We start from the raw sequence: 54,912 nt of genomic DNA on the forward strand, positions 1-54,912 counted from the left end.
CTTCACGTTCGTCGACCAGCTGGTCAACGCGGGCATCGTCCAGATCTCGCCGGCCAACACGTCGCCCGACTTCACGACGTACGCCGACGACGGGTACTACTGGCGCACCGCCCCCTCGGATGTCCTCCAGGGTCGCGTGCTCGGTAACCTCATGGTCGGCGACGGTGCCGCCAACGTCGGCATCATCTACATCAACGACCCGTACGGCACCGGTCTGAAGGACAACGCCACCAAGGCCATCGAGGCCGCCGGCGGCGAGGTCTCGGTCGCGGTTCCCTACAACCCGGGTGACACGGTGTTCACGTCGCAGGTCGACCAGCTCCTGGCCGCCAAGCCCGACGCCATCGCCGTGATCGCGTTCGAGGAGACCTCCTCGATCATCCCGCAGCTGGTGAACACGCAGGGCTTCCCGGGTTCGAAGGTCTACTTCGTCGACGGCAACCTGTCGAACTCGTACGAGTTCCAGCCCGGCACCCTGCAGGGTGCCAAGGGCACGCTGCCCGGCAACCCGGCCGACACGACCTTCCAGGCGCGCCTGAAGGAGGTCGACCCCTCGTTGACCGACTTCAGCTACGCACCGGAGTCGTACGACGCGGTCATCCTCGCGGCCCTGGCCGCGGCGCAGGCCAAGGACGACTCGGGCACCGCCATCCGTGACAACCTGCAGTCGGTCTCCGAGGGCGGCGAGAAGTGCACGACGTTCGCGGACTGCCTGAAGCTCATCAACGACGGCAAGGACATCGACTACGACGGTGTCTCGGGCCCGATCACCTTCGACGAGAACGGTGACCCGACCGAGGCGTACATCGGCATCTACCAGTACGGTGCCGACAACAAGTACACCCTGCTGAACACCGAGTTCGGTTCGCTCAACGAGTGACCTGAGCTGATCGGGAAGGGCCCGGATGCCATGGCATCCGGGCCCTTCTTCGTGCGACCACCGTGGCGCGAGACTGCATCTGATCGACGAACCCACTGCACGCTGCGGGGGAGATGTCGGCCGGATGCAGTCTCGACGCTACGCACGCGGCCGTGCCCGGTAGGGCGGCGCGGCGACGGGGGCTCGGCGTCAGGGCGCCAAGGTGTCAGGGCGCCAGGCCGCAGGCGGCTGCGGTGAAGGCGAGCAGGTCGTCGGCCACCGCCTGCGGGCGGGGCAGCGAGACCACCACCTCCCGGCCGTCGACGCGGGCGACGAGGTCGAAGAGCGTGCCGACCTTGTCCTCGGCGATCGCGTGGGGGTCGCACCGGCGCGGCGTCACGGCGACCGTCAGGGTCGAGGGGGCATCGCCGGGGGAGACGGTCGTGGCGAGCACCGCTTCCTCCCCCTCGGCGAAGTGCAGCAGCGGGGTGCCCCGCATCGCCTCGAGTTCGATCGGCTCGCCGTCTCCGCCCGTCGGCGTGATCGAGATCGTCAGGTCGGCCGTCCCGTCCCCGCGCGGCGACGCGGCCGTGGCCGCGACCTCCGCCACGGCCGCGAGATCGTCGCGGTCGCACTGTGCCGCGCTCAGGCGGGCGAGGATGCCGAGCGGGTCGTCGGCGTCGAGCTCGGACGTACCCGAGATGCCGCCGATCGTCGTCTCGAGGGTCACGCGGATCGCCCCGTCGCCCGGCCGGCAGCGCAGGGCGGGGAGCATCACCGGAAGATCCACGATGCGGCCGGGCGCGAGCGTCTCCGTGCGGCGGGCATCCCACGCGGCGGGGGAAGCCAGCGCCGGTGCCGTCAGTGTCGCGGCTGCGATCGTCACGGCCTCACCCGAACCGTTGTCGACCCGGAGCTGCACCCGCCCCGGGGCGATGTCGCCGCGCTGCTGCACGACCGCCACGGTCAGCCCCGGGGGGACGACGGGCGGAGGACTCGCGGAGCATCCCGCGAGGGCGACGCCCACCAGAGTGAGCGTCGCCCCCGCGGGACGCGCGCGGATCAGGCTTCGGTCTCCCGTGCGTCGCGCTTGGCGTCCTCGTCGGCGGCCAGCGTGCCGAGGTACAGCTCGATGACCCGGGGGTCGGTCAGCAGTTCGCGTCCGGTGCCCGTATACGCGTCCTTGCCCTGGTCGAGCACGTAGGCCCGGTGGCAGATCTGCAGGCAGCGGCGGGCGTTCTGTTCGACCATGATAATCGTCACGCCCGCGCGGTTGATCTCGGCGACGCGGAGGAAGGTCTCGTCCTGGCGCACGGGCGAGAGCCCGGCAGAGGGCTCGTCGAGCAGCAGCACCGACGGGTCCATCATCAACGCGCGACCCATCGCGACCATCTGTCGCTCACCGCCGGAGAGCGAACCCGCGCGCTGACGGCGACGCTTGGCCAGTTCGGGGAACAGGCCCGTGACGAACTCGAAGCGCTCCGCGAAGACCTTGGGACGCTGGAAGAGCCCCATCTGCAGGTTCTCCTCGATCGACAGGCTCGGGAAGACGTTGTTGTTCTGCGGAACCATGCCGACGCCCTTGCCGACGAGCTTGTCGGCCTTGAGCGAGGTGATGTCCTCGCCGTTGAGCAGCACGGCTCCGCCGCGGATCTTCACCTGTCCGAAGATGGCCTTCAGCAGCGTCGACTTGCCGGCGCCGTTGGGGCCGATGATGCCGATCAGGTCGCCCTGGTAGGCGTCCACGGTGCAGCCGTTGAGGATGTTCACGCCGGGGAGGTAGCCGGCGACGAGGTCGTCGGTGCGCAGCACCGCGGTGCGGGTGGCGGTGTCGGTCATCAGAGCTTTCCGTCCTTCTCGTCGGCGACGAGGTCGGCTTCGGCTTCGGCGGCGGCCTCGGCCTGGATGGTCTCCATCTGCGACGTCGTCATGTCGCCCAGGTCGGTGTCGTGGTGCGCGCCGAGATAGGCGTCGATGACGGCCTGGTCGCTCATCACCGTCTCGGGCGGACCTTCGGCGACGACGCGGCCCTCGGCCATCACGACGACCCAGTCCGAGATGTGGCGGACCATGTGCATGTCGTGCTCGACGAAGAGCACCGTCATGCCTTCCTTCTTCAGGTCGAGGATGTGCCCGAGCAGACTCTGCGTCAGGGCCGGGTTCACACCGGCCATCGGCTCGTCGAGCATGACGAGGGTCGGGTCGCTCATCAGCGCGCGCGCCATCTCGAGGAGCTTGCGCTGGCCGCCGGACAGCGACGCGGCGAAGTCCTCGCGCTTGGCATCCAGCTTGAACCGGCGCAGGAGATCGTCGGCCCGCTCCGTGTTCGCGCGCTCCTGCGAGCGCCAGATCCCGGGGATCATGGCCCGGAAGATGTTCTCGCCCTTCTGCCCGCGAGCGCCGAGGAGCATGTTCTGCAGCACGGACAGACGGCCGAGCGACTTGGTCAGCTGGAACGTGCGGACCATGCCCTTTCGCGACACCTTGAACGCGGGGACGCCCGCGAGGTTGGACCCCTCGAAGCTCCAGCGGCCGGTGTTCGGCTTGTCGAAGCCGGTGAGCAGGTTGAACAGCGTCGTCTTGCCGGCGCCGTTCGGCCCGATCAGAGCGGTGATCTGCCCGCGCGGGATCTCGAGGTGCTCGACGTCGACGGCCTTGAGGCCGCCGAACTGCCGCGTGACTCCGTCGGCGACGACGATCGGGTCGACCTTCTCGCAGCCGGGGCCGACCTCGCCCTTCACCAGGGCGTGGGTGACGGTCGTGTCAGACATTGAACGACAGCTCCTTCTTGTTGCCGAAGATGCCCTGTGGTCGGAAGATGACCAGGAGCATCAGCCCGATCCCGACGATGATGAAGCGCACCTGCCCGGTCTGGGTGGAGCTCATGAAGCCGAGGACGCCGACGTCACGGAGCCCGACGATGATGCCGTTGGACAGCGACAGCAGCACCCAGAAGAGCGCGGCGCCCACGATGGGGCCGAGGAGGGTCGCGGCGCCGCCGAGCAGCAGAGCGGTCCAGATGAAGAACGTCAGCGCCGTTCCGTAGTTACCGGGCTGCACGGCGCGGGGGAGGATGAACACCACGCCCGCGAGACCGCCCATGACACCACCGAGCACGAGCGCCTGCATCTTGTAGGAGTAGACGTTCTTGCCGAGGCTGCGCACGGCGTCCTCGTCTTCGCGGATGCCCTTGACCACGCGGCCCCACGGGCTGCGCATCAGGAGCCACACCAGGAGCGTGGCGAGGATCACGAGACCCCACCCGAACAGGCGCACCCACCAGTCGTTGGCCGAGTAGGTCCAGGGCCCGATGCCGTAGGTGCCGCCGGGGAGCGGGTTCATGTTCTGGAACTCGCGGTTGTAGCCGTTCAGGCCCTGCGAGCCGCCCGTGATGTCGGTGAGGCCGACGGTCGAGACGACGTAGCGCACGATCTCGGCCGCCGCGATGGTGACGATGGCGAGGTAGTCGGCGCGGAGCCGTAGCGTCGGGATGCCGAGGATGAAGGCGAACAGCACCGAGGCGACGATCGCGACGAGGATCGCCAGCCACACGGGGGCCGAGAACGACAGTGTGGCGATCGCGAAGGCGTAGGCGCCGACGGCCATGAAGCCGGCCTGTCCGAAGTTGAGCAGGCCCGCGTAGCCGAAGTGGACGCTCAGGCCGATCGCGGCCAGGGCGTAGGCGGCCGTGGTCGGGCTGATGAGCTCGCCGGCGGCGTTGTTGAAGATTGAGAGCCAGTCCATGTCGTTCTTCCTCAGCCGATCCGCTCTTTACGACCGAGCACACCTTGCGGCCGGAACAGCAGCACGCCGATGAGCACGATCAACGCCACCGCGTACCGGAGGTCGGGCGGGATGACGATGGTGGACAGTTCCGTGATGATGCCGATGATGAGCGACCCCACCAGGGCGCCGAAAGCGCTGCCGAGACCGCCGAGGGTCACCGCGGCGAACAGCAGCAGCAGGATCGCGAAGCCCATGTCCCAGGTGACTCCGCGGTAGAGGCCGTAGAGCACGCCCGAGAGGCCGGTGAGCGCGCCCGCGAGCACCCAGACGATGCGGATGACGCGGTCGACGTTGATTCCGGATGCCGCGGCGAGCGAGGCGTTGTCGCTGACCGCTCGCGTCGCCTTGCCGATGCGGGTGCGGGTGAGGAAGTAGGCGACCGCGGCGAGCATGACCACGCTCACGCCCATGCTGATCAGCGACGTGAGGGTGATCGTCACGGGGCCGATCGTGACGTTGTCGGTGATCCCGGTGTCGATGTTCCGCGTGCCGCCGTCGAAGAAGTAGAGGTACAGGTAGCGCAGGACGATCGAGAGGCCGATCGTCACGATGAGCACTTGGACCAAGCCGACTCCGCGCTTCCGGAGGGGTTTGAACAGCACGGCATCCTGTGTCCAGCCGAGCGCGGCCGAGAGCGCCACCGTGAGGAGCACGGCCAGCAGTAGGTTCCACCCGAGAGAGGTGAACACGTAGAAGATGATCGCGCCGAACGTGAGCATCTCACCGTGCGCGAAGTTGTTGACGCCCGTCGTGCCGAAGATCAGCGAGATCCCGATCGCGGCGAGCGCGAGCAGCAGGCCGAAGTTCAGACCGTAGATGAAGCGGGAGAACAGGGTCTCCCAGATCGACCCCGTCGCCGCGGTGCCCTCACCCGTGGGGAACAGGACGTTCACGGTGTTCGTGGTGCCCACGGTCACGTCGCGCGTGATGTTGGACGGGTCGCGCGGGGCGACGCCGTCGGGCAGCGAGTCGACGTTGAGCTTCGCGGTGTACTGTCCGGGGCCCGGGACGGCGACCGACCAGCGCCCGTCCGCACCCGTGGTGCCCACCTCGGAGAATCCGGAGCCCTCGACCGTGATCTCGACGCCCTCGACGGGTTCGTCTCCGGCGCGGATGATCCCGCCGATCGTGAACTGCGTCGCGACGTCGACCGCGCCGGGCGTCGCCGCCGGGGTCGGGGCCGGTGTCGTCTGCGCATGAGCCGGTGAGGCCAGGAACAGACTCAGCACGGCGACCGCGCTCGCCAGGAGCGAGACGAGGAGGACGGCTGGGCGGGGAAGTATGCGCGATCGTGTCGCGGTGGGGGAGGAATGACCCACGGAGTCTCCAGTTCGGCAGCGCTGACGAGGTCGTTTCGTCAGCTTCGACGATCGACGCTACGAGCGTAATGTGTCGTTCGTGTTTCGGTCCGACGCCGTTAGCGAACCGTGTCGTGACGACCTCGTCCGCCGGGTCCGGGACTCGGGAATGATTCCGCACCCCGCGGCGCTTAGAATTCATGGCGGAGCGCCTCGCGCGCACCGGCCGACGTCGTCCTTTTTCGAACAGGCGCCGCGCGCGCAGGAGGATCCATGGAGCAGCACGACCCCTTCGGTTTCATCGGACTGACCTATGACGACGTCCTGCTTCTGCCGGGGCACACGGACGTCATCCCGAGCGAGGCCGACACGTCGTCGCGGCTCACCCGTCGTATCACCGTCGCCACCCCCCTGCTGTCGTCCGCGATGGACACCGTGACCGAGGCCCGGATGGCCATCGCGATCGCCCGCCAGGGCGGAATCGGCATCGTGCACCGCAACCTCTCGATCGAGGACCAGGCGGCGATCGTCGACCAGGTCAAGCGCAGCGAGTCCGGCATGGTCTCGAACCCGATCACCACCACCCCGGATGCCACGGTCGCCGAGGTCGACGCGATGTGCGCGCAGTACCGCATCTCCGGCCTGCCGGTCATCGACCCGGACGGCGTCCTCGTGGGCATCATCACCAACCGCGACATGCGTTTCGTCTCGGGCTTCGAGCGTCAGACGACCCTCGTCAGGGACGTGATGACGAAGGAGGGCCTGATTACCGGGCCCGTCGGCATCCACGCGAACGACGTCATCGCGACCTTCGCCAAGCACCGCGTCGAGAAGCTGCCGCTGGTGGACGAGGACGGAAAGCTCGCCGGCCTTATCACCATCAAGGACTTCGACAAGAGCGAGAAGTATCCGCTCGCGACCAAGGACGAGCAGGGTCGCCTCCGCGTCGGCGCGGCGATCGGCTTCTTCGGCGACGCGTGGCAGCGGGCCGAGGCCCTGCGCGACGCGGGTGTCGACGTCCTCGTGGTCGACACCGCCAACGGGCAGTCCGCCGGCGTCATCGACATCGTCCGTCGCCTCAAGGCCGACGCGTCGTTCGCGCACGTGGACGTGATCGGCGGCAACGTCGCCACGCGCGAGGGCGCCCAGGCGCTCATCGACGCGGGAGTGGATGCCGTGAAGGTCGGCGTCGGCCCGGGTTCGATCTGCACCACCCGCGTGGTCGCCGGAGTCGGCGTGCCCCAGGTCACCGCCATCTACGAAGCCGCACAGGCCGCGATCCCCGCCGGCGTGCCCGTGATCGCCGACGGCGGTCTGCAGTACTCGGGTGACATCGCCAAGGCGCTGGTCGCCGGTGCCGACACCGTGATGCTCGGATCGCTCCTCGCGGGTACCGACGAGTCGCCGGGCGAGATCGTCTTCCAGGGGGGAAAGCAGTTCAAGCAGTACCGCGGCATGGGCTCGCTGGGCGCGCTGCAGACCCGCGGGAAGAAGACGTCGTACTCGAAGGACCGCTACTTCCAGGCCGACGTCCCCAGCGACGACAAGCTGATCCCCGAAGGCATCGAGGGTCAGGTCCCCTACCGCGGGCCCGTCGCCGCCGTGGCTTACCAGCTCATCGGCGGCCTGCGTCAGTCGATGTTCTACGTGGGGGCCCGCACCGTCGAGGAACTCAAGGCCAAGGGGCGGTTCGTGCGCATCACCTCCGCCGGCCTGAAGGAGTCGCATCCGCACGACGTCCAGATCGTCGTCGAGGCGCCGAACTACAAGAAGTAGGCGTCCTCGCGAGGGCCGGGCGAGTGATCGCCCGGCCCTCGCGGCGTTCGTGGGCGGGTCTACGCTGTGCGCATGATCCGGCGAACGCGGCCCCCGAGCGTCACCGTCTCGGCGCGACGGACCGAGGCGTACACCGACGGCGTCTTCGCCATCGCGGCGACGCTGCTGGTGCTGGACCTCACGTCGCAGTCGCTGGGCGAGGTGCGGTCGAACGCCGATCTCGCGGACGGCCTGCTGAAGATGCTCCACCCGCTGTTCTCGTTCGTCATCAGCTTCCTGGTGCTCTGCATCATGTGGATGACGCACGTGCGCCAGTTCGAATGGATCGTCCGGATCGACAACGCGGGTATGTGGATCAACAACCTGCGGCTCCTGCTGGTCGTCCTCGTCCCGTTCACGACGTCACTGGACACGGACTACTCCGAGTACCTGCTCGGACGCGTCCTGCTGCCGGTGAACTTCTTCCTCGCGATCCTCGTCGGCTGGTTGCAGTGGACCTGGGCGCTGCGGTCGGGTGCGATCCCCGATCTCACGCGCGATGACGCGCGCCGCCTCGGGCGCGCGGCCTTGAGCGCCGTCATCCTCAGCGGGCTCGCGGTCGCGGCGAGTCCTCTCGTGGGGTCGGGCGGTTTCCTGCTGTTCCTCTTGGACGGGCCGTTGACCCGGTTGCTTCGTGGGGCGGACGCGCCGACTGATCCTGCCACCGCGCGCTCGACGCCCCCGGCGGGACCGGGGGCGTCGGACGGGGCGGACTGAGCCGACGCGCGTCCGCCGCGCGCGGGTCGGCGTCAGCGGGCCAAGGACTGCTCGGCGGGTGCCGCGTCCCCCTCGGCCGCCGAGCGCGGCGAGCGGCCGGCGGGCAGGAGGAGGGCGAGGCCCGCGGCGACCAGCAGCACCGCCGAGCCGACGAAGATCGCGGGGCGGGCGGCATCCACGTAGAGATCCGGCACCAGCTGTCCGCCGGCGCCGACGAAGATCGCCGTCATGACGGCGGTCCCGAGCGCCAGCCCGATCTCGCGAACGGTGGAGTTGACGCCCGACGCCTTGGCGTGGTCGACGACGTCGAGTGTGGCGAGCAACGCCGTCGCCGACGGGGCGAACACGAGTCCCATGCCCACTCCCGCGAAGATGAACGGCGGAACGAGTGCGGCGTACTCGACTTCGGCCGACATGGTGAGAGCGATCCATCCCAGCGCGATGGCCTGCAGCAGCAGCCCGACGATCAGGAGCGGACGAGTCCCGACCCGCGGCGCGAAGATGCCGGCGAGCGGCGCGACGACCATCGGAGCGAGGGTCCACGGCGTCGTCTGCAACGCCGCTTCGAACGGGGTCGACCCCTGCACCACCTGCAGGAACTGGATGAGGAGGAACACCGCTCCGAACGTCCCGAAGCTGAAGGCGAAGCCGACCACGTTCGTGACCGAGAAGGACCGATCGCGGAACAACCGCAGCGGCACGAGGGGGGAGCGGGTCCGCAGCTGCCAGCCCACGAACGCCATCACGAGGAGGGAGCCGAGCGCGAGCTCTCCCACGACGGATGCCGAGTCCCATCCGTCGTCGTTGCCGCGGACGATCGCGTGCACCAGGGCGAGTACGCCGCCTCCGGCCAGGACGGCTCCCACGACATCGATGCGCGCGCGGTCACCGAACGCGTTGGGCAGGGCCCATAGGGCGAGCGGGATCGCGAGGACGGCGACGGGCACGTTGAGCCAGAAGATCGCCTGCCAGTTCCACCCCTCCATGACCGCGCCGCCCACGAGCGGTCCGACCGCGACGCCGAGACCGGAGATGCCTCCCCAGATGCCGATGGCGAGAGGTCGACGCTCCGGGGCGACGGCGCCGCTGAGGAGGGCGAGAGACAGCGGCATGACGCCCGCCGCGCCGAGCCCCTGGACCGCCCGTGCCGCGATCAATTGGGCGGGGTCGACGCTCAGCGCCGCGAGCACGGACCCCACCCCGAAGGCGACGATGCCGACGACGAACGCCGTGCGCCGTCCGAAGCGGTCACCGAGGGCGGAGGCGATGAGGATGAGGCTCGCGAAGGCGAGCGTGTACGCGTTGACGAACCACTGCAGCTCCTCGATGCTCGCCCCGAGCTCGCGGTGCAGAACGGGGAGGGCGTTGGTCATGACGAGGTTGTCGAGGGTGGCCATGAACATCGGCAGGGAGGCGGCGATCACGACCCAGACGAACGGGCGCGACCGAGGGAGAGTGTTCACGAGGCTCCTTGTTGTAATCGACTGATAACAAATCTGAGGTCACTGTAGTAATCGACTGATAACCTGTCAACATGCCGTCACCGACAGACTCCGCGCCCGCGCGCCGAATGAGCTCGGAGGAGCGGCGGGCGCAGATCCTGGCCGCCGCGCTCGCCGTGTTCGGGGCCAAGGGATACGTGGGCACCACGACCGACGACGTGGCCCGCGCGGCGGGCATCTCCCAGCCGTACGTCGTCCGCCTGTTCGGCACGAAGGAGAATCTCTTCGTTGCAGCGCTCGATGATGCACTGGACCGTCTGCTGGCCGCGTTCACCGCGGCTGCCGAGGGCGCGGCCCCGGACGAGCTGCCGGAACGCGTCGGCCACGCCTACATCGGTCTCCTGCAGGTGCGGGGCCTGCATCAGACCCTGTCGCACGCGTTCCTGCTCGGCGCCCACCCGGTCATCGGACCGCGTGCCCGTGACGGCTTCGCGCGCGTGTGGGAGTTCTTGCGCGACGTCGGATTCGACGTCCAGTCCGCTCAGGCGTTCCTCGCCCAGGGCATGATGATCAACTCGATGTTCGGTCTGCGTCTCGCCGACGACTACGACACCGACCCGCGTGTGCACGAGCTCTTCGACGCCTGCTTCCCGACCGACAAGGTGCGGGTGCTCTCGATGGCGCCCCGCGCGGACGAACCCTGGTGAGCACGCCGGTCGGCAAAATGCAGGCGGGTAGGCTGGGGGAGTGACCATGGAGATCGATCTCGGCCGCGCGAAGCGTGCCCGCCGCGCCTACACCTTCGACGACATCGCCGTCGTGCCGTCGCGCCGCACGCGCAACCCGGAAGACGTGTCGACGGCGTGGACCATCGACGCCTTCCCCTTCGAGATCCCGGTGCTGGGTGCGCCGATGGACTCCGTCGTGAGCCCCCGCACCGCGATCGAGCTCGGCCGCCTCGGCGGTCTCGGCGTCCTCGACCTCGAGGGGCTGTGGACGCGCTACGACGATCCCGAACCGCTGCTGGCCGAGATCGCGGGCCTCCCCGACTCCGAGGCGACGCGGCGCATGCAGGAGCTGTACTCCGAGCCCATCAAGCCCGAACTCGTGCGCGATCGCCTCGCCGAGGTCCGTGCGGCGGGCGTCACCGTCGCCGGCGCCCTGACGCCGCAGCGCACCCACGACCTGTATGAGACCGTCGTCGCCGCGGGCGTCGACCTCTTCGTCATCCGCGGGACGACCGTGTCCGCCGAGCACGTCTCGAGCGTGGCCGAACCGCTGAACCTCAAGAAGTTCATCTACGACCTCGACGTCCCGGTGATCGTCGGCGGGGCGGCCACCTACACCGCCGCCCTCCACCTCATGCGCACGGGCGCCGCGGGTGTGCTGGTCGGCTTCGGTGGCGGAGCCGCGTCCACGACGCGCGCGACCCTCGGCCTCCACGCCCCGATGGCCACGGCGGTCGCCGACGTCGCCGGTGCGCGTCGCGACTACCTCGACGAGTCGGGGGGACGCTACGTGCACGTGATCGCCGACGGCGGGGTCGGAACCTCGGGCGACATCGTCAAGGCGCTCGCGATGGGGGCCGACGCGGTCATGCTGGGCGTCGCGCTCGCGCGGGCCACGGATGCCCCGGGCCGCGGTTTCCACTGGGGCCCCGAGGCGCACCACCCCAAGCTGCCGCGCGGCCACCGCGTCGCGGTCGATCGCGTGGGTCCGCTCGAGCAGATCCTCTACGGCCCGGCCCCGGTGGCCGACGGCACCGCCAACCTCGTCGGCGCGCTGAAGAAGTCGATGGCCACGACCGGGTACTCCGACCTCAAGGAGTTCCAGCGCGTCGAGGTCGTCGTCGCGCCCTACGGACACTGATCTCGGAGACCGTGTGACCTCTCCCACCGCCCTCGAGCAGGAGCCCCGACAGGTCTTCGCGCCGACGCTGCGCGAGGTCATGCTGCGTCCGCGCTGGCTGGCGCTCCTGGCGTTCTCGCTCGTGGTGGCGGGGGTCCTGGCGTGGCTGGGGCAGTGGCAGCTCGGCCGAGCCATCGACTCCGCGCCCCCCGCGCCCGGCCAGACCGAGGTCGTCCGACCGCTCGCCGACGTCGCCCAGCCCGGCGCGTACCTGCCCGAACCCCTCGTCGGGCAGCGGGTCGAGGCGAGCGGGCGGTGGATCGCCGACGACTTCCTCATCGTGTCCTCGCGATACAACGACGACGTCGAGGGGTACTGGGTCACGGGCCAACTGCGGCTCGACGGGGTGGCCACGCCCACCTCGATCGCGGTCGCCGCGGGCTGGACGCGCGATGCCGCGTCGGCGCAGGACGCCGTCGACGCCCTCCGGGCCCAGGTCCAGGCCGATCCCGACGCGGTCGTCACCCTCACCGGGCGACTGATCGCGGACGAGGGTCCGGGGCGCGCACCCTCGGGGGTCGACCCGCAGACCATGACGCGGATGTCCCCGGCGGTACTGCTGGGACGCTGGCACGACATCGACGGCGTCTCGGTCTACCGGCCCTACCTCGCCTCGCAGTCCGCGATCGGACCCCTGGATGCCATCGACTCCCCGGCTCCCGACGAGCGCTCGCACGTCAACTGGCTGAACATCTTCTACGCGGCGGAGTGGGCGATCTTCGCCGGCTTCGCGCTGTACCTCTGGTACCGGCTCGCCCGCGACGCGTGGGAGAAGGAAGTGGAAGATCTCGAGGACGAGCAGTCCGAGGCTCTCGCGGCAGGTTCCGCGGAATCCCGCGACTAGACTGGCATCCATGCCCCGCGCCCCGAAGCTCGCCTCGTTCCCGGCGATCCGCGGAGCCCTGAAGTTCTACCAGATCTGCTCGATCATCACCGGTACCGGCCTGCTGTTGCTGGTGGCCGAGATGATCGTGAAGTACACGCCCATCCACAAGGAGCTGTTCCTGGGCGGATCCGGTGGCTTCCTGTGGTTCGCTGACGCCATCCCCGGTCCCGGATGCCAGTGGTTCTCGCTGTTCGTCCCGGGGGGCAGCGGCTGCGAGATCCTCTCGACCGGCGACGGTCTGAACATCTCGCTCGCGATCCTGGTGGTCCACGGCTGGTTCTACGTCGTGTACCTGTTCTCGTGCTTCCGCGTGTGGAGCCTCATGCGCTGGCCGTTCCGCCGCTTCGTGTTCCTCGCCCTCGGCGGCGTCGTGCCCTTCCTCTCCTTCATCCTCGAGGTGCGCACCGCCCGCAGCGTGCGCGCCTACCTCTCCGAGCGCGAAGCCGCCGAGGCATCCGCTCCCGTCCCCGCCCCGGAAGGACCCCGGTGACCGAACAGACCGAAACGTCGCAGCGTCCCGTCCTCGTCGTCGACTTCGGCGCCCAGTACGCGCAGCTGATCGCCCGCCGCGTCCGCGAAGCCGGTGTCTACAGCGAGATCGTGCCGCACACCGCGACCGCCGACGAGATCGCCGCGAAGAACCCGGTGGGCATCATCCTCTCCGGTGGTCCGTCGTCGGTGTACGAAGACGGCGCTCCGCGCCTGGACGAGCGCGTGTTCGAGCTCGACGTGCCCACGCTCGGCATCTGTTACGGCTTCCAGGTCATGGCGCAGGCCCTCGGTGGCGAGGTCGCGAACACCGGGCTGCGTGAGTACGGCGCGACGGATGCCACGGTCGTCACCGAAGGCACTCTCCTCGAGGGGCAGCCCGTCGAGCAGAACGTCTGGATGAGTCACGGCGATCAGGTGTCCCGCGCCCCCGAGGGGTTCGAGGTCCTCGCCCGCACCGCGCACACGCCCGTCGCCGCATTCGCGAACGACGCCCGCCGCTTCTACGGGGTGCAGTGGCACCCCGAGGTGAAGCACACCGACCACGGCCAGCGGGTCATCGAGAACTTCCTGCACAAGGCCGCCGGGCTCCCGGCCGACTGGAACAGCGGCAACGTGATCGCCGAGCAGGTCGCCCGCATCCGCGAGCAGGTCGGCACCGGCCGCGTGCTGTCGGCCCTCTCGGGCGGCGTCGACTCCGCCGTGTCGACGGCGCTCGTGCACGAGGCCGTCGGCGACCAGCTCGTCGCCGTGTTCGTCGACCACGGGCTCCTCCGCAAGGGCGAGCGCGAGCAGGTCGAGAACGACTACGTCGCCTCCACCGGCGTGCGTCTCATCACGGTCGACGCGCGCGAGACGTTCCTGAACGCCCTCGCCGGCGTCAGCGACCCGGAGGAGAAGCGCAAGATCATCGGGCGCGAGTTCATCCGTGCGTTCGAGAAGGTGCAGGCCGACCTCGTCGCCGAGGCGAAGGCCGACGGCGAGCCGATCCGCTTCCTCGTGCAGGGGACGCTCTACCCCGACGTCGTCGAGTCGGGCGGGGGCACCGGCACCGCGAACATCAAGTCGCACCACAACGTCGGCGGCCTGCCGGAAGACCTGCAGTTCGAGCTCGTCGAGCCGCTGCGCACCCTCTTCAAGGACGAGGTGCGCGCCATCGGCCGCGAGCTCGGCCTGCCCGAAGCGATCGTCGGCCGCCAGCCCTTTCCGGGGCCGGGTCTTGGCATCCGCATCGTGGGCGAGGTCACCGCTGACCGTCTCGAGATCCTGCGTGACGCCGACGCCATCGCCCGCGCCGAGCTGACCAAGGCCGGGCTCGACGGCGAGATCTGGCAGTGCCCCGTCGTGCTGCTCGCCGACGTGCGCTCGGTGGGCGTGCAGGGCGACGGCCGCACCTACGGTCACCCGATCGTGCTGCGTCCCGTCTCCAGCGAAGACGCCATGACCGCCGACTGGACGCGTCTGCCCTACGACGTGCTGTCGAAGATCAGCAACCGCATCACCAACGAGGTACGCGAAGTCAACCGCGTCGTGCTCGACGTGACGTCGAAGCCGCCGGGGACGATCGAATGGGAGTGAGCCGGGTCTGACACCGGCTCCCGCGCCCCCGCCGTCGTTCCGGCTCCGGGGTGTCGTCTTCCGATCGAGAACAGGGCCCCTACCCCGATCGACCGGAAGACGACACCCCTCCGCCGGACGTCGGCGGGGGCGCTCTGTCGTCAGCGGCGAGGTAGGGGGATGCCCCTTCGTCGTCCGTCGGTGTCGACGCTCTGTCGGTCCGCTGAGGCGTATGAGATGCGGGTAGGCTGACGGCGTCGGCGATCAGCCCTCGGGAATCTCCCGGGTTCGTCCGGCCAGAACGGCACAGGTCTCCCGTGACCCGTATCGACTTCTCCGGCTACCGCGACGTGCTGCGTGCGACGGGTGCCCCGTGGTTCACGCTTGCGGGGTGGGTCGCCCGCTTCCCGCGGGGAACGCTCAATCTCGGCATCGTGCTCCTCGTTCAGACCGCGACGGGGAGTTTCGCGCTCGCCGGCGGGGTGGGTGCGGCGTTCGTCGTCGGCATGGCGCTCGCAGGCCCGCTGTGGTCCCGACTCATGGACCGCCGTGGACAGCAGCCTGTGCTGCTGCTCGCCGCCTTCACGCTGTCGCTCGCGAGCACCGTGCTCGTGGGCGCGGTGCTCGCCGAGATGCCCGTCGCGACGTGGTTCGTGCTCGCGGTGGTAGCGGGAGCCGTCTCGGTCGATGTGGGCCCCGCCGTCCGTGCGCGGTGGAGCGCCCTGGTCTCGCCCGAGCGGCGGCACAGCGCCTTCGCCCTCGAATCGATCGCCGATGAGAGCGTCTTCGTCATCGCGCCGCCGGTGCTGACGCTGATCGCGGCGGCCGCCGCGCCGCAGGTCGGCATCGCCGCGATCGTGGTGGTGGGTGCGATCGGACTCCTGTGGCTCGGTCTCCTGCGCGGATCTCAGCCGCCCCGCGCCGTCCTCACCGGTCCTCGGCCTCGCCTGCTGCCCCCGCTCGGCATCCTCCCCGTGACGGTCGCGTGGATCGGGGTCGGCGGCATGTTCGGGTCGTTCGACGTCACGAGCATCGCCTGGGCCGACCGGTTCGGCTCCCCGTGGCTGGCGGGGCTGATGATGGCATCACTCGCTCTCGGCAACACCGCGGGTGCGCTCGTCTACGGAGCCCTGCGCCACCGGGCCTCACTGCGCGCCCGCTGGCTGGGCAGCAGCGTGCTCCTCGCCGTCGCCGGCCTGGCGTTGCCGTTCGTCGCCGACAGCCTCGTCGCGCTGGCGGTCGCTGCGGCGGTCGGGGCTCTGATCGGGCCGGTGCTCGTGGCGGGCTTCGCACTCGTCGAGTCACGCGCGGATCGGGACCGCGTCACGGAACTCCTGGCGTACCCGTCGCTGGGCGTCGGGGCCGGCATCCCGCTCGGGTCGACGATCGCGGGCGTGGGACTGGATGCCGCGGGGCCGGTGCTCGGGTTCACCGTGATGGCGGTGAGCTGCGTGGCGATCCTCGTGCTCGGCGTGATCGGCGAAGCCCTCTTGTCGGCTCGACCGAGGATGGCATCCCTTCGATCATCGTGAAACAGCGACGTGGGGGAGGATGGGGGCATGTTCCCGGACGCGTGGTACCTGATCCTCTCGAGCCGGCTCATCCCCGACCTCGACGGCGGGTACACGATCTCGACCCTCGCGCGCGCGCGGCAGATGGCGGATGCCGGTGCCCCGACGTTGATGCTCACCGTCGATCCCGGCACGGCAGAGGCGCACGCCGAACATCGCGCGGAGTTCGTGCGGCGCGGGGCGGCCGAGACATCCGAGGTGTTCCGGAACCTCTTCGACGAAGCGGTCGGACCCGACGGCGGGGCCGCGGAGTGGCTGCGAGCGGCCGCCCGGCCGGGCGAGGCGGACCCCACGCTGGAGTACCGGAGCGTCGCGGGGGGAGCGGTGGACCTGCCGAACGTCGTCGACCCGCACTGGCACCTCTCCACGGCGCCGATCGTCGTGCGGAACGCGGCCGGGGATGCCATCGGGGTCGTCGACGGCTTCGGAGCGCTGTACCGTGCGTGGCTCGCGCACGTCGTCGGAGGACTCCGCGCGGAGATCGACCGTCCCGTCGTGCTGATCTGCGAGTCGCGGCAGCTCGGGGAACTCGTCGTCGACTGGGGCGACCCGGGCGTGCGGATCCTGCACACCGTCCACACCATTCACCTCGAGCCGCCGTTCACGGCCGATGCGCCGGTCAACGCGCTGTGGGAGCGGTGGCTCGCCGTGGCGCCCCGCTTCGACGCCATCCTCTGGCCGACGCCCTGGCAGCACGCCGACGTGCGGGCGCGCTTCGGCGACGACCGGGTGGACGTCGTGGCGCCGCACGGCATCCCGATGCCCGAGGCGGTCGAGTACGCGCCGGATGGACCCGTCGTCGTGCTCGGGCGTCTGGCGCCGGGCAAGCGACTGGACCACGCGATCCGGGCGTTCGCGCGGGTGGCCGAGGACGTCCCCGGCGCCCGGCTCGAGCTGTGGGGAGCGGGCCCCGGACGCGAGGCGCTCGAGACGCTCGTCGCCGAGCTCGGGCTCGGCGACGTGGTGTCGCTGCCGGGGCTGACCCTGGATCCGGGTGCGGTCCTCGACTCGGCGGCGGTGTACCTCACGACCTCGGCGTTCGAGGGGCAGGGGCTCGCGCTCGCCGAGGCCCTCGCGCACGGCGTTCCCGTTGTGGCGTACGACATCCGCTACGGCCCCCGCGACATGCTCGCGGACGGCGGCGGCATCCTCGTGCCGGACGGCGATGAGGACGCGCTCGCCGAGGCGCTGGTGCGGGTGCTGCGCGACGCGGCGTTGCGGCAGCGGCTCTCGGCGGAGGCGCGGGTGGGGGCGACGGCGCTGAGCCCCGCGCGCGCGATGGAGACGCTCGCGGCGGTGGCTGCCGAGGCGCTGTCCCGCCCGACGCGGCGGTAGCCCCGAGGTGGGGCCGCAGCTCGGGGCCCTTCACGTTTCAGTGTCCAAGACACGCGGACGCTGTCGCGCCCGGTCCGCGTGTCTTGGACACTGAACCTGGGGCGGAGCGGCGTCAGGACCGGCCGGCCCAGGGGTCGTAGTCGGCGATCAGGGACTCCTGCGGGGGGCGGATGGCATCCGGGACATGCTGCAGGTTGATGCGCACCCGGTACCAGAGCGAACTCGACCCGCGCATGCCGTCGAGCATCACATCGGCGGGATGCAGGGCCGCCGCCGTCTCCGGATGCCGCGCCTTCCACTGCTCGAGGGCGTCGAGCGCCTCGGGCTTGGTCTTCGTGCGGGCGACCTCGATGAGGGGCATGGTCGACGCGCGGCGCCCCGAGCCGTCCGACCCCCGGGGCGGCTTGTCGGCGGGACCCATCCGCTCGGCCAGGGCGAGCAGGCCGTCCAGCGATCCCGCGGCGGCGTCGATGCCGGCGTGCGGGTCGCCGATCGCGGCGAAGCGCTCGGGCACCGTGAGCACCGTGAACTCCTCCGGGCGGCGGTGGCGGAGCTCGTCCCACGTGAGCGGGGTCGACACGCGCGCGTCGGGAAGCGGGCGGATGGAGTACGCGGATGCCACGGTGCGGTCCTTCGCGTTCTGGTTGAAGTCGACGAACACGCTCTCGCCGCGCTCCTCCTTCCACCACCGCGCCGTCGCGAGACCGGGTGCGCGCTCCTCGACCTCGCGGGCGAGCGTCTCCGCGGCCAGCCGCACGTCGGGGTACTCCCACTCCGGACGAATCCGCACGAGGATGTGCAGCCCGCGGGATCCCGACGTCTTCGGCCACCCGACCAGGCCGTGGTCGGTGAGGACGTCACGGGCGGTGAAGGCGACGTCGACGATCTGCGTCCACTCGACACCGGGCATGGGGTCGAGATCGATGCGCAACTCGTCCGGATGGTCGAGGTCTTCGGCGCGCACCGGATGCGGGTTCAGGTCGAGGCATCCGAGGTTCACGATCCAGGCGAGACCCGCGGCGTCTCGGATCACCGTCTCCTCGGCGGACGTGCCCGAGGCGTAGCGGAGCGTCGCGGTGTCGATGAAATCGGGGTGATTCTCGGGAACGCGTTTCTGGAAGAACGGCTCCTGGTCGAGGCCCTTCGCGAAACGCTTGAGCACCATGGGGCGACCGGCCGCTCCGCGCAGTGCTCCCTCGGCGACGGCGAGGTAGTAGCGCGCGAGGTCGAGCTTCGTGAGGCCGGGCTCCGGGAACACGACGCGGTCGGGGCTGGTGACGCGGACCTCGTGGCCGTCGACGTCGAGGACCGTCGGGGGCGTCTTGGCGGGGCTCATGGCGCGAGGCTAGTCCCGCGGCATCCGGGGCGGGACTCCCTTGCGCGGGCGAGGGAGTGGCGCTCGTCGCGGCGGTGAGTGTTCAAGACACGCGGATGCCGGCGGCGCGCGTCGGCGCGTCTTGGACACTCGACCACGGCGGCGGGCGCGCCACGCGCCGCGCAACGACGGAGGGCCGCCCCGAACGGGACGGCCCTCCGTGTGAAACGGTGCGTCAGTTGTTGCCGCGAAGGATCGCGAGGATGCGCAGGATCTCGACGTACAGCCACACGACGGTGACCATGATGCCGAACGCGCCGACCCAGCCGTAGACACGGGGGGCGCCGTTGCGGACGCCGCGCTGGATCTGGTCGAAGTCGAGCACCAGCGAGTACGCGGCCATGATGACCACGAAGACGCCGATGATGACACCGAGCGGGATGCCGAAGATCTCGATGGAGCTGCGGAGGCCGAACGCGCCGCCGGCGAGGGGCACGTTGAAGAGCATCAGGCCGAGGTTGACGAGGCTGAACACCAGGTAGCCGACCATCGCGATCAGGAAGATCTTGGTGGCGCGAGCCGAGGCGCGGATCTTGCCGCTGGCGAAGAGCGCGAGCGTCACACCGACGACCGAGAGGGTCGCGAGGGTCGCCTGCACCACGATGCCGGGGTAGATGAACTCGAAGAACGACGAGATGCCACCGATGAACAGGCCCTCGAACGCCGCATAGGCGATGAAGACCGGCACGGAGGGCTTCTTCTTGAACGTCGCGACCATCGCGAGCACGAAGCCCACGAGACCGCCGATGACCATCGGCAGGACGTTCGGCGAGGGGTTGGCGACCGTGACGGTGCTCATCGTCCAGATCCAGCCGACCACCGCGGTGACGACGAGGACGGCGAAGAGGCCGAGGGTCTTGAAGACGGTGTCTTCGACCGTCATCCGGTCGGTCTGAACCGCGCCCGCCGACGGGGCCGCGTACATGCCCTCGATGTTCGCCGTCTCAGCGGCCGCAGCGGCAGCGGTCATCGACTCGGCGGGCGGGGGGCTGTAACGGGTCTGGGCTCCGCCACGAGGGTCCTGGAACGCCGGGTTGTTGAAGGCCGGGTTGTTGAGGGCCACAGGGACTCACACTCCAAATTGCTGATGATCACAGCACCGTGCTGTAGACCAACACTAGCCGAGGATGCCGCGAGAATCCCGGGACGGACTGGGATTCTGCTATGAGCGAGCGACCCCTGACAGCGCGCCGGATAGCCTGGGCCGGTGCCTGTCGAGCGCCCTCTGATCATCGGCCACCGCGGAGCTCCGGGGTATCTCCCCGAGCACTCCCGTTCGTCGTACCAGCGGGCCATCGCCGCCGGGGTGGATGCCGTCGAGCCGGACGTCGTGCCCACGAAGGACGGAGTTCTCGTCGTCCGTCATGAGAACGAGATCGCCGCGACCACCGATGTGTCGACCCGTTCGGAGTTCGCGTCCCGCCGACGCAGTGCGGTCGTCGACGGAGAGCGGCGGGAAGGGTGGTTCACCGAGGACTTCACCTGGGCGGAGCTCCAGACGCTCCGCTGTCGGGAGCGGATCCCGGACGTGCGCCCGGGGAGCGCGGCGCACGACGACCTCGATCCCGTGCTGAGTCTGCGCGACGTGCTCGATCTCGCACGGGCCGGGGGCGTCGGCGTGGTGCTCGAGGTCAAGCACGCGGCGTTCTTCGGGCGCGCGGGGTTCGACATGGCCGAACTCGTGGAGCGGGAGCTCCGCGAGGCGGCCTGGTGGGATGACCTGGCGCTCGTCATCGAGTCGTTCGAACCGCTCGTCCTGCGGCGGCTCCGCGAACGCGGCATCCGAGTGCCCCTCGTGCAGCTCGTGGAGGCGAGCGGTGCGCCCGCCGACCTCCGGCACCGGGACGGCGCACGGGCGGCGTCCTACGCGTCGATGCTCACCCCGGCGGGTCTGGATGCCCTCGCCGACGCGGTCGACGGCATCAGCCCCGACAAACGGCTGATCCTCGCGCCCGACCGATGGGGCCGGGTGCACGGCCCCGCCCGGTTCGTCGCCGACGCGCACGCGCGCGGGCTGCGGGTGTTCACGTGGACGTGTCGTCCCGAGAACCGATTCCTGTTGCCGGCTTTCCGCCGCGCCGGCGGGCCGGCGGCCTTCGGCGACTACGAGCGGGAGTGGGCGGTGCTGCGCGCCGCGGGGCTGGACGGCGTCTTCGTGGATCACCCCGACCTGGGTGTGCCGTTCTTCCGCGCCTAGACGCAAGCCCCGGCGCGCGGCTCGCTCCCACGGAGAGGATGGCGGGATGACGGTGGACGTGACGGTGGTCGGCGGGGGGATCTCGGGGTTCGCGTGCGCTCGGGCGGTGAGGGATGCCGGGGGATCGGTGCGCGTGATCGATCGCGGGCGTCGGCCCGGCGGGCGGCTGGCGAGTCGGACGGTCGAGGGACGCGCGGTGGATCTCGGCGCCTCTTACTTCGTCGTGGGCGAGGACGCCGGATTCACGGGCCTCGTCGCGGACTGGGAGTCCCGCGGCGTCGCCCGCCCGTGGACCGACACGTTCTCGTCGTTCGACGCCGACGGAGCGGAGACGCGCAAGACCGGGCCGCTGCGCTGGGCGGCGCCGGCCGGGTCGCGCGCGCTGGTCCTCGACCTCGCCGACGGTATCGACGTCGAGTCGGGGCGCGAGGTCACGCGCGCCGCTCCCTTCCGCGTGGACGATCAGGATGCCGGTGAGGTGGTGCTCGCGATGCCCGAACCGCAGGCGCGGCGCCTGGGGCATGGCATCCCGGTCGCCCCGCAGGAGTGGGAGCCGGTCATCGCGGTCGTGCTGCGGTGGGACGAACGGCGCTGGCCCGTCGACCTGCACGGGGCGTTCGTGAACGGAGATCCGGACATCGCGTTCCTCGCCGACGACGGCGACCGTCGCGGCGACGCGGCGCCGGTGCTCGTCGTGCATTCGACCGGCGACGCCGCACGGCGCCACCTCGATGCGCCGGACGACGCGATCCCCGCGGTCGTGGCGGCCACACGACGGCTTCTGGGAATCGGCGCCGAGCCCGACTCGGTTCGAGCGCACCGCTGGACCTTCGCGCGCCCCGCGCGGCCCACGGGCGAGCCGTTCCTCCGGACTCCCGGGCTGTCGTTGTGCGGGGACGCGTGGGGCGAGGCGGCCGCCGTCCGCACGGCGTGGGCGTCGGGCGAGGCGCTCGGCCGTGCGCTCGCCGGATCCTGAACCACGGCCCGGAAACCGGGGGGCATGTCGGCGTGCGCCCGTAGGGTGGGGGAATGGACGCAGGGGGCGCGGGCATCGAAGCAGTGCGGGTGAAACGGGCGTTCGGCGCCGTGACAGCGGTGGCGGAGGTGACCTTCACCGCCGAACCGGGCCGGGTGACGGGGCTCGTCGGCCCCAACGGTTCGGGCAAGACGACGCTGCTGCTCATGCTGGCGTCGCTCCTCCGACCCGACCAGGGAGACGTGCGCATCGCCGGGGTCGACCCCGTCGCCGACCCCGCCCGTGCGCGCCGATTGCTCGGGTGGATGCCGGATTCCCTGGGCGCGTGGCCGACGCTGACCGCGCGCGAGGTGCTGGTCGCCACGGCCCAGCTGTACGACCTCTCCCGTGCCGAGGCCCGGGAGCGCGCGGACCGGCTGCTCGAGCTCGTCGACCTCGTCCCGCTCGCGGGCTCGGCCGCCCGCGTGCTCTCGCGGGGGCAGAAGCAACGTCTGGCGCTCGCGCGCGCCCTCGTCCACGAGCCGCAGGTTCTGCTGCTGGACGAGCCGGCGTCGGGCCTCGACCCGCAGGCGCGCATCGATCTGCGCGTGCTGCTGCGGCGCCTCGCCGACGAGGGGCGCACGATCCTGATCTCCAGCCACGTCCTCTCGGAGTTGGAGGAGGTCGTCGACGACGCCGTCTTCCTGCTCGACGGACGTACCGTCGGTCGCGACCGTGTGGCCGCCGCGACGACCCGCGTCCGCGTCTGGCGGGTGCGACTGGCGGCGGATGCCTCTCGGGGAACGACCGCCGACCGCGACGCCGTGGCGGCGGCTCTCGGACGCGCGCCCGAGGACGTGGGCGTCGATCGCCGTGACCTGCTCGTCCCGTTCGCCGACGAGCCCGCCGCGGTCGCGGGACTCCGGGCGCTCGTGGGAGCCGGGATCCCGGTCGTCGAGTACGCCCCCGCGGTCGGCGACCTCGAACACGCATTCCTCGACCTCCGGAGAGGCGCAGCCGCCGAGGGGAGCCCCGAATGAACGCCCGTCGCCTCGGAACCGTCATCGGAATCGACCTGCGTCAGCGTGTGCGGTCGGTGGGCTGGTACGTGCTGCTCGGCATCTTCGCGGTCATCCTGCTGGCGCTGCTGACCCTGTCGTTCTCGTCGTTCTCGCTGAGCACCGGCGGCAACGGCTGGTTCTACTCGCTCGTCATCATGTTCGTCCTGCTGCTCGTCCTCCTAGTGTCGCCGACCCTGAGCGGCAGCGCCGTCAACGGCGACCGGGATGCCGCGACTCTCGCGCCCGTGCAGGTGACACTGGTCACGACGACGGAGATCGTGCTGGGCAAGTTCCTCGCGGCGTGGATCTCGGGGCTCGCCTTCCTCGTCGTCGCGCTGCCGTTCCTCGTCATCGCGACGTTCGTCGGCGAGCTCAACCCCGCGGTGATCGCCTCGTCTCTCGGCATCCTGGTTCTCGAGGTCGGAGTCGTGGCGGCGATCGGGGTCGGGGTCAGCGCGATCGTGGCGCGCCCGGTCTTCTCCGTGGCGACGACCTACCTGCTGGTGGCCGCGCTGACCCTGGGGACGCTGATCGCGTTCGGGCTCGGCGGGACGGCGCTGCGGACCGAGCAGACGATCACCACGCGCGACCTGAACTGGAGCGCCGTCCCCGCCGGATGCGACCCGTACATGGAGAACGACGCGACCGAGTGCCCGCGTCCGGACGAGATCGGGTGCACCACCTCGACGTACACGAGCGAGGTTCCTCGGTTCGACCGGGTGTGGGGGGTGCTGGCGGCGAACCCGTTCGTGATCCTCGCCGATGCGACCCCGCCGACGTACGACCAGTACGGCAACCCGTCCGACCTGTTCTCGCAGATCGCGACGGGCGTGCGCCTGGCGCAGCTCGCTCCCGACGTGGCGCAGTCGTACGACTACTGCGCCAACGTGACACTCCAGGGTCCGTCGACGGAGGACCGGATCGCGGGAACGGTGCCCAGCTGGTTCGTGGGCCTCTTCCTGCAGCTCGTGCTCGCCGGGGGTCTCCTCGCGTGGGGGATCGCCCGCACCCGGACCCCGGCGAAGCGGCTGCCCCCGGGGACGCGTATCGCCTGAGTCGCGTCGGCCCTGTTCCGGCGGTGCGTTCTCCCTCCGGTACTGGTGTCAGGCGTGGCCCTCGGCGGCCGGGAAGCCGGGGTCGTCGGCGTCGCCGGTGTGGTCGTCGAGGTCGACGCCCTCTTCGGCTTCGGCGGCATCCTCGCGAACGTCGTCGGTGACGGCATCCGTGGGGGCGGCGCTGTCGGCGCGGGCATCGTCGGCGTGGCGCGAGGGCAGATCAGGTGTGCTCATCCGGCCACGGTGCCCCGTGGGGGCGGAGGCGGCGAGTGGCTTGACAGGACGGATCTCGTCACTCGGTGGCATCCGGGATGGTCAGGTCGACGGTCGGCCAGGCCGGCAGGGGGTCGTCGAACGCGACCCACGCGTCGGGGCCGGCGGCGAGCTCGTCGTCGGTGAGCGCGGCGCGGTCGAGCACGTGCCTCAGTCGCGGTGCGGAGAGATCGAGTCCGGTGAAGGCGATCTCCTGCCCGAGCCCCATGCGACCGTCGTCGGTGCCGATCGGTTCGATCCACATCGCCGATCCCACGTGCTCCCAGCGCGCCAGGATGCCGGGCCGCGACGCCACGCGGCAGAACCCCGCCGAGCGGACCAGGCGTCCGGCGGCGCCGTCGTCGAGGCGGTCGAGGGCGTGCTGCAGTCGCGCGGGATGGAAGGGGCGCACCTGGTCGTAGCGCAGCGTGCTGACGCGGTTGTCGCGCATGTACGGGTCGTGCTCGTCGTTGAGCGCGCGGACCCAGCCGGCCCGCTCGAGGACCTCGGTCTCGTCCGCGCGCGGGGCCCCGGCGGACAGGTCGGCGTGGGGGTCGCGGGCGAGGCGAAGCGTCGCTCCGGGGTTGAGGTGCGACGCGAGCGCCATCTGCACCGCCAGGGCGGCGGTCGGCACCGCCTCCCAGTTGACCCAGACGATCCGTGTCGCGAGTTCGAGCGCGAGGGCCGCCTGGCGGGCGCGGGCGCCGACGTCGCCGCGTGAGTCCCCGGGAACGGTGGAGGCCACGAGGGGCGCCTCATCGAGGAGGTCTCCGATCATGTGCCGGGCGTCCACGACGCACACGGCTTCGACGTCGATCCCGCCGCGTGCGGCGATCGCGTGGAGCAGATCGACGTCGGTGCCGAGATCGACGACCACTCGCTCGTGGTCGCTGCGGGGCCGAGGGTGGGGGAGGGCGTGCGCGGCGCGGAGATCGCGGTACCGCAGCAGGTGCAGGGGGCGGACGAGGGCGGTGGCGGCGCGTTCGGCGTACGCCTGTCGTTCGGGGGCGCACACCCCCATCGTCACGATCGTCGTCTCCACGGCATCCGCCTCTCGTTTGTCGGGAATCGGAGGACAGCCTATCTTGTTATTGAGAACAGTTATCAACAGGAGGATGCCATGAAGGTCCGCAACTCGCTCAAGTCGCTGAAGAGTCAGCCCGGTGCACAGGTCGTCCGTCGCCGCGGGCGCGTGTTCGTCATCAACAAGCTGAACCCCCGCGGGAAGGGGCGCCAGGGATAACGCGAACGAGGCGCCAGGCCGGGCTCGTCACTTCGGAGCGGGAGGGCAAAGAGATCCGATACGCCCTCGCCGACCAGCACGTCGCGCACGTCGTGCTCGATGCGATCGCCCACGTCCAAGAACCGAACGAGCGGGGGAACGAGCAATGAGCGCCACCGAGACGCACGCGGAGCACTCCGTCGACGAGCACGCGCACGGCGACGACTGCGGCCACCAGAAGATCGAGCACGGCGACCACGTCGACTACGTGCACGGGACGCACCACCACGCGCTCCACGGCGATCACGAGTCGAAGGCCGAGCACGGCCCCGACGACCACGCCCACGGAGACGCCTGCGGCCACGAGGCCGTCGCGCACGACGACCACGTGGACTACGTCCACGACGGCCACCGCCATGCGGCGCACGCCGACCACTACGACGAGCACTGAGACGTGCCGGCGCCCCGTCGGGCGCCGACCGCGGCCCGCTCTTCCCCACCGGGGAGGGCGGGCCTTCTCTACGTCTCCGCGAGGCTCGCGACCAGGCGTATCAGCGTGGGCAACCCCCGTGAGGTGGCAGGGGCTCCGGTGAGTCTTTCCAGTACCGGCGTGGCGTTCGATTCGCGGTCGCGCGCGTTCAGCGACACGACCCATCCGACACCGGTGTCGAGCAGGACGCAGCGGCGTCGTCCGGCTTCGGCCTGAGCCGTCGCATCCAGGACGATCCGATTCCCCGCGTGGAGGGTCAGTTCGCGGCGGGCGGCGTCGGGAGCCGGTGCATGGTCGGCGACGATGTCGCCGACCTCCTCCAGCGTCAGGGTGAAGACCTCGCGTTCGACGCCCGCGTGAGCGGCCAGCGCGAGCGCGGCGTCCTGCGCCCGCTCCGCGTCGCCCTCGAACACCACGGTGCCGTTGCTCTGGAAGGGCACCGGGTCGTGGCATCCCGCCTCCACGAAGGCCGCGACGAGCTCCGCGGTGGTGACGTGCCCGCGTTGTCCCTGGTTGAGGTTCCGGACGAAAGCGACATGGCGCATGGGGGGAGGGTAGCGCGGGTGTCGTCGGTATCCCGTGCGCCCATCGGGGGAAACCTGTCGCCGCGGGGGGCTTCCGGCCGCGGCGGGCGAGGAAGTCGCCACCACGGCGTCAGACGCGGCCGAAACTCGCTGAAGGAAGTGGACGCGACGGCGGGAGTCGAACCCGCCACGCCTTCGGTTATGAGCCGAGGCCCGGGACCGCCCGGATCGCCGCGATGTGTCCCCAACGCTAACCCGGGGTCGCGACATCGCGAACGGGCGTTGCGCTGCGTGACGGGATGTGTCGTCACACTCCGCGCGACCGACGACCCTCGATGATCGCCCGGGTCGAGTGGTCCAGATGCGCGCGGACCTCGTGCTCCGGATCGGCCAGGGCTGCCTCGACATACGCGCGGTGCTCGGTCGTCAGCGCGCCGTCAGCGTACGCGGGGCGGACGTGGGCGAGCAGCAGGTGCATCTCCGAATCGAGGCGCCGGTACTCCTCGGCGATGCGCGGCGACCCCGCAGCGTCCACGAGTGCCCGATGCACACGGGCGTGCGCGTCGAGCGTCGCGGGCCAGTCGCCGGATGCCTCGGCGGCGGCCAGCGCGTCGAGGGCGGCGTCGACGTCGGGCGGACGGATGCCGCGCTCGCGGACGATCCGCAGCGCTTCGGTCTCGAGGGCGCACCGCAGCTGTTGGAGGGCGATGAGGGCGGCGTCGTCGAGGAGTGACACCCGGACGCCGCGGTACGGCTCGGCGGTGACGAGGCGCTCGGCGGTCAGCGTCGCGAGGGCCGTGCGGGCGGTATGCCGCGAGACGCCGTGGGCCGTGCTCAGTTCCTCCTCGCGGAGCGGGGTGCCGGGCGCGAGTCCGCCGGAAAGGATCGCGCCGCGCACGGCATCCGCGACGACGTCCGCCGTGCGCGGACCGGGGGCGTCGCCGCGCGCGGGCGGCAGCATCGGAGGGTCACGCCGAGGCCGTGGCATCCCGAACCTCCTCACGTCGACGGGACGGAGCGGACACGACGGCGAGGCCGATCGCGATGAGCGCGAGGCCGGCCGCGCTCGCGGCGGTGAGTCGTTCGTGCAGCACGAGGAGCCCGAGGATCGTGGCGCCGAGCGGCTCGGCGAGCGTCAGGGTCGACACCGTCACGGCGGTGAGGCGAGCCAGGCCCCACCCGAACAGCAGGTACGCCACGGCGGTGGTGACGATCCCGAGCCAGAGCGCGAGGGCGAGACCGTTCGGTGTGAACAGCCACGACCCGTCGGCGACGAGCAGCACCGGGACACTGGCCAGGGCGGCCGTGCCGAAGACCGTGCCCATGACGCGCGTGGAATCCCACCCCCTCTCGATCAGCGCCTTGCCGCACACCGTATAGAGGGCGTACGACATTCCCGCGCCCGCCGAGGCGAGGAGTCCGCCCGGGGCCAGGGCGACCGATCCGCCGGTCACTCCCGAGACCAGGACGACCCCCGCGAGCGCGACGGCGGTCGCGAGCATCCACCGGCCCGACGGTCGACGGCGCGAGCGGATGGCATCCACGATCCCCGTCGCGATGGGCGCCGAGCCGAGGGCGACCACCGTGCCGATCGCCACGCCGTTCTCGCGCGTGCCGAGGAAGAACAGCGGTTGATAGGCCAGTACCCCCACCGCGCCGACCGCGATGAGTGCCGCCGCGGGGCCGCGGGCGGTGGTGGTCGGCACGCGTGGGCGTGCCCGCAGCAGGGCGACGAGACCCAGGATGCCGCCGCCCACCACGATCCGCGCGGCGCCGACGGCCAGGGGCGAGGCGGCGACGCCGGCGAGGGCCTGCGCGGTGCCGGTCGTGGCGAAGCAGAGCGCGGCGGCGAGGACCGCGAGAGCCGGAAGCATGGAAGGATTGTTACACAATCCGCGCGGCCAGCGTCACCCCGTTCCGTGCCGTCCTGCGGAGTCCTGCCTAGACACGCCGGTGTGGATGCCGCGCCGTCGGCGAGTCGGCGACGGACTCCGCCGCACGGCCCGGGTGAGGGCGCACCGACCGGCCGGGCCGCCCCCGCCCGGCCCCGGTGCCGCCGGCGGCGGGAGTGCCTCTCGGCGGCGGGTAACGTGGATACATGGCGACGACGGCGGGGCGAGGCATCCTGGCCCTCGCGACCGCCGGGGCGCTCCTGATCATCGGTGTGGTGCTCGCGCTCCTGGTCGATCCGTTCACGCGGGTGCCGATCGAGGTCGACGGTGCGACCGAGTGGGTCGCACGCGTCCTCCTGGTCTTCGCCGTGGCGTGGGTCGTGATCGGCATGCTCGCCGCCCGCACGCGGCTGGTCGGTCGTCCGGGGGCCGCCGCCGCGCGCGCGACCTGGATCGCGTCGACCCGGCCGTGGCGTGCGCGCGAGTCGACGCTCGGCGTCCTGCCGCTGGACCGATGGTGCATGATCCTCGTCCCGGGGCTGCTGCTCGTGGCCACGCGCGTGGTCCAGGCGCGCGGAGACGGATTCGGCAGCGTCGTGCTCGCCGTCGCCGGTTGGCTCGTGTTCGCCCTCGCCGTCCGGCTGCTGCTCGGCACCCGCTCGCCGTGGCCGATCATCGCCGCGGTCGGCGGCGCGCTCGTCTTGCGCTGCATCGCGACGCTCGCGGCGATCTCGCTCTCCGGAGCGGAGGGCGTGTGGCACGTGCTGTGGAGCATCGGTGCCGTGCGGGTGCTGTATCTCGCGATCGTGCTCGGACTCGTCGGCTGGGTGTTCGTCGTCGCCGGGTGGTCGCTGGGGCCGCAGCTGGGTCCGCGCCGTGCCGCGGGCGTCGCCCTGGCGGGCGTGGGCGCCGTATTCGCGCTGCCGACGGCCACCGCCGCGGCGATCGGCACGACGGAGGCGCTGCGCGGATGGAACAGCCAGATCGGGGTGCTGCCGTGGCACCTGGCGCGGATGACGGGTCTCTACGACACGCAGTTCCCCGCGGAGACCCTCGTGGTCGCCGCCGTCATCGCCACGCTCATGACCGTGGCCGGTGTCGTCCTCGCACTGCCTCTCCGTGCCGGCGAGCGGCGTCGGCGAACCGCCGCGTCCTGAGGATCAGCCGACGAGCGTGCGGTCGAACGGACCCCCGCGTCGGATCTCGCGCACCTCTTTCCCGAGCGGCATCAGGGATACCGGCACGAGCTTGAAGTTCGCGATCCCCAGCGGGATGCCGATGATCGTGATGCACAGCGCGAGACCGGTGACGATGTGACCGAGCGCCAGCCACCAGCCCGCGAGGATCACCCACACGACGTTGCCGAGGAACGACCCGACGCCCGCGGTCGGCTTCGCGACGATCTCACGGCCGAAGGGCCACAGGGCGTACAGGCCGATGCGGAACGAAGCGATGCCCCAGGGGATCGTGAGGATCAGGATGCACAGCACGATCCCGGCCGCGAGGTAGCCGAGGAACAGCCAGAACCCCGAGAGGACGAGCCACAGGATGTTGAGGATCAGGCGCATGCGTCCATGATCCCCGAACGGCGCGGTGTCGGAGCCCCCGCCTAGACTTGACAGCGACATGACCGACGCCTCCACCCCCCTCATCGTCGGCGGCTCCGCGCCCACCGGCGCCCGCCCCGACGCCGACCTGCTCGAAGGGCTGAACGGGCCGCAACGCGAGGCCGTCACCTACCGCGGGCAGGCACTGCTCATCGTCGCGGGGGCGGGGTCGGGCAAGACGAGCGTCCTGACGCGCCGCATCGCCTCGCTTCTTCGGACGCGCGAGGCCTACCCCAGTCAGATCCTCGCGATCACCTTCACGAACAAGGCCGCGGGCGAGATGCGCGAGCGCGTCCACAGCCTGATCGGGCAACGCGCCGACGGCATGTGGATCTCGACGTTCCACTCCGCCTGCGTCCGCATTCTGCGGCGTGAAGCGCAGCAGTTCGGTTTCACGAAGGCGTTCACGATCTACGACTCGGGCGATTCCCGCGCGCTCATCAAGCGCCTCGTCAAAGAGCACGAGGGTGATGCGTTCGGTCTCACCCCCGCCGGGACCCAGAGCCGCATCTCCAAGCTCAAGAACGAGCTGGCGGATGCCGAGTCCTACGCGCGCCAAGCCAACACCAGCGACCCCGCGGAGCGCGTGTTCATCGAGATCTTCGCCTCCTACCAGCGGGAGCTGCAGCGCGCCAACGCGTTCGATTTCGACGACCTGATCGCGCAGACGGTCTACCTCTTCCGTGCGTTCCCGCAGGTCGCCGACGTCTACCGGAAGCGGTTCCGGCACATCCTGGTCGACGAGTACCAGGACACCAATCACGCCCAGTACGCCCTCATCCACGAGCTGACGCGGCCGCCCGGGAGTGACGCCGAGCCGATGTCGGCCGGCGGCGGCATGATGATCTTCGAGGCCGAGCCGTCCGCCGAGAGCGGCGCGTCGCTCACCGTCGTCGGTGACTCCGACCAGTCGATCTACGCGTTCCGCGGAGCCGACATCCGCAACATCAGCGAGTTCGAGCGCGACTACCCGGGTGCCAAGGTCGTTCTGCTCGAGCAGAACTACCGATCGACGCAGAACATCCTGTCGGCCGCGAACGCCGTGATCTCGAACAACTTCGACCGCAAAGACAAGAAGCTGTGGACCGACGTGGGCGCCGGCGACCCGATCATCGGGTTCACCGGCTACTCGCAGCACGACGAGGCCCAGTTCGTCGCCGACGAGATCGAAGCCCTGCACCGCAAGGGCACGGACTACTCGCAGATGGCGGTGTTCTACCGCACCAACTCCCAGTCCCGTGCGCTGGAAGAGATCTTCATCCGCTCCGCGGTGCCCTACAAGATCATGGGCGGAACGAAGTTCTACGAACGCGCCGAGATCAAGGACGCCCTGGCCTACCTCGTGGCGGTCGCCAACCCCGCCGACTCCATGGCCCTGCGGCGCATCCTCAACCGCCCCCGGCGGGGGATCGGGGACGTCACCGAGACGGCCATCGCGCGCTACGCGGCCGAGCACGACATCACGTTCCGCGACGCGCTCGCCAACTCTGCGCAGCTGGGCGTCGGTCCCAAGCTGCAGAAGGCGATCGACCAGCTCGATGCGGTGCTCAGCGAGGCCACGGCGGTGATGCTCCCGGCATCCGGTGAGCTCGCCCCCTCGACCTCCGTGACCGAGGGGCTCACCCTGCTGCTCAACAAGAGCGGATACTTCGACGCGCTGCGCGCCAGCCGCGACCCGCAGGACGAGGCGCGGCTCGAGAACCTCGACGAACTCGTCGCGGTGACACGCGAGTTCGCGCGCAACAACCCCGACGGCACGATCATCGACTTCCTCACCGAGGTCGCCCTCGTTGCGGATGCCGACGACCTCGACGACGCGTCGGGATCGGTGTCGCTGATGACGCTGCACACCGCGAAGGGCCTCGAGTACGACGCGGTGTTCCTCACCGGCGTCGAGGAAGACCTGCTGCCGCACCGCATCTCGGCCGGCGAACCGGGCGGCCCGCAGGAGGAGCGGCGCCTGTTCTACGTCGGCATCACGCGCGCACGCAAGCGCCTGCACGTCTCCCTCGCGATGACGCGGGCGCAGTTCGGCGAGGTCACCGTCGCCATGCCCAGCCGATTCCTGCAGGAGATCCCCGCCGACCTCATCGACTGGCGTCAGTCGCCCGGCGACGTCAACGGCCGCGGGGGCATGCAGTCCCGCGCTCTGAACGCCCGCGGCCGACGCCCCGGCCAGGCCGGCGGGGGCAACCGCTACGGCGACGACCTCGTGCCCCTGCCGAAGCGCGCGCCGGCCGACCCGAGCAAATTCCCCAACCGCATTCCCGCGAAGGTCCGCGACAACGGCGACATGGAGTTGGCGGCCGGAGACCGCATCCGTCACGACGACTTCGGCGAGGGCCGAGTGGATGCCATCACCGGCGAGGGGGCGAAGAGGGTGGCGCACGTGCGCTTCGACACCGTCGGTGCGAAGAAGCTCCTCGTCAAGATCGCGCCGATCTCGAAGCTCTGAGGCATCGGACGACACGCCGGGCGAGGCCCGCCCCCGGATAGGCTCGAGCAATGGCTCTTTTCTCGCGCCGCAAGAAGTCCGATTCCGATGATGTGTCGGCCGACCGCCCCGACGGCGTGATCGAACCGGGCGAGCAGCCCGTCGACCCCGCGGATGCCCCTTCGGCGGAGGCTCCCGCGACTCCGGTGCCGCAGGTGAGCATCTCGACGTCGTCGTTCCGCGGCGTCGGCGCCCCGACCGACGCGGCGCCCGTCACCGACTCGACGCCGCCGGTCGCCGCGCGGCCCTCGGCGCGTCAGCCGGGCCCGATGGAGGCGCCCGAGGGGCTCGAGTCGATCCCCGGCTTGCGAGACAACGCGCTGCTGTCGATCGCCCTCGCCGAGATCTCCGGACAGCCCGAACCCGCACAGCTCCTCAACATCGCGCGGCAGCTCCTGCAGGGCCACGTGTTCCTGCGCGTCAAGGGCGATGCCCGTGCGCTCCTGGCCGAGGGCAAGGACCTCCCGCTCGCCGTCGCGACGCGCGGCGACGAACAGCTCGTGCTGGCCTACAGCAGCGGTCGTGCCCTGACCCAGAGCGTCGAGGCCGACGGCGACCGCGACACCTCGGCGATGGGTCAGCCCGTCATGGCGCTGATGCGCCACGTGCTGGGTGGACCGTACGCCGGCGTCGTCCTCGACCATTCGTCGGGCGACGCGCGCGCCGTCCTTCCCACGGCGCTCCTCGAGCGCATGGTGTCCGAGGCCGACCCCGAGCTGCGGATCAAGACCGCGCTCAGCGAGAAGCGCACCGAGTCGACGGCATCCACGATCGTCGATGCCGTCCTCGCGGGGGCGCCCCTGTGGATCGCGGTCGCTCAGCCCGAGGAGGGCGGACCCGTCGGTGTGGCCGAATCGCGCACAGCGACCGGCGAGCGGTTCCTCGAGGTCTTCTCGCACCCCCTCGAGCTCCTGGCGCTCGGCCGCGGGGATCAGGCCGTTCCGCTGCAGAAGGAGCAGTTGGCGAAGGCGCTCGCCGGTGATGACGGGCTCACCGGACTGCTGGTCGATCCCGCCGGGCCCTGGATCCGGCTGAACCGCCAGGACCTGGCCGGGGTGCTCGCCCTCACGGAGTAGGTCTCAGGCCGAGTGCCGGGCTCCGGAGTCGTGAGCCCGGCGGTGCCACGCCGGCCGGTTGTGTGTGCTGGGCGCCGGCGTTCTCCGGAGCCCGGCACACGACGGCGGGGCGGAAGCCGATTCAGACCCCGTACAGTTCGCCGACGGGGACCGTCACCGGCAGCACGTTGCCGACCGGTGCCAGCGGGCACGCCCACGCCGGGTCGTACGCGCAGGACGGGTTGTAGGCGAAGTTGAAGTCGATCACGAGGGTGTCCGGCGCGGAGCCCGCGCCGAGATCGGCGCCCTTGATCGTGTCGAGCAGGTAGCGGCCCCCGCCGTACGTTCCGCCGGGGCGGCCTGCCGACGCGTCGCGCACGGGGACGAACAACCCACCGCCGTACGAGGTCAGACGCCAGACGTCGAGCGACCCCGTGTCGGGCAACTCGACGCGGCCGATCCGCTCGAAGCCGACGTCGCCGTCGGTACCGGTCGTCGCGACGAACGACGCCTCGTCGGCGTCGAGCAGCGTCACCTCGAAACGCCATGCTGCGTCGTACGGTGCGATCGGAAGTCCCTCGAACCCCCGGCGCTGCTCGGGCAGCAGGGGAGTGGCGGGGTGCTCGGCGAACAGCGCGTCTCGCTCGATGCGCCACAGCTCGTGGGCGTCTTCGGGGTCGTCCGCTTCGCGGATGGCCGCGTAGAGAGCGAAGACGCGGCGACGCCAGTCGGCGACGTCGAGGGCGGTGCGTGCGGCGCGTGAGGTCATGGGGTCGAGCGTAGGCGTGCGCGGGATGCCGCGGGCCGGGCTGGACAGGGCGTCGCCTCGCCCTCTGCCGGCCCCGAACCCTGTGCGTGAGTTGTCGCGGTGTGTCGCATCGCCCCGGCGGGCGCGACACATTCAGGCACCTCCCGCAGCGCAAGGGGAACTCACGGGCGCGATACGGGGCAGACACGGCACGCCTCGACGGTTAGCGTCGAGCACATGGCATCCCCTCGCGTCACGCTCACCGTGCCCGGTCCCGACGGCGATCGGGAGATCGGCGTCTCCAACCCCGACCGCGTCGTATGGCCGGAACTCGGGATCACCAAGCGAGAGTTGGCCGAGTACTTCGTCGCCGTCGCCGAGCCCTTCCTCGCCGCGAACGGCGACCGCCCCGTGTCGCTGGAGCGGTTCCCCGACGGCGTCGGCGGCGAGAGCTTCTTCTCGAAGAACCCGCCGAAGGGTGCGCCGTCGTTCGTCGAGGCCGTGACCGTGACGTACAACAGCGGACGGCGGCATCCGCAGCTCGTCCTCACCGAGATCGCGACGGCGGTGTGGGCCGCGCAGATGAACACGATCGTGTTCCATCCGTGGGCGTCGCTCGCGAGTGATCCCGACCACCCCGTCGAGCTCCGCATCGATCTCGACCCCCAGCCCGGAACGGGGTTCGCCGAGGCGGTCGTCGCCGCGCACGAGCTGCGGACGGTGCTGCGGGAGGCGGGTCTCGAAGCGTGGGCGAAGACGAGCGGCAATCGGGGCTTGCATGTGTTCTGCCCGATCGAGCCGACTCACGAGTTCCTCGACGTCCGGCACGCGGTCATCGCCGCGGCGCGGGAGCTGGAGAGACGGATGCCGGATGCCGTGACCACCCACTGGTGGAAGGAAGAGCGCGGCGCGCGGATCTTCGTCGACTTCAACCAGGCCAACCGCGACCGGACGATGGCCGGCGCCTATTCACCGCGGGCGCTCCCGGCCGCGACGGTCTCGACGCCGGTGACCTGGGACGAGGTGGATGCCGTGGACCCCACGGCCTTCACGGTCCGTTCGGTGCCGGAGCGGCTGGCATCCGTCGGCGATCCGTGGAAGGACTTCGGTGCCGCCCCCGGCCGCGTCGACACGCTGCTCGAGTGGTGGCAGCGCGACCTCGACGCCGGGCTCGGCGAGCTGCCGTTCCCCCCGGAGTTCCCCAAGATGCCGGGGGAGCCGCCGCGCGTGCAGCCGTCGCGCGCCAAGACGCCGATGGACTAGGCGGGGCCGCGGTGCGCCGAGAACAGGGGATCGTGCGAGAACAGGACGATCTCGGCCCGAATCGTCCTGTCCTCGGCGAACATCCTGTTCTGGGACAGCGAGCCCCGAAACTCAGTCCAGCACGTCGCCGAGGTCGTACGCGCCCACGGTCTCGAGCTGCTCGAACGTGCACGACGTCGCGTCACGGTCGGGCCGCCACCGCTCGAACTGGACGGTGTGGCGGAACCGCATGCCCTCGAGCTGGTCGTAGCGCACCTCGAGCACGCGTTCGGGCCGCAGCCGCACGAACGACACGTCCTTGGATGCCGAGAACCGCGAGCGATCGGTCTCGCCGACGACCGCTTCCCCGTCGGCATCCCGCTCGACGAGCGGCGCGAGTTCGTCGATGAGTTCGAGACGCCGCTTGTCGGTCCAGGCCGATACCCCGCCGACGCCGTGCAACCGCCCGGCCCCGTCGTGCAGTCCGACGAGGAGCGACCCCACGCCCTGCCCCGACTTGTGGATGCGATAGCCCAGCGCGACAACGTCTGCGGTGCGGGCGTGCTTGATCTTGAACATCGTGCGCTTGTTCGGCGCGTACGGCTGAGCCAGCGGCTTCGCGACGACGCCGTCGAGACCGGCGCCCTCGAACTCGGCAAGCCACCGGCGTGCGAGCTCGGGATCGTCGGTGGTGCGCGTGACGTGCACGGGGTGCGGCACCGCGCCGAGGAGGTCGACCAGCTGTGCGCGGCGCTCGGCGAACGGTGCGTCCTGCAGGTCGCGGTCGCCGCGTGCCAGCAGGTCGAACGCGATGAACATCGCCGGAGTCTCCTCCGACAGCAGCTTCACGCGCGAAGCGGCGGGATGGATGCGCTGCGACAGCGCCTCCCAGTCGAGCCGCTGCGCCCCGGGCTCGCCCCGGGCGACGACGACCTCGCCGTCGAGGAGGCACGGCTCGGGCAGCAGGCGCGAGAACGCGTCGACGAGCTCGGGGAAGTAGCGGGTCAACGGTTTCGCGCCGCGGCTGCCGATCTCGAGGTCGGTGCCGTCCCACGACACGAGCGCGCGGAATCCGTCCCACTTCGGTTCGTACGACAGCCCGCCCGCGACCTTGTCCGGCTCGGGCACGGTGGGAACGGCCTTCGCCAGCATCGGGGCGGGGATGTCGTACGGCACGGGGTCAGCCTTCGCTCTCGTCCCCGGCCAGGGGCACCGGGTTGCGGCGCTTCTTGCGGCGCGCCCATTCGGCGGGCTGGTCGGGGCCGTTCCAGACCGTGATGATGCCCCAGGCGACCGCGGTGAGGGGCACCGCGAGCAACGTGCCGAGGATGCCGCCGATCGCGGTTCCGCCGGCGAGGACGACCAGGACGACGAACGAGTGCAGCTTCATGGTGCGGCCCATCAGCACGGGCTGCAGGAAGTTCCCCTCGAGCTGGTTCACGAGCACGACGACGCCGACGACGATGAGCGCGACGACCCACCCGTTGGTCACGAGCGCGACGAGCGCGGCGAGGATGCCGGCGGTCACGGCCCCGACGATCGGGATGAACGCCAGCAGGAACACGAGTACGGCCAGCGGCAGCGCGAGCGGCACCTGCAGGATCAGCAGACCGATGTAGATGCCGATCGCGTCGACGGCGGCCACGGACGCGGTGCCGCGCATGTACGACCCGAGCACGGTGACCGTCTTGTCGCCGATGCGACGCGCGCGGTCGTAGTCGCTGCCGCGGAAGGGGCGCAGGACGAACTCCCACATGCGCGGACCGTCCTTCAGGAAGAAGAACAGGATGACGACCATCAGGACGAACCCGGTCACGAACGACGCGACCGCGCTGACACCGGCGAGGGCGCCGGTGCCGAACTGCGCGCTGGTGACGAAGTCGCCGACCGCCTTCACCGCCTGGTCGACCTGATCCTGCGAGATCGCGAACGGCAGCGTGTGGTACCAGTCCTGTGCCTGCTGGAAACCGGCGGTGGCCTGCGAGCCGAGCTTGCCCCACTGGTCGATGACGGCGCTGACGACCAGCCACCCCAGGGCGCCGAGGACCACGACCACCGCGAGCAGGGTCAGCAGGGTCGCGAGCACCGCCGGGACGCCCTTGCGTCGCATCCACATGGTGACGGGCCCGAACGCCGACGCGAAGATGAGCGCGAGGACCAGCGGAATGATCACCAGCGTGAGCTGCTGGATGCCCCAGATGAGGCCGGCGACGAGGAGCACGACGACGATGATCTGCACCGCGCGGACGGCCAGCCGCCCGAACCCGTCGGCCCAGAGACTGCGCGGTGGCGCCTGCACCGCCTGGGCGACGGTGGTCGCGACGTCACGAGCGGCAGGATGGCGAGAGAACAGGCCCATGCTGAGAACGTAGCGAACGCCACCGACAGGGGTGCGCCGGTTGCGCGCGACCCCGGCGCGGATTAGGCGCCGGGGCCGTGGCATCCGGGATCAGGCGAACGCGCTCATCCCGGTGATGTCGCGCCCGAGCAGCAGCGCCTGCACGCTCTCGGTCCCCTCGTACGTGTGGATCGCCTCGATGTCGGCCATGTGCTGCATGACGCCGTTCTCGAGGAGGATGCCGTTGCCGCCGAGCAGGTCGCGCGCGATCGCCGCGACCCGGCGCGCTGCGCGGGTGTTGTGGTACTTCGCGAGCGAGGCCTGCGTGGGGCGGAGTCCGCCGGAGGTCTCGAGGTCGGCCAGCCGGCGGCAGAACAGCTGCATCGCGGTGAGCTCGTCGAGCATCTGCGCGAGGCGTTCCTGCACCATCTGGAACTTCGCGAGGGGCTTGCCGAACTGCATGCGCTCGGTGGCATATGTCCGCGCGGCTTCGTAGCACGCGGTCGCGTGGCCGAGCGCGGACCATGCCACGCCCGAGCGCGTGGCGTACAACACGGCCGACGCGTCCTTGAAGGTGTGGGTGCCCGGGAGCACGGCATCCGCGGGGAGGCGCACGTCGTCGAGCGCGATGTGGGCCTGGTGGATGCCACGGAGCGACACCTTGCCCGTGATCACGGTGCCCGTGTAACCCGGGGTGTCCTGCTCGACGAGGAAGCAGCGGACCTTGTCGTGGTCGTCGTCGCCCTCGGCATCCACGCGGGCCCAGACGAACGTGATGCCGCCGGAGGCGCCGTTGCCGATCCACTTCTTCGTCCCGCTGAGCGACCAGCCGTCGTCGGTGCGCGTCGCCGTGGTCTCGAGCGAGACGGAGTCGGAGCCGTGATCGGGCTCGGTGAGCGCGAAGGCGCCGAGCACCGTTCCGTCGGCGAGCGGCTGCAGCCAGCGCGCCTGCTGCTCCGGGGAGCCGAACATCGCCAGCGTCCGCAGCGCCAGACCGCCCTGCACGGCGAGGGCGGTGGCGAGCGACCCGTCGCCGCGCGACACCTCCATGTTCACCAGGCCGGCCGCGAGGGGCGAGGATGCGGGAAGGTCGGGGTGCTCGATGCCGTCCGTGAAGAGCTCGAGCTCGCCCATCCGTCGGAGCAGCTCGATCGGGTAGGTCGCGGCATCCCATTCGGCCTGCATGCGCGTGCCGACCTCGTCGACGAAGGTCTTGGCGCGGTCCCACGCGGCGCGGTCGGCGTCGGGGATGTCGACGAACACCGCGTAGTAGTCGGTGTCGCGGCGACCGAGGAGGTCGTACGAGGCGATGCGCTCGCCGGGGAGCGTGCGGGGCTGGGCGTCGGTGCTCATGTACTCAGTATCGCGCATCGTGGTACTGGGTGTCATGTGTGGGTTGGGGTGCGGCCTCCCGGGCTCGAGTGTCCAAGACACGCCGGATCGGCGCGTCGTGCAACGGCGTGTCTTGGATACTCAACAGGGCGCGGCGGACCCTGCTAGTGCGGCAGGCTCGCGCGCAGGCGCCGGGTGACTTCGGCGGCGGGCATGCGGCGGGGGAATGCCGCGACGATGAGGTCGTCGTCCGCGGCATCGGAGCCATCGGGGTGCACCCCGTACCGGCGGAGCACGTCGTCCAGAGCGCGGCGGAGAGTGGATGCCGGCACCCGCGCGCCCCGCATCAGGCGGCGCAGCACGTGGTTGTGCACGGCGGTGACGAGGGCCGCGAAGCCGACGGCATCCAGGGGGTCGAGCCCGGGAAGCGCTTCGCGGAGGTACTCGTCGAAGAGGCGCTCGTACCGGAACACCGTCACGATCTCGCGGTCGCGCAGCACCGGGACCTGCCGCACGATCGCGTAGCGGCGGCGGGCGAGTTCGGGGTCGGCGGCGAAGTGCCGGAACACACGCATCGACGCGTCGCACACCGCGGCCCACGGGTCGGCGTGGGGCTGCGAGAGGAACGTGCGCGTCTCGTCGAGGAGCACCTCGTGGTCGGCGAACACGACGTCTTCCTTGCCCCCGAACTGCCGGAAGAACGTCGACCGCGACACCCCGGCGGCCTGCGCGATCTGCTCGACCGAGGTCTGGTCGTAGCCGCGCTCGGCGAAGAGCGCGATCGCGGCGGCGACCACGGCGGTGCGGCCGGGAGGGGCGGGGGCGTCGGTCATGGGGGGAAGCCTACGGCCGTGGCGGGGTGCAGGGTCGGTGCTCAGTGCGGTGTGCCGGGCTCCGGAGGCTTCCCGCGGGTTTCGGTCTGGACGGTGCCTCACCGGGAGCGGCAGCCGGATGGGGCCGGAGCCCGGCACGCCTGGCCGGCCGTGGCTGACCGTTGCCGGTCGCGGCGCGCGCGATCGATGTTCGGCGGGGAAAGCTCACACGGGCCCGGTGCCGCCGTGAGACAAACGTTCGCGGGAGGTAACGCGGACGAAGAGGTCGGCGAAACCTCACCTGTCTACCGTCGAGGCATGGTCACTTCGAACTCGTCATCCGGTTCGGTCATCGTGGTCGGTGCGGGAATGGTCGCGCACCGCTTCGTGGAGAGCCTGACCGCCCGCGACACCGAGGGGCGCTGGTCGGTCACGGTGCTCGGCGACGAGGGGTACGAGCCGTATGACCGCGTGGGTCTCACGGGGTACTTCGGCGGCAAGACCGTCGAAGACCTGACACTCGACGCCCGCGTCCTCTCCCACGAGCGGGTGGACGTGCGCACCGGTGCGCGCGTCGTGAGGATCGACCGGGCGCAGCGCGAGGTGACCACCGCCGGTGGCGAGACTCATCGCTACGACCGCCTGGTCCTGGCCACCGGTTCGTTCGCCGCCCGTCTGGCGCTGGACGGCTTCGATCACCAGGGCTGTTTCGTCTATCGCACCCTGGACGACGTCGCCGGGATCCGCGCGTGGGTGGCCCGCCGGAGCGCGCAGCTCGGTCGGCCCCTGCGCGGAGCCGTGGTGGGTGGCGGGCTGCTCGGCCTCGAGGCCGCGGGAGCCCTGCAGGCCGAGGGGGTCGCCCCCTTCGTGCTCCAGTCGAACGAGCGTCTGATGTCGGCGCAGCTCGACCTCGGCGGGGCCAAGGCTCTGGAGCGTCTGATCCGAGCGCGGGGCATCGGCGTCCGCACGTCCTCGGTGACGACCCGGGTGGATGCCGACCGGTCCGGGGCCGTGTGCGGACTCGAGTTGCGGGACGGCAGCTGGGAGCCGGTCGACATCGTCGTCTTCACCGTGGGGGTGCGCCCCCGCGACGAGCTCGCCCGCACCGCCGGCCTCGCCGTCGACGCCCGCGGGGGCGTCGTGATCGACGCGGGCTGCGACACCTCCGACCCGGCGATCCTCGCGATCGGCGAGGTCGCGAGCTTCGACGGCCAGTGCATCGGTCTGGTGGCCCCGGGCTACGCGATGGCTGAGGTCGCCGCGACGCGCCTGCTCGGCGGAGAGGCGGCCTTCCCCGGCTTCGACACCTCCGCCAAGCTCAAGCTGTCGGGCGTCGAGGTCGCGAGCTTCGGCGACGCGTTCGCCGCGACGCCGAACGCCCTCGACGTCACCTACGCCGATCCCGTCTCGGGCGTCTACAAGAAGCTCGTGCTGAGCGACGACGCGCAGACCCTGCTCGGCGGCATCCTGGTCGGCGACGCCTCGGCCTATACGGCGCTGCGTCCGCTCGTCGGCCGCGCGCTGGGCGGCGACCCGGCCGCGTATCTTCTGCCCGAGGGTCTGGCCCCCGCCCCGCAGGGAGACCTGCCGGCAGATGCCATCGTCTGCTCGTGCAACGGCGTGACCGCGGGAACGGTGCGGGATGCCGTGACCGAGCACGACTGCGCGGATGCCGCCGAGGTCAAGGCCTGCACGAAGGCCGGGGCGGCGTGCGGTTCGTGCTTCACGCTGGTGAAGAAGCTCGTCGCGACCGAGCTCGCGGCATCCGGAAAGGAAGTCTCGAACGGGCTGTGCGAGCACTTCTCGTTCACCCGCGCGCAGCTCTTCGACGCCGTGCGCGTCTCGGGGCTGACGACCTTCACCTCGATCGTCGAGCGCTTCGGCACCGGGCGCGGGTGCGACATCTGCAAGCCGGCGCTCGCGAGCATCCTCGCGAGCCTCTACTCGGAGCACTTGCTCTCGGGCGAGCTCGCCACGATGCAGGACACCAACGACCACGTCATGGCGAACATCCAGCGCGACGGCAGCTACAGCGTCGTGCCGCGCATCCCGGGTGGCGAGATCACGCCCGAGGGGCTCGTCGTGATCGGCGAGGTCGCGCGCGACTTCGGGCTGTACACGAAGATCACCGGCGGCCAGCGCATCGACCTGTTCGGCGCCCGTCTCGATCAGCTGCCCGAGATCTGGAAGCGCCTGGTCGACGCCGGCTTCGAGTCGGGTCACGCGTACGGCAAGTCGCTGCGCACCGTGAAGTCGTGCGTCGGCTCGACCTGGTGCCGCTACGGCGTGCAGGACTCGGTGGGCATGGCCGTGCAGCTCGAGTTGCGCTACCGCGGGCTGCGCTCGCCGCACAAGCTCAAGTTCGGGGTCTCCGGCTGCGCGCGCGAGTGCGCCGAGGCCCGCGGCAAAGACATCGGGGTCATCGCGACCGAGGCCGGCTGGAACCTCTACGTCGGCGGCAACGGCGGCTTCACCCCGCGCCACGCGGTGCTGTTTGCCGAGGGACTCGACGACGACGGGCTGCTCCGGGCGATCGACCGCTTCCTCATGTTCTACATCCGCACCGCCGACCGGCTGCAGCGCACGGCCCCGTGGGTCGAGGAGTACGAGGGCGGTCTCGAGGCACTCCACGGTGTCGTGTTCGACGACGCGCTCGGCATCGCCGAGGATCTCGACCGGGCGATGGCATCCCATATCGACGCGTACGAAGACGAATGGGCCGCGACCCTCGCCGACCCCGAGAAGCTCCGGCGCTTCCAGAGCTTCGTCAACGCCCCCGAGGTCGCCGACCCCTCGCTCGCCTATGTCGCCGAGCGCGGCCAGGCCCGCCCCGCCACCGCCGAGGAGCGGTCGTCGGGCGCGGTCTTCATCGGCGGCACGACCCTGGCGGTGCGCTCGTGACGATCCTGGATGCCACGACCCCCGGGCGCGAGATCACGACCACCGACGGGTGGACCCGCGTGTGCCGCGTCGACGATCTGCTCATCGAGCGCGGGGTTGCCGCCCTCATCGACGGCACCCAGATCGCGCTGTTCCGCACCTTCGACGGCCGCATCTTCGCCACCGACCAGATCGACCCGTTCAGCGGCGCGGCCGTCCTCTCGCGGGGGATCGTCGGCGATCGCGCGGGAGTGCCCACCGTGGCGTCCCCGATGTACAAGCAGATCTTCGACCTGCGCACCGGCGTGTGCCTCGACACGCAGGGCAAGGAGCCGCTCAGCGTCCGGGTGCACCCGGTCGCCGTGACCGACGGCGTCGTGTTCGTCCGCATCCAAGGAGACCCCCGATGATCGCTCTCGCAGGACTCGACCTCACCGACCGGCTCGTCGTGTGCGTCGGCGGCGGCTCCGTCGCCGAGCGCCGCATCGCGCGGCTCCGCGCGGCCGGTGCCCGCGTCCGTCTCGTCGCTCCGGTGGCCACCGCGGGGCTCGCGGCGCTCGCCGCGGCGGGCGACGTCGAGTGGCGCCACCGCGCCTTCGTGCCCGAAGACCTCGACGACGCCTGGTTCTGCCACACGGCCACCGGCTCGGCATCCGTCGATGCGTTCGTCGTCGCCGCGGCCGAAGCGCGCCGTGTGTGGTGCGTGAACGCGGGGCACGGGGGCAAGGGCACCGCGCGTCTCGCCGCCGAGACGACGAGCGGTGACGTCATGGTCGGGGTCGTCTCGACCGCGGGCGCCGACCCGCGCCGCACCGTCGCCGTCCGCGACGCCATCGCCCAGCGCCTCGCCGAAGGCGCCCTTCCGCTCCGCCGCCGACGTCGCCCGCTCGTGGGGAGCGTGGCGCTCGTCGGCGGCGGCCCTGGCCCGGTCGACCTGATGACCGTCCGCGCTCGCGCGCTGCTCGCCGAGGCCGACGTCGTCGTGCACGACCGGCTCGGACCCACCGGTGTGCTCGCCGAGCTCGGCGACGACGTGGAGCTGATCGACGTGGGCAAGCGCCCGCAGCACCACCCCGTCCCGCAGGACGAGATCAACGCGATCCTCGTCGAGCGCGCGGCTCGGGGCCTGCGAGTCGTGCGCCTCAAGGGCGGCGACCCGTTCGTCTACGGGCGGGGCGGCGAAGAGGTCATCGCCTGTCGGGCGGCCGGCATCCCGGTGGAGGTCGTGCCCGGCATCTCGAGCGCGATCGCGGTGCCCTCGGCTGCGGGCGTGCCCGTCACCCACCGGGGCGTGGCCGGTACCCTTCACGTTGTGAATGGTCAGGAGTCGCCGAGCGCCGCCACCCTCGCGGCCCTGCGTGACGACTCCGCCACCGTCGTCGCCCTGATGGGGGTGAGTGCTCTGCCGCATTTCGTCGCGGCAGCCCGTGCTGCGGGAGCTCCCGAGGACCGTCCCGTCGCCTTCGTCGAGAACGGGCACACGCCCGAGCAGCGCACGATCCGCACGACGCTGGGAACGGCGATCCAGGATGCCGAGACCCACCGCCTCGCCAATCCCGCGGTCCTGGTCTTCGGCGAGGTCGCCCGCCCCGATCTGCTCCTGCCCGTGGCCGTCGCCCGGGGCGAGGGGGTCGGGTGACGACACCCGCGCGGACGATCAGCACGGTGCTCCAGGGGTGCACCGTGCTGCTTCCCGTCGACCGGAGGTCGGGGGAGCTGTCCGCCGCGCTCGAACGACACGGCGCGCGTGTCCGCGTGGCCCCGGCGTTGACGATCGTGCCCCACGTCGACGACGAAGAGCTCATCGCTCAGACCCGGGCGCTGGTCGACGACCCGCCCGATGTCGTCGTCGCCACGACGGGCGTGGGGTTCCGCGCCTGGATGGAGACGGCCGATGAGGCGGGCCTCCACGATGCCCTCGCGCCGGTGCTCGACGCCGCCCGCATCGTCGCCCGCGGCCCCAAGGCGCGCGGGGCGATTCAGCAGGCGGGGTTCGAAGCCGACTGGGTGGCCGAGAGCGAGACGTCGGCCGAGCTGCGTGACTTCCTCGTCGCCGAGGGCGTCGAGGGGCTGCACGTCGCCGTCCAGCACCACGGCTCGGGAGCCGACGGCCTCGACGAGGCGTTCGACGCCGCCGGGGCGCGGGTGACGAGCTTGACGATCTACCGGTGGGGTCCGCCGCCCGACCCCGAGGTCGTCGCGGCCTCGACGCAGCAGGTCGCGCGCGGTGAGATCGACGCCGTGCTGTTCACCTCCGCGCCCGCGGCCCGGGAGTGGATCCTCGCGGCCGAACGCGCCGACGCGCTCGAGGGGGTGGCCTCCCGTGTCGCACGCGGGCAGGTGCTCGTCGCGGCGGTCGGTCCCATCACCGCGGGCCCCCTGATCGAGGCGGGCATCCCCCCGCTCATCCCCGACCGCGGTCGTCTCGGCGCGTTGGTGCGGGCTGTCGTGACGTACTACGGCGGTCCCGACGCCCCGCTCATCCCGACCACGGCCGGTCGACTCGGCATCCGCTCGTCGGGGATCCTGCTCGACGGAACGTTCACCGCGCTGCCGCGCACGGGGGTGGAGCTGCTGCGTGCCCTGGCGATCCAGCCCGGGGCCGTCGTCTCACGAGAAGACCTGGTCGCCGTGCTGACGAACGCGGGGGCCTCCGCCCACGCGGTGGAGGTCGCGGTGGCCCGGACGCGGGAGGCGTTGGACGGCACCGATCTCATCCGCACGGTATACAAGCGCGGGTACCGGCTCGATGTGATCGACGAGGAGGAATCGTGAGCGCTGTGCTCATCGCGTGCGCCCACGGGACGCGGTTCGAAGAGGGGCGCGTCGTCATTCGTGAGCTGCTCGACATCCTGCGCGCCACCGCGCCCGACGACGTCGAGGTGCTCGAGGCCTACGTCGACGTGCACGGACCCTTCGTCGCCGACGTGGTCGCGTCTGCCCGTGATCGGACGTGCGACATCGTGATCGTGCCCTTGCTGCTGTCGACCGGCTACCACACCGAGGTCGACCTGCGGGAGGCGGCGGACGGTCTTCCCGTGGCCGCGCCCCTCGGCCCGCACCGGCTGCTCGCCGAGATCCTCGCCGACCGCGTGCGTGCTTCCGGAGCCGGGCCTGACGACACCGTGATCCTCGCGGCCGCCGGTTCCACCCGCCCCGGTGCGGTGGTCGATGTCGAGGGCATGGCGGCGATGATGGCGGATGCCGGGGTGCACGGCCCCGTCGTCGCGGCCTACGCGGCGGCCTCCGAGCCGCGGATCCCCGACGCCGTGGCGTCGGCGCGGGCTGAGGGACATCGGACGGTCGCGGCGAGCTACGTGCTCGCGCCCGGACACTTCTCGCGCGTCATCGAGAACGCGGATGCCGATCTGACCTCGGCCCCGATCGGCGCGGACCCGCGCGTGGCCGCCGTGGTGTGGGAGCGGTGGCGCGAGGCACGCGGCGGCGACCCGTCCTGACCGGCCGGCTCCGCCCGTCCGGGATGGGCGCTCACGCCGGGACGGTCTCGCGGGCCAGCAGCTCGGTGATGCGTCCCACGCATCCGCCGCAGCCGGTTCCGGCGCGGGTGGATGCCTTGACGCAGGCGATCGTCGGCTCTCCGGCCGCGGCCGCCTCGCGGATCGCGCCGGCGCTCACGCCGTTGCACCAGCACACCGTGGCATCCGCCGCGAAGGGGTCTCCGGCCGAGGGCATCCCCACGTCCGGAGCGTCCAGCCGCAGCAGCGACGAGCGGTCGGCGGGCAACTCCGACCCGCGTTCGAACAGCAGGGTGAGCTCGGCGCCGGTCCGCGGCATCCCGACGGCGATGAATCCGGTCAGGACGCCGTCGACGGTGACGAGCTTGACGTAGGCGCCGCGCGCGGGGTCGGCCCAGATCGTGACCTGGGGACCGTGGCATCCGGGGGCGTGTGGGGGCGCGAAGGGGTCGGCGTCGACGTCTCCGCCGGCCACGACGTCGACGCCCTCGGCCTTGAGCATGACCACCGCGGGGCGTTCGGGCGAGCCGGGGGCCGTGGGCTCGCTCGTCGACAGCAGCGCCGCGAGCCGGTCGGCCTGCCGCCAGCCCGGACCCACGAGTCCGCTGGGTCCCCCCGGCACGCGGCCGTGGGCGTCGGCATCGGCGGGGTCGGCGCTGTGCGCGCAGTCGCCGATCGCGAAGACCCGCTCATCGGTCCACGACCGCGAGGAGCCGTCGACGAGGATGCCGGTCGACGTCGCGAGACCGGAGTGGAAGGCGAGCTCGGTGCGCGCGCCGATGCCGCACGACAATACGAGCAGGTCGCCCGCGAGCACCCGGCCGTCGGCGCAGGCGAGCCCGTCGAACCACGCCTGCCCGTGATCGTCGTAGCGGTGCACGATGCTCTCGGCGCGCGCGTGGTGCACCATCGTGACCCCCGCGGCGGTGGCGGCGGCCGCCAGCACCCGTCCGCCGTTCTCGTCGAGGGTCCGGTTCATCGGGGCGGCGGAATGGTAGGCCACGATCACCTTGGCACCGGCTTCCGCGGCGGCGAGGGCGAGCTCCATCCCGAGCACGCCCGCACCGAGCACGACGATCCGCCGTCCCTCCGCCACCGCGGTGCGGACGTGTTCGGCGTCGGCGAGGTCACGGAGAGCCACGACCCCGCGCGGAAGCGGAGCGGTACCGAGATCGAGCGAGTCCGGCGTCGCGGCGCGCGCGGTCCGGTCGCGACGCGCGCGTTCCATGCCGGCGAGCGTGGGCACGTTCGCCCGGGCGCCGGTGGCGAGCACGAGTCGGTCGTAGGGCATCCGGATGCCGTCGTGCAGGCGCACCGTCCGGAGGTGGCGGTCGATCCCGACCACCGCGCTGCCGAGATGGAACCGCACGCCGGCCTCCTCGGCCACGCGGCGATCTCCCATGTCGAGGCCGTCGCGGTCCATGCGCCGAACGGCATATTCGGCGAGCAAGACGCGGTTGTAGACGTCGTGCGTCTCGGCACCGACGACGGTGAGGTCGATGCGTCCGTCGCGGACCGCGGGGAGCAGTCCCTCGACCAGCCGTGCGCCCACGGGGCCGTAGCCGACCAGCACCACACGTTCAGGCATGAGCTTCTCCCTCGCGCGACAGCCGCACGCGCGTGCGTTTGAACTCCGGCATCGCCGACGTGGGGTCGACGATCGCCTCGGTGAGCCGGTTGGCGCACTCGTCACCGGCGTAGTGGAACGGCAGGAAGACGGTGTCGTGCCGGATGTCGGCCGTCACGCTCGCCCGCGCCCGCACGGTGCCGCGCGCGTTCGACACCGCCACGAGATCGCCTTCCCGGATGCCGAGCCCCGCCGCCGTCGCGGGATGGATCTCGAGCCGTGCCTCGGGGCGGGCGGCGTTGAGCTCGGCGACCCGACGCGTCTGCGTGCCGGACTGGTACTGCTGCAGGTAGCGGCCGGTGACGAGGGTCAGTTCGCCGCCGCCGTCGGTGGGCGTCGGGGGAGTGGCATCCACCGGGATGAGGCGCGCGCGGCCGTCGGCGTGGGCGAAGCGTTCCGTGAACGGACGCGGGGTGCTCGCCGAGCGGAACGGCCAGTACGCCTCGACGCCGGTGTCGAGCAGCGCGTGCGACAGGCCCGAATAGTCGGCGATCCCGCCCTCGGACGCGCGGGCGAGTTCGTAGAACACCTCGGCCGGTTCGGTCGGCCACGTGGATGCCGCGCCCAGGCGCCGCGCGAGCTCGGCGAGGATCCACAGCTCGCTGCGGGCGCCGTCGGGCCCGGGTAGTGCGCGACGGCGGCGGAGCACGCGGCCCTCGAGGGAGGTCATCGTCCCCTCCTCCTCGGCCCACTGCAGGACCGGCAGCACGATGTGGGCCAGCGCGGCGGTCTCGGAGAGGAAGAAGTCGCACACGATGAGCGTGTCGAGGGCCTCGAGCCCGGCGCGTACGGCTTCGACGTCGGGAGCGGAGACGATGACGTTCGATCCCGCGACGAGCAGCGTCTTCACCGGCCCGCCGAGTTCGCCGAGGAGGGCGGTGGCCGGGATGCCGGCATCCGGGATCTCGTCCGGGGCGATGCCCCAGACACCTGCGACGTGCCGGCGGGCGTCCGGGTCGCGGATCGAGCGGTAGCCGGGGAGCTGGTCGGCCTTCTGCCCGTGCTCGCGCCCGCCCTGGCCGTTGCCCTGCCCGGTGAGGGTGCCGTAGCCCGAGCCCTCGCGACCGACGAGCCCGAGGACGAGCGCGAGGTTGATCGCGGCGGTCGCCGTGGCGGTGCCGTCGACGTGCTGCTCGACGCCGCGGCCGCTGAGGATGTACGCGCCGCCTTCGGCGAGGCGCCGCGCGGTCTGCCGCAGAAGCGCCACCGGAACGCCCGTCGTCGCCGACGTCCGCTCGGGCCACCACGCGGCGACGCTGAGGCGGACGGCGTCGAAGCCCGTCGTGCGCTCGTCGATGTACGCGCGGTCGGCGAGCCCCTCGGCGATCGCGATGTGCGTGAGGCCGAGGAGGAGGGGCAGGTCGGTTCCCGGCGCGGGTTGCAGGTGGAGGCCGGCGCCGTCTTCGGTCAGGCGCGCGGTGGCCGACCGTCGCGGGTCGACGACGATGAGGCCGCCGTTCGCGCGCGCCCCGGCGAGGTGTGCGAGAAACGGCGGCATGGTCGCCGCGACGTTCGAGCCGAGCAGCAGGATCGTGCGGGCGTCGTCGAGATCGGTCACTGGGAAGGGCAGGCCGCGGTCCATTCCGAACGCCCGGTGGGATGCCGCTGCCGCCGACGACATGCAGAAACGGCCGTTGTAGTCGATGCGCGAGGTGCCGAGAGCGACCCGGGCGAACTTGCCGAGCTGGTAGGCCTTCTCGTTCGTCAGACCGCCGCCCCCGAAGATGGCGTTCGCGTCGGGTCCGTGGTTCGCTCGCGTCTCGCGGAACGCCGCGGCCACGGCATCCAGGGCCTCGTCCCACGTGACTTCGGCGAGGGTTCCGTCGGGGCGCCGCATCAGTGGCATCCGGAGTCGGTGGGGGGATGCCAGGAGCTCCGCCGACGTCCAGCCCTTGGCGCAGAGCCCTCCCCGGTTGGTGGGGAAGTCGCGGCCGGTGACCGCCGTCTCGCTGTCGTGGAGGACGGTCATCGCGCACTGCAGCGCGCAGTAGGGGCAGTGGGTGTCGGCGGAGCTCATGGTGTGCATCAGATGCGGGTGCCGGTCTTCTTCGACATCGTCAGGTAGACGCCGGCCGTGATCGCGAGGAAGACGACGTACGCGCCGATGAACCAGGTGAGGGCGGGGACGTACGAGCCGAACGACGTCTTCGACAGGCCGAGCAGCTGCGGGATGAAGAATCCGCCGTATGCACCGATCGCCGAGATGAGTCCGAGGGCCGCGGCGGCCTTGCGCTGCGCGCCGACGCCGTCCTTCGCGCGCAGGGCGAAGATCGTCGGGATCATCCGGTAGGTCGAGCCGTTGCCGATGCCCGCCGCCGCGAAGAGCACGAGGAAGCAGAGCAGGAAGATCGCGAAGTTCTGCAGCGGCAGGGTGAGGACCACGCTCAGGATGCCGAGCCCCATCGCCGTGAAGGCGCCGATGGTGATGTGGGTGCCGCCGAAGCGGTCGGCGAGCTTGCCGCCGTAGGGGCGGGCGAGCGAGCCGACGAGCGCGCCGAGGAACGCGAGGGTCACGGTGGCCGTGCCGATCGTGAATCCCTTGAAGTCGGGGAACGTGTCGGCGAGCAGCTTCGGGAAGACGCCCGCGAAGCCGATGAACGAGCCGAACGTGCCGATGTAGAGGACCGACAGGATCCACAGGTGCGGCTCTTTCAGAGCGGCGAGGGATGCCGCGATGTCGGCCTTCGCGGCCGAGAGGTTGTCCATGCGGAAGTACGCGCCGATCATGGCGACGAGGATCAGCGGAACCCAGATCAGACCCGCGAGCGGCAGATTCAGGGTCGCGGCGGCGCCGACGGTGATGACGATCGGGACGACGAACTGCGCAACCGAGGCTCCGAGGTTGCCGCCGGCGGCGTTGAGTCCGAGCGCGTAGCCCTTCTGCGCCGCAGGGTAGAAGAACGTGATGTTCGACATCGAGCTGGCGAAGTTGCCGCCGCCGAAGCCGGCCAGAGCGGCGATGACGAGGAGCACGCCGAAGGGCGTTGCCGGGTTGCTGACGGCGATGGCCAGCCCGATCGTCGGGATGAGGAGAAGGCCGGCCGACACGATCGTCCAGTTACGGCCGCCGAAGCGCGGAACCATGAACGTGTAGGGGATCCGCAGGGTCGCCCCGACGAGGCTCGGCATCGAGATGAGCCAGAAGATCTCACCCGTCGACAGCTGGAAGCCAGCCGCCGGCAGCGACACCACCACGACCGACCACAGTTGCCACACGACGAACCCGAGGAACTCGGCGAAGATCGACCACCGCAGGTTGCGGCCGGCGATGGCCTTGCCCACGGTGTTCCACTGCGTGGAGTTCTCGGGGTTCCAGTTGTCGATCCAGCGGCCGGGGCGGTGGACGAGCTCTTCGGTTTGGATCGCGGCCGGGGGCGGTGTGGCGGTTTCGGGGCGCGGGTCGGTGACGGTCACTGGGGATCCTCCGGTCAGCGATGGGGGAGGTGCAGCGCCCCGCATTGACGAGGCGTGCCGTCAGCGTAGGAAGGAGGCGTTACCCCCGACCGCGCCGGGTGGGGCGGCGGGGTAACGATGTGCTCACCGCGGGAGGGGGTGGGGGAGAGGGGGAGTTTACGTGCGCGTTACATGTGTCCCTGATGGCTACACAGGCGACAGGCATCCGATGAGTGCGGGACCGGCATACAGCCGATCACCGGCTTCACCGCTCGCTGAGTCTGATCTCCGAACACTGCGAATGAATCGATCGATCGGCGGATCAATCGACCGACTTACTCGTCTCCTAGGTGTTGGACCCGGCGCCGGACACGCTCAGCTAATTGCCTGGCTCTGTCGTCGCGATGGGAACGTCAATGCGGTCGCGAGCTACGACAATGCCGTCCTTCAGTACGAAGCACTCGACGACATGGTCTCCACGGAAGCTCGTATGCTCCCGTCGCTCACCTGGCCTGGACGAGTCAATGATCTGCCCGCGAACGCAGTCGCGGCGAACCGCCTCGGGGCCTCTGTTGAGAACCTTCCACTTCAGCTCGTACGGCTCCGGCACGTCACACGATGTCAGGAAGAACCGCAGGTCCTTGCTCGCTAATAGCGGCTGACGAGACGCGAGCAAGTCGAGCAATCGCCTCGGCCGCCACCCGTTCTGCGTCACTTCGCAGTCGATGAAGACGGTGGCAGAGATGTCGACGGGATAGACGTCCTCAATAAATTCCTCCGTGCTGAAAGTCAGCGCGGCGGAGCCGGCTCCAGCGAGAGACTTAGTCACGGTCAATGGTGCGGCCTTGCCGAAAACCTCGCGCCACTTCTTCGCAGCTGCGGTGGTCTCGCCGGCATCAATGGCTTCGACGCAGCGGCTGTGCGCCTTCTTAGCTTTCGACTGGAACTTCCCTTTTACCTTAACCCGCTGGTGGCTACCCAGGGCAAGGTAGAAGTCCTTCTCTGGCTCATCCTTCAGGAACTCGAAAAAGTCTCGAGCCATCTCGTCGAAGGTGTCGGTTGTAGCCGCGTCGTAGACAGTGGTCGTCGAGAAAAATCGGTGAACCAGAGTGTCGATCAGCAGTCCACCCATCGGAGCGCCGTTGTGGTTCTTCCACGCCCGCACCATTCGCGCGAGGTGGCGCATGTTCTTGTGGGTGCGGTCGTTGCACTCCTTTGTCGCGGTGATCTCATCGCGAGGCTTGGTGCACTTCCACGCCTTCGCGACAGTGTCCGGGTAATCGAAGGTGAAGTCATCGTTCTCGAAAGCAGGCTGTACCTCGAACTTGAATGCGTTGCTGGTGAACTGCACCCTCACCACGCACTGGTCGACGCGCACCTCCGTTGTGGGATACCGCGCAATCAGGGCATCTCGCACCCGGTTCAACATTCGTCGCGGCCCGTTCTCGTCCGCGTAGGTTTCTCGCAGAGAGTTAGGCACTATGAAGATCATGTCCAGGTCGGATACGGCGTGCACGGCGGTGTGCCGTCCGTACGAACCCACCATCAGTCGGTTGTTGGTCGCGCCGTCTTTGCCGCGAAACTCCTTATTGAGCGCCTTCGCGATCTCATCGCGACGAGCCGCGACGGTCACGTTCTTCCCGCCCACCTTAAGATTTTGCAGTAACTCGTCAAAAAGTTCTGAGGTTTTCATGCGGAATTTTCCTTTGTTCCTAGCCGCAACTGGGCGGGGAGGAAGAGATCAATCTCCTCGACAGTGAACGTCATCTCTTCGTTCCTCTTCAATCCGGCTTGCGCTTTAATGAACGCCTTGTCGCCGGTGCGAGGAGCGCCGGCGTACGTCGCGCGGGTGGTCTCTTGAAGGTGGTCGCGTTGTTCCCTCGCCTCATTCGACGAGAGTTGACCGTCCATGAGATCCGTGATCAAGGAAAGGTACGACTCGCGCACGTCCCATAGCTGCGCGGCGACATCGCGATGCGAGCCGGCGTCCTCCGCGAAGGTGAAGGTTTTCGTTGCCAGGCTCACACCCGTCACCAGCAGCGCAACGAAGGAGACGATCACGCTGGCCACCTGCGGGTTCAGTACCAACCCCGCCAGGGACGCGAGGAAGGTCGTAGTGCTGAGCGCCGTGAGCGTGATCAGGATTCCTTGCTGCCATCGATGCAGCATGAAGTACTGGTCCGCCTGCTTCTCATGAATCTTGTGGCTGTATACGACGCGGCCGAAGGCTTCGCGGACCTGGGCAAGCAGAAGATCGTCGCGTCCTGACGCCAGGCGAAGCGGCGTCTTCGTGGGCTCGTCTGTCATGAGGAGAGTATGGCGGCCACCTCCGACATGCCGACGAAGCAGTGGGTACTCCACCCCACGTAGGGGCTGCAGGAGCCCTAAATCCGGTGTCCAGTTCACGAGTGAGCGAGTTGCCTCACGCGGCATCGAGGGGACCGATTCCGCGACGCATCTCGTTCGTCAGCCACCGCCGGTGCGCGAGCCAGCGGCCTTCGCTACGCTGGTGAGCACGGGGGGCGCGATGGCCAAGAAGGCAAGGCTGGGTTTCGGATTCAACATCGGCGGAGATCAGGCAGAGGCTGACCCGCTTCTGGAGGAGTCGTTTTACGCGTCTTCGCAGTACGAGGCGATGAGTAGTCGCGAGGACACGCGTTGTTTTGTTGTGGGGCGGACCGGATCCGGTAAATCTGCTGCCTTTAAGATGCTGAGCGATGAACACCCCTCAAAGGTCATTCGGATTGTTCCTGAGGATCTTTCTCTGCCATATATCACGAACCTGGACGTTGTTCAGTAACTGCAGGCTCTTGATGTCGACATGCAGTCCTTCTGGAAGGCGCTATGGCGGCATGTTCTGATCGTAGAGGTGATACGACACCGATATCGCGTCGATTCGGCGGATTCAAAAGTTACGGTCCTGCAGACGCTGCGCGAAAAGCTCATCAGAAACCCCGGAAAGAAGCTTGCGCTCTCGTATCTGGACGAGTTTGAGGGCAAGTTTTGGGCTGAGACTGACGAACGCGTTCGAGAGATCACGTCAACGCTCACTCAGCGATTGCAAGGAGAGGCTTCCGCAAGTGCTGGCATTCCAGGGCTGGGGGAAGCTAGGGCGTGTTGCTAAACCCTTGAGTGCTGCGTGGGTGAGTCTTGAGGGTGTGTCGCGTGATGTGATCTCTGATGACGCGTGGGCTGTGATCGGGCCGCTGTTCCCGACTGCGA

At 70.5% G+C, this 54,912-nt stretch carries 50 protein-coding genes and 1 tRNA gene (1 of these 51 cut by a window edge); 26 read left to right on the plus strand and 25 right to left on the minus strand.

Translation table 11 applies throughout. The features are described 5' to 3' along the window. On the plus strand, window positions 1-880 hold the 3' portion of the coding sequence (locus BGO45_RS14620) for an ABC transporter substrate-binding protein (protein ID WP_292695483.1). It extends 401 nt beyond the left edge of the window; the window shows 880 of its 1,281 coding nt (coding positions 402-1,281); its start codon lies off the left edge, out of view; its stop codon occupies window positions 878-880. Between the two features lie 205 nt (window positions 881-1,085). On the opposite strand, the gene BGO45_RS14625 is transcribed toward BGO45_RS14620, so the two are convergent. The 5 genes from BGO45_RS14625 to BGO45_RS14645 are packed head-to-tail and all read right to left on the minus strand — an operon-like array spanning window position 1,086 to window position 5,874. Next, complete coding sequence (locus tag BGO45_RS14625) at window positions 1,086-1,886, minus strand: hypothetical protein (RefSeq protein ID WP_292695485.1); 801 nt, start codon at window positions 1,884-1,886, stop codon at window positions 1,086-1,088. A 35-nt stretch (window positions 1,887-1,921) separates the two neighbouring features. Next, complete coding sequence (locus BGO45_RS14630; RefSeq protein WP_292695488.1) at window positions 1,922-2,698, minus strand: ABC transporter ATP-binding protein; 777 nt, start codon at window positions 2,696-2,698, stop codon at window positions 1,922-1,924. Next, window positions 2,698-3,630 carry an ABC transporter ATP-binding protein gene (locus BGO45_RS14635; protein WP_292695491.1) on the minus strand — a complete coding sequence of 311 codons (933 nt, stop codon included), beginning with the start codon at window positions 3,628-3,630 and terminating at the stop codon, window positions 2,698-2,700. Before BGO45_RS14635 ends, BGO45_RS14630 begins: the two co-directional genes overlap by 1 nt. Further along, complete coding sequence (locus tag BGO45_RS14640) at window positions 3,623-4,603, minus strand: branched-chain amino acid ABC transporter permease (protein ID WP_292695494.1); 981 nt, start codon at window positions 4,601-4,603, stop codon at window positions 3,623-3,625. Before BGO45_RS14640 ends, BGO45_RS14635 begins: the two co-directional genes overlap by 8 nt. 11 nt (window positions 4,604-4,614) lie before the next feature. Beyond that, a complete protein-coding gene (locus tag BGO45_RS14645) occupies window positions 4,615-5,874 on the minus strand; it encodes a branched-chain amino acid ABC transporter permease (protein ID WP_292695496.1) in 1,260 nt (419 codons plus the stop codon). A gap of 342 nt (window positions 5,875-6,216) precedes the next feature. On the opposite strand from BGO45_RS14645, the gene guaB reads away from it, so the two are divergent. Both guaB and BGO45_RS14655 read left to right on the plus strand, forming a co-directional pair. After that, the gene (guaB, locus tag BGO45_RS14650) at window positions 6,217-7,719 is read left to right on the plus strand and encodes an IMP dehydrogenase (protein WP_292695499.1); all 1,503 of its coding nucleotides are present in this window, start codon (window positions 6,217-6,219) and stop codon (window positions 7,717-7,719) included. A gap of 72 nt (window positions 7,720-7,791) precedes the next feature. After that, entirely contained in the window at window positions 7,792-8,475 is a 684-nt protein-coding gene (locus tag BGO45_RS14655; RefSeq protein ID WP_292695503.1) for a TMEM175 family protein, read from the plus strand. A gap of 32 nt (window positions 8,476-8,507) precedes the next feature. On the opposite strand, the gene BGO45_RS14660 is transcribed toward BGO45_RS14655, so the two are convergent. Next, window positions 8,508-9,938 (minus strand): DHA2 family efflux MFS transporter permease subunit, encoded by a 1,431-nt coding sequence (locus BGO45_RS14660; protein WP_292695506.1) that lies wholly within the window; start codon window positions 9,936-9,938, stop codon window positions 8,508-8,510. A 71-nt stretch (window positions 9,939-10,009) separates the two neighbouring features. Between BGO45_RS14660 and BGO45_RS14665 the strand changes: the two genes are divergently transcribed. The 7 genes from BGO45_RS14665 (at window position 10,010) to BGO45_RS14695 (ending at window position 17,663) form a co-directional block, all read left to right on the plus strand. Further along, a complete protein-coding gene (locus tag BGO45_RS14665) occupies window positions 10,010-10,624 on the plus strand; it encodes a TetR/AcrR family transcriptional regulator (RefSeq protein ID WP_292695509.1) in 615 nt (204 codons plus the stop codon). Window positions 10,625-10,670: 46 nt separating this feature from the next. After that, on the plus strand, window positions 10,671-11,786 hold the full coding sequence (locus BGO45_RS14670; RefSeq protein ID WP_292695600.1) for a GuaB3 family IMP dehydrogenase-related protein: 1,116 nt from the start codon (window positions 10,671-10,673) through the stop codon (window positions 11,784-11,786). A 13-nt stretch (window positions 11,787-11,799) separates the two neighbouring features. Then, complete coding sequence (locus BGO45_RS14675; RefSeq protein WP_292695512.1) at window positions 11,800-12,669, plus strand: SURF1 family protein; 870 nt, start codon at window positions 11,800-11,802, stop codon at window positions 12,667-12,669. Between the two features lie 10 nt (window positions 12,670-12,679). Next, window positions 12,680-13,201 carry a DUF3817 domain-containing protein gene (locus tag BGO45_RS14680; RefSeq protein ID WP_292695515.1) on the plus strand — a complete coding sequence of 174 codons (522 nt, stop codon included), beginning with the start codon at window positions 12,680-12,682 and terminating at the stop codon, window positions 13,199-13,201. Next, window positions 13,198-14,778, plus strand: coding sequence for a glutamine-hydrolyzing GMP synthase (gene guaA, locus BGO45_RS14685; RefSeq protein WP_292695518.1), 1,581 nt, complete (start codon window positions 13,198-13,200; stop codon window positions 14,776-14,778). The genes BGO45_RS14680 and guaA overlap by 4 nt, the downstream gene beginning before the upstream one ends. Window positions 14,779-15,074: 296 nt before the next feature. Beyond that, window positions 15,075-16,289 (plus strand): MFS transporter, encoded by a 1,215-nt coding sequence (locus BGO45_RS14690; protein WP_292695520.1) that lies wholly within the window; start codon window positions 15,075-15,077, stop codon window positions 16,287-16,289. Between the two features lie 27 nt (window positions 16,290-16,316). After that, window positions 16,317-17,663 carry a glycosyltransferase gene (locus BGO45_RS14695; RefSeq protein ID WP_292695523.1) on the plus strand — a complete coding sequence of 449 codons (1,347 nt, stop codon included), beginning with the start codon at window positions 16,317-16,319 and terminating at the stop codon, window positions 17,661-17,663. 112 nt (window positions 17,664-17,775) lie between these two features. Here BGO45_RS14695 and ligD (BGO45_RS14700) read toward each other — a convergent pair whose 3' ends face one another. Beyond that, window positions 17,776-18,999 (minus strand): non-homologous end-joining DNA ligase, encoded by a 1,224-nt coding sequence (gene ligD / locus BGO45_RS14700; protein WP_292695525.1) that lies wholly within the window; start codon window positions 18,997-18,999, stop codon window positions 17,776-17,778. A gap of 214 nt (window positions 19,000-19,213) precedes the next feature. Further along, window positions 19,214-20,101, minus strand: a complete 888-nt coding sequence (locus BGO45_RS14705) for a Bax inhibitor-1/YccA family protein (protein ID WP_292695528.1) — start codon at window positions 20,099-20,101, stop codon at window positions 19,214-19,216. A 144-nt stretch (window positions 20,102-20,245) separates the two neighbouring features. On the opposite strand from BGO45_RS14705, the gene BGO45_RS14710 reads away from it, so the two are divergent. From BGO45_RS14710 to BGO45_RS14725, 4 genes are read left to right on the plus strand one after another with little or no spacing between them, the layout of a single operon-like run. Continuing rightward, window positions 20,246-21,235, plus strand: coding sequence for a glycerophosphodiester phosphodiesterase family protein (locus tag BGO45_RS14710; protein WP_292695531.1), 990 nt, complete (start codon window positions 20,246-20,248; stop codon window positions 21,233-21,235). Between the two features lie 46 nt (window positions 21,236-21,281). Beyond that, the gene (locus tag BGO45_RS14715; protein ID WP_292695533.1) at window positions 21,282-22,211 is read left to right on the plus strand and encodes an NAD(P)-binding protein; all 930 of its coding nucleotides are present in this window, start codon (window positions 21,282-21,284) and stop codon (window positions 22,209-22,211) included. A 53-nt stretch (window positions 22,212-22,264) separates the two neighbouring features. Continuing rightward, window positions 22,265-23,230 (plus strand): ABC transporter ATP-binding protein, encoded by a 966-nt coding sequence (locus BGO45_RS14720; protein ID WP_292695534.1) that lies wholly within the window; start codon window positions 22,265-22,267, stop codon window positions 23,228-23,230. Continuing rightward, window positions 23,227-24,306 (plus strand): ABC transporter permease, encoded by a 1,080-nt coding sequence (locus BGO45_RS14725; protein ID WP_292695535.1) that lies wholly within the window; start codon window positions 23,227-23,229, stop codon window positions 24,304-24,306. Before BGO45_RS14720 ends, BGO45_RS14725 begins: the two co-directional genes overlap by 4 nt. Window positions 24,307-24,354: 48 nt before the next feature. Here BGO45_RS14725 and BGO45_RS14730 read toward each other — a convergent pair whose 3' ends face one another. Further along, entirely contained in the window at window positions 24,355-24,540 is a 186-nt protein-coding gene (locus tag BGO45_RS14730; RefSeq protein ID WP_292695537.1) for a hypothetical protein, read from the minus strand. A gap of 58 nt (window positions 24,541-24,598) precedes the next feature. Further along, window positions 24,599-25,600 (minus strand): GTP-binding protein, encoded by a 1,002-nt coding sequence (locus tag BGO45_RS14735; RefSeq protein ID WP_292695539.1) that lies wholly within the window; start codon window positions 25,598-25,600, stop codon window positions 24,599-24,601. Window positions 25,601-25,678: 78 nt separating this feature from the next. Here BGO45_RS14735 and ykgO point away from each other — a divergent pair, with 78 nt between their 5' ends. After that, window positions 25,679-25,801: a type B 50S ribosomal protein L36 gene (gene ykgO / locus BGO45_RS14740; RefSeq protein ID WP_292695541.1), complete on the plus strand. Its 123-nt coding sequence runs from the start codon at window positions 25,679-25,681 to the stop codon at window positions 25,799-25,801. A 145-nt stretch (window positions 25,802-25,946) separates the two neighbouring features. Beyond that, complete coding sequence (locus BGO45_RS14745; protein WP_292695543.1) at window positions 25,947-26,231, plus strand: hypothetical protein; 285 nt, start codon at window positions 25,947-25,949, stop codon at window positions 26,229-26,231. A gap of 68 nt (window positions 26,232-26,299) precedes the next feature. On the opposite strand, the gene BGO45_RS14750 is transcribed toward BGO45_RS14745, so the two are convergent. The 4 genes from BGO45_RS14750 to BGO45_RS14765 all read right to left on the minus strand — a co-directional run bounded on the left by BGO45_RS14750 (window position 26,300) and on the right by BGO45_RS14765 (window position 28,668). Continuing rightward, the gene (locus tag BGO45_RS14750) at window positions 26,300-26,815 is read right to left on the minus strand and encodes a DUF1697 domain-containing protein (RefSeq protein ID WP_292695544.1); all 516 of its coding nucleotides are present in this window, start codon (window positions 26,813-26,815) and stop codon (window positions 26,300-26,302) included. Between the two features lie 139 nt (window positions 26,816-26,954). Continuing rightward, window positions 26,955-27,030 (minus strand) — tRNA-Met (locus BGO45_RS14755). 71 nt (window positions 27,031-27,101) lie between these two features. Then, on the minus strand, window positions 27,102-27,782 hold the full coding sequence (locus BGO45_RS14760; protein ID WP_292695546.1) for a GntR family transcriptional regulator: 681 nt from the start codon (window positions 27,780-27,782) through the stop codon (window positions 27,102-27,104). Beyond that, window positions 27,763-28,668 carry an EamA family transporter gene (locus BGO45_RS14765; protein ID WP_292695549.1) on the minus strand — a complete coding sequence of 302 codons (906 nt, stop codon included), beginning with the start codon at window positions 28,666-28,668 and terminating at the stop codon, window positions 27,763-27,765. The genes BGO45_RS14760 and BGO45_RS14765 overlap by 20 nt, the downstream gene beginning before the upstream one ends. 224 nt (window positions 28,669-28,892) lie before the next feature. On the opposite strand from BGO45_RS14765, the gene BGO45_RS14770 reads away from it, so the two are divergent. Then, entirely contained in the window at window positions 28,893-29,843 is a 951-nt protein-coding gene (locus BGO45_RS14770; RefSeq protein WP_292695551.1) for a hypothetical protein, read from the plus strand. A gap of 3 nt (window positions 29,844-29,846) precedes the next feature. On the opposite strand, the gene BGO45_RS14775 is transcribed toward BGO45_RS14770, so the two are convergent. After that, window positions 29,847-30,254 carry a YccF domain-containing protein gene (locus BGO45_RS14775; protein WP_292695554.1) on the minus strand — a complete coding sequence of 136 codons (408 nt, stop codon included), beginning with the start codon at window positions 30,252-30,254 and terminating at the stop codon, window positions 29,847-29,849. A gap of 58 nt (window positions 30,255-30,312) precedes the next feature. Here BGO45_RS14775 and BGO45_RS14780 point away from each other — a divergent pair, with 58 nt between their 5' ends. Together BGO45_RS14780 and BGO45_RS14785 are read left to right on the plus strand one after the other, a co-directional pair. Further along, window positions 30,313-32,748, plus strand: coding sequence for an ATP-dependent helicase (locus tag BGO45_RS14780; protein WP_292695557.1), 2,436 nt, complete (start codon window positions 30,313-30,315; stop codon window positions 32,746-32,748). Window positions 32,749-32,798: 50 nt separating this feature from the next. Further along, a complete protein-coding gene (locus BGO45_RS14785; protein WP_292695559.1) occupies window positions 32,799-33,863 on the plus strand; it encodes an SseB family protein in 1,065 nt (354 codons plus the stop codon). 121 nt (window positions 33,864-33,984) lie between these two features. Here BGO45_RS14785 and BGO45_RS14790 read toward each other — a convergent pair whose 3' ends face one another. Then, window positions 33,985-34,611, minus strand: a complete 627-nt coding sequence (locus BGO45_RS14790) for a DUF1684 domain-containing protein (RefSeq protein WP_292695561.1) — start codon at window positions 34,609-34,611, stop codon at window positions 33,985-33,987. A 216-nt stretch (window positions 34,612-34,827) separates the two neighbouring features. Here BGO45_RS14790 and ligD (BGO45_RS14795) point away from each other — a divergent pair, with 216 nt between their 5' ends. Then, on the plus strand, window positions 34,828-35,853 hold the full coding sequence (gene ligD, locus BGO45_RS14795) for a non-homologous end-joining DNA ligase (protein ID WP_292695564.1): 1,026 nt from the start codon (window positions 34,828-34,830) through the stop codon (window positions 35,851-35,853). A 111-nt stretch (window positions 35,854-35,964) separates the two neighbouring features. Here the strand turns inward: ligD (BGO45_RS14795) and BGO45_RS14800 are convergent, their stop codons facing one another. From BGO45_RS14800 to BGO45_RS14815, 4 genes are all read right to left on the minus strand, one after another. Further along, window positions 35,965-37,008, minus strand: a complete 1,044-nt coding sequence (locus BGO45_RS14800) for an ATP-dependent DNA ligase (RefSeq protein ID WP_292695567.1) — start codon at window positions 37,006-37,008, stop codon at window positions 35,965-35,967. Between the two features lie 4 nt (window positions 37,009-37,012). Next, on the minus strand, window positions 37,013-38,191 hold the full coding sequence (locus BGO45_RS14805; RefSeq protein ID WP_292695570.1) for an AI-2E family transporter: 1,179 nt from the start codon (window positions 38,189-38,191) through the stop codon (window positions 37,013-37,015). 90 nt (window positions 38,192-38,281) lie between these two features. Beyond that, window positions 38,282-39,523 (minus strand): acyl-CoA dehydrogenase family protein, encoded by a 1,242-nt coding sequence (locus BGO45_RS14810; RefSeq protein ID WP_292695573.1) that lies wholly within the window; start codon window positions 39,521-39,523, stop codon window positions 38,282-38,284. Window positions 39,524-39,666: 143 nt separating this feature from the next. Further along, complete coding sequence (locus tag BGO45_RS14815) at window positions 39,667-40,335, minus strand: TetR/AcrR family transcriptional regulator (RefSeq protein WP_292695576.1); 669 nt, start codon at window positions 40,333-40,335, stop codon at window positions 39,667-39,669. Between the two features lie 297 nt (window positions 40,336-40,632). Here BGO45_RS14815 and nirB point away from each other — a divergent pair, with 297 nt between their 5' ends. From nirB to BGO45_RS14840, 5 genes are read left to right on the plus strand one after another with little or no spacing between them, the layout of a single operon-like run. Beyond that, window positions 40,633-43,215 (plus strand): nitrite reductase large subunit NirB, encoded by a 2,583-nt coding sequence (nirB, locus tag BGO45_RS14820; RefSeq protein WP_292695578.1) that lies wholly within the window; start codon window positions 40,633-40,635, stop codon window positions 43,213-43,215. Between the two features lie 2 nt (window positions 43,216-43,217). After that, entirely contained in the window at window positions 43,218-43,604 is a 387-nt protein-coding gene (gene nirD, locus BGO45_RS14825) for a nitrite reductase small subunit NirD (protein WP_292695603.1), read from the plus strand. Further along, window positions 43,601-44,833: a uroporphyrinogen-III C-methyltransferase gene (gene cobA, locus BGO45_RS14830; RefSeq protein ID WP_292695580.1), complete on the plus strand. Its 1,233-nt coding sequence runs from the start codon at window positions 43,601-43,603 to the stop codon at window positions 44,831-44,833. The genes nirD and cobA overlap by 4 nt, the downstream gene beginning before the upstream one ends. Then, the gene (locus BGO45_RS14835; protein WP_292695583.1) at window positions 44,830-45,969 is read left to right on the plus strand and encodes a uroporphyrinogen-III synthase; all 1,140 of its coding nucleotides are present in this window, start codon (window positions 44,830-44,832) and stop codon (window positions 45,967-45,969) included. Before cobA ends, BGO45_RS14835 begins: the two co-directional genes overlap by 4 nt. Beyond that, complete coding sequence (locus BGO45_RS14840; protein ID WP_292695585.1) at window positions 45,966-46,652, plus strand: sirohydrochlorin chelatase; 687 nt, start codon at window positions 45,966-45,968, stop codon at window positions 46,650-46,652. The genes BGO45_RS14835 and BGO45_RS14840 overlap by 4 nt, the downstream gene beginning before the upstream one ends. Before the next feature lie 31 nt (window positions 46,653-46,683). Here BGO45_RS14840 and BGO45_RS14845 read toward each other — a convergent pair whose 3' ends face one another. From BGO45_RS14845 to BGO45_RS14865, 5 genes are all read right to left on the minus strand, one after another. After that, entirely contained in the window at window positions 46,684-48,258 is a 1,575-nt protein-coding gene (locus BGO45_RS14845) for an FAD-dependent oxidoreductase (RefSeq protein ID WP_292695588.1), read from the minus strand. Beyond that, a complete protein-coding gene (locus tag BGO45_RS14850) occupies window positions 48,251-50,314 on the minus strand; it encodes a molybdopterin oxidoreductase family protein (protein ID WP_292695590.1) in 2,064 nt (687 codons plus the stop codon). Before BGO45_RS14850 ends, BGO45_RS14845 begins: the two co-directional genes overlap by 8 nt. Window positions 50,315-50,322: 8 nt before the next feature. Continuing rightward, window positions 50,323-51,660, minus strand: a complete 1,338-nt coding sequence (locus tag BGO45_RS14855) for an MFS transporter (protein ID WP_292695606.1) — start codon at window positions 51,658-51,660, stop codon at window positions 50,323-50,325. A 409-nt stretch (window positions 51,661-52,069) separates the two neighbouring features. Then, entirely contained in the window at window positions 52,070-53,383 is a 1,314-nt protein-coding gene (locus BGO45_RS14860; protein ID WP_292695593.1) for a hypothetical protein, read from the minus strand. Beyond that, window positions 53,380-53,997 (minus strand): SLATT domain-containing protein, encoded by a 618-nt coding sequence (locus BGO45_RS14865; protein WP_292695596.1) that lies wholly within the window; start codon window positions 53,995-53,997, stop codon window positions 53,380-53,382. The genes BGO45_RS14860 and BGO45_RS14865 overlap by 4 nt, the downstream gene beginning before the upstream one ends. Window positions 53,998-54,199: 202 nt before the next feature. Here BGO45_RS14865 and BGO45_RS14870 point away from each other — a divergent pair, with 202 nt between their 5' ends. Continuing rightward, the gene (locus tag BGO45_RS14870; protein ID WP_292695598.1) at window positions 54,200-54,490 is read left to right on the plus strand and encodes a hypothetical protein; all 291 of its coding nucleotides are present in this window, start codon (window positions 54,200-54,202) and stop codon (window positions 54,488-54,490) included. Window positions 54,491-54,912 lie beyond the last annotated feature (422 nt).

It is taken from the genome of Microbacterium sp. 71-36, from assembly GCF_001898305.1.
Classification (GTDB): domain Bacteria; phylum Actinomycetota; class Actinomycetes; order Actinomycetales; family Microbacteriaceae; genus Microbacterium.

Coding starts and splice junctions, on each gene's coding strand:
- BGO45_RS14760 (WP_292695546.1), bottom strand. CDS start 27,782: ATGCCACGGCCTCGGCGTGACCCTCCGATGCTGCCGCCCGCGCGCGGC.
- ligD (WP_292695564.1), top strand. CDS start 34,828: ATGGCATCCCCTCGCGTCACGCTCACCGTGCCCGGTCCCGACGGCGAT.
- BGO45_RS14785 (WP_292695559.1), top strand. CDS start 32,799: ATGGCTCTTTTCTCGCGCCGCAAGAAGTCCGATTCCGATGATGTGTCG.
- ligD (WP_292695525.1), bottom strand. CDS start 18,999: ATGAGCCCCGCCAAGACGCCCCCGACGGTCCTCGACGTCGACGGCCAC.
- BGO45_RS14630 (WP_292695488.1), bottom strand. CDS start 2,698: ATGACCGACACCGCCACCCGCACCGCGGTGCTGCGCACCGACGACCTC.
- BGO45_RS14635 (WP_292695491.1), bottom strand. CDS start 3,630: ATGTCTGACACGACCGTCACCCACGCCCTGGTGAAGGGCGAGGTCGGC.
- BGO45_RS14805 (WP_292695570.1), bottom strand. CDS start 38,191: ATGGGCCTGTTCTCTCGCCATCCTGCCGCTCGTGACGTCGCGACCACC.
- BGO45_RS14845 (WP_292695588.1), bottom strand. CDS start 48,258: ATGCCTGAACGTGTGGTGCTGGTCGGCTACGGCCCCGTGGGCGCACGG.
- BGO45_RS14790 (WP_292695561.1), bottom strand. CDS start 34,611: ATGACCTCACGCGCCGCACGCACCGCCCTCGACGTCGCCGACTGGCGT.
- BGO45_RS14665 (WP_292695509.1), top strand. CDS start 10,010: ATGCCGTCACCGACAGACTCCGCGCCCGCGCGCCGAATGAGCTCGGAG.
- guaB (WP_292695499.1), top strand. CDS start 6,217: ATGGAGCAGCACGACCCCTTCGGTTTCATCGGACTGACCTATGACGAC.
- BGO45_RS14655 (WP_292695503.1), top strand. CDS start 7,792: ATGATCCGGCGAACGCGGCCCCCGAGCGTCACCGTCTCGGCGCGACGG.
- cobA (WP_292695580.1), top strand. CDS start 43,601: ATGATCGCTCTCGCAGGACTCGACCTCACCGACCGGCTCGTCGTGTGC.
- BGO45_RS14640 (WP_292695494.1), bottom strand. CDS start 4,603: ATGGACTGGCTCTCAATCTTCAACAACGCCGCCGGCGAGCTCATCAGC.
- BGO45_RS14680 (WP_292695515.1), top strand. CDS start 12,680: ATGCCCCGCGCCCCGAAGCTCGCCTCGTTCCCGGCGATCCGCGGAGCC.
- nirB (WP_292695578.1), top strand. CDS start 40,633: ATGGTCACTTCGAACTCGTCATCCGGTTCGGTCATCGTGGTCGGTGCG.
- BGO45_RS14695 (WP_292695523.1), top strand. CDS start 16,317: ATGTTCCCGGACGCGTGGTACCTGATCCTCTCGAGCCGGCTCATCCCC.
- BGO45_RS14775 (WP_292695554.1), bottom strand. CDS start 30,254: ATGCGCCTGATCCTCAACATCCTGTGGCTCGTCCTCTCGGGGTTCTGG.
- BGO45_RS14860 (WP_292695593.1), bottom strand. CDS start 53,383: ATGAAAACCTCAGAACTTTTTGACGAGTTACTGCAAAATCTTAAGGTG.
- BGO45_RS14780 (WP_292695557.1), top strand. CDS start 30,313: ATGACCGACGCCTCCACCCCCCTCATCGTCGGCGGCTCCGCGCCCACC.
- BGO45_RS14720 (WP_292695534.1), top strand. CDS start 22,265: ATGGACGCAGGGGGCGCGGGCATCGAAGCAGTGCGGGTGAAACGGGCG.
- BGO45_RS14865 (WP_292695596.1), bottom strand. CDS start 53,997: ATGACAGACGAGCCCACGAAGACGCCGCTTCGCCTGGCGTCAGGACGC.
- BGO45_RS14850 (WP_292695590.1), bottom strand. CDS start 50,314: ATGAGCTCCGCCGACACCCACTGCCCCTACTGCGCGCTGCAGTGCGCG.
- BGO45_RS14715 (WP_292695533.1), top strand. CDS start 21,282: ATGACGGTGGACGTGACGGTGGTCGGCGGGGGGATCTCGGGGTTCGCG.
- BGO45_RS14725 (WP_292695535.1), top strand. CDS start 23,227: ATGAACGCCCGTCGCCTCGGAACCGTCATCGGAATCGACCTGCGTCAG.
- BGO45_RS14745 (WP_292695543.1), top strand. CDS start 25,947: ATGAGCGCCACCGAGACGCACGCGGAGCACTCCGTCGACGAGCACGCG.
- BGO45_RS14815 (WP_292695576.1), bottom strand. CDS start 40,335: ATGACCGACGCCCCCGCCCCTCCCGGCCGCACCGCCGTGGTCGCCGCC.
- BGO45_RS14750 (WP_292695544.1), bottom strand. CDS start 26,815: ATGCGCCATGTCGCTTTCGTCCGGAACCTCAACCAGGGACAACGCGGG.
- BGO45_RS14810 (WP_292695573.1), bottom strand. CDS start 39,523: ATGAGCACCGACGCCCAGCCCCGCACGCTCCCCGGCGAGCGCATCGCC.
- ykgO (WP_292695541.1), top strand. CDS start 25,679: ATGAAGGTCCGCAACTCGCTCAAGTCGCTGAAGAGTCAGCCCGGTGCA.
- BGO45_RS14730 (WP_292695537.1), bottom strand. CDS start 24,540: ATGAGCACACCTGATCTGCCCTCGCGCCACGCCGACGATGCCCGCGCC.
- BGO45_RS14770 (WP_292695551.1), top strand. CDS start 28,893: ATGGCGACGACGGCGGGGCGAGGCATCCTGGCCCTCGCGACCGCCGGG.
- BGO45_RS14765 (WP_292695549.1), bottom strand. CDS start 28,668: ATGCTTCCGGCTCTCGCGGTCCTCGCCGCCGCGCTCTGCTTCGCCACG.
- BGO45_RS14670 (WP_292695600.1), top strand. CDS start 10,671: ATGGAGATCGATCTCGGCCGCGCGAAGCGTGCCCGCCGCGCCTACACC.